The 52,979-nt window shown below is 38.9% G+C and carries 43 protein-coding genes, 1 riboswitch and 1 other annotated feature; of the genes, 35 read left to right on the forward strand and 8 right to left on the reverse strand.

Features of this window, described 5'->3' with window-relative positions; genetic code table 11:
• Window positions 1-32: 32 nt before the first annotated feature.
• On the reverse strand, window positions 33-356 hold the full coding sequence (locus BUE08_RS01670; RefSeq protein WP_286680201.1) for a helix-turn-helix domain-containing protein: 324 nt from the start codon (window positions 354-356) through the stop codon (window positions 33-35).
• Between the two features lie 280 nt (window positions 357-636).
• On the opposite strand from BUE08_RS01670, the gene BUE08_RS01675 reads away from it, so the two are divergent.
• The 4 genes from BUE08_RS01675 (at window position 637) to BUE08_RS01690 (ending at window position 6,072) form a co-directional block, all read left to right on the forward strand.
• Window positions 637-1,926 carry an L-cysteine desulfidase family protein gene (locus BUE08_RS01675; RefSeq protein ID WP_213996382.1) on the forward strand — a complete coding sequence of 430 codons (1,290 nt, stop codon included), beginning with the start codon at window positions 637-639 and terminating at the stop codon, window positions 1,924-1,926.
• Window positions 1,927-2,030: 104 nt separating this feature from the next.
• Window positions 2,031-3,485 carry a Na+/H+ antiporter NhaC family protein gene (locus BUE08_RS01680; protein WP_213996381.1) on the forward strand — a complete coding sequence of 485 codons (1,455 nt, stop codon included), beginning with the start codon at window positions 2,031-2,033 and terminating at the stop codon, window positions 3,483-3,485.
• Between the two features lie 73 nt (window positions 3,486-3,558).
• The gene (gene fsa, locus BUE08_RS01685) at window positions 3,559-4,239 is read left to right on the forward strand and encodes a fructose-6-phosphate aldolase (protein ID WP_213996378.1); all 681 of its coding nucleotides are present in this window, start codon (window positions 3,559-3,561) and stop codon (window positions 4,237-4,239) included.
• Between the two features lie 357 nt (window positions 4,240-4,596).
• Window positions 4,597-6,072, forward strand: coding sequence for an aldehyde dehydrogenase family protein (locus BUE08_RS01690; RefSeq protein ID WP_059031855.1), 1,476 nt, complete (start codon window positions 4,597-4,599; stop codon window positions 6,070-6,072).
• Window positions 6,073-6,129: 57 nt separating this feature from the next.
• Here the strand turns inward: BUE08_RS01690 and BUE08_RS01695 are convergent, their stop codons facing one another.
• On the reverse strand, window positions 6,130-7,542 hold the full coding sequence (locus BUE08_RS01695) for an aminopeptidase (protein ID WP_286680202.1): 1,413 nt from the start codon (window positions 7,540-7,542) through the stop codon (window positions 6,130-6,132).
• Window positions 7,543-7,669: 127 nt separating this feature from the next.
• A riboswitch (FMN riboswitch) is annotated at window positions 7,670-7,798 on the forward strand.
• Between the two features lie 68 nt (window positions 7,799-7,866).
• Here BUE08_RS01695 and BUE08_RS01700 point away from each other — a divergent pair.
• The 4 genes from BUE08_RS01700 (at window position 7,867) to BUE08_RS01715 (ending at window position 11,944) form a co-directional block, all read left to right on the forward strand.
• Entirely contained in the window at window positions 7,867-8,454 is a 588-nt protein-coding gene (locus BUE08_RS01700) for an ECF transporter S component (protein ID WP_059031851.1), read from the forward strand.
• Window positions 8,455-8,537: 83 nt separating this feature from the next.
• On the forward strand, window positions 8,538-9,419 hold the full coding sequence (locus BUE08_RS01705; protein ID WP_059031849.1) for a YybI family spore inner coat protein: 882 nt from the start codon (window positions 8,538-8,540) through the stop codon (window positions 9,417-9,419).
• 75 nt (window positions 9,420-9,494) lie between these two features.
• Window positions 9,495-9,802, forward strand: a binding site (T-box leader).
• A gap of 235 nt (window positions 9,803-10,037) precedes the next feature.
• Window positions 10,038-11,393 (forward strand): TrpB-like pyridoxal phosphate-dependent enzyme, encoded by a 1,356-nt coding sequence (locus tag BUE08_RS01710; RefSeq protein WP_059031847.1) that lies wholly within the window; start codon window positions 10,038-10,040, stop codon window positions 11,391-11,393.
• Between the two features lie 38 nt (window positions 11,394-11,431).
• Window positions 11,432-11,944 (forward strand): tryptophan transporter, encoded by a 513-nt coding sequence (locus tag BUE08_RS01715; protein ID WP_059031845.1) that lies wholly within the window; start codon window positions 11,432-11,434, stop codon window positions 11,942-11,944.
• 73 nt (window positions 11,945-12,017) lie between these two features.
• Here the strand turns inward: BUE08_RS01715 and BUE08_RS01720 are convergent, their stop codons facing one another.
• On the reverse strand, window positions 12,018-14,135 hold the full coding sequence (locus BUE08_RS01720; protein ID WP_286680203.1) for a Tex family protein: 2,118 nt from the start codon (window positions 14,133-14,135) through the stop codon (window positions 12,018-12,020).
• A 25-nt stretch (window positions 14,136-14,160) separates the two neighbouring features.
• Window positions 14,161-14,892, reverse strand: a complete 732-nt coding sequence (locus BUE08_RS01725) for an HAD family hydrolase (RefSeq protein WP_059031840.1) — start codon at window positions 14,890-14,892, stop codon at window positions 14,161-14,163.
• Between the two features lie 395 nt (window positions 14,893-15,287).
• On the opposite strand from BUE08_RS01725, the gene serC reads away from it, so the two are divergent.
• The 13 genes from serC to BUE08_RS01790 all read left to right on the forward strand — a co-directional run bounded on the left by serC (window position 15,288) and on the right by BUE08_RS01790 (window position 30,265).
• Window positions 15,288-16,379: a 3-phosphoserine/phosphohydroxythreonine transaminase gene (gene serC, locus BUE08_RS01730; protein ID WP_286680204.1), complete on the forward strand. Its 1,092-nt coding sequence runs from the start codon at window positions 15,288-15,290 to the stop codon at window positions 16,377-16,379.
• A gap of 356 nt (window positions 16,380-16,735) precedes the next feature.
• Complete coding sequence (nifV, locus tag BUE08_RS01735) at window positions 16,736-17,887, forward strand: homocitrate synthase (protein WP_213996375.1); 1,152 nt, start codon at window positions 16,736-16,738, stop codon at window positions 17,885-17,887.
• 11 nt (window positions 17,888-17,898) lie between these two features.
• Entirely contained in the window at window positions 17,899-19,836 is a 1,938-nt protein-coding gene (locus BUE08_RS01740) for an aconitate hydratase (protein ID WP_213950789.1), read from the forward strand.
• Entirely contained in the window at window positions 19,829-20,830 is a 1,002-nt protein-coding gene (locus BUE08_RS01745) for an isocitrate/isopropylmalate dehydrogenase family protein (RefSeq protein ID WP_213996374.1), read from the forward strand. The genes BUE08_RS01740 and BUE08_RS01745 overlap by 8 nt, the downstream gene beginning before the upstream one ends.
• Before the next feature lie 248 nt (window positions 20,831-21,078).
• Window positions 21,079-21,699 (forward strand): lysophospholipid acyltransferase family protein, encoded by a 621-nt coding sequence (locus BUE08_RS01750; RefSeq protein ID WP_213950787.1) that lies wholly within the window; start codon window positions 21,079-21,081, stop codon window positions 21,697-21,699.
• Between the two features lie 62 nt (window positions 21,700-21,761).
• On the forward strand, window positions 21,762-22,535 hold the full coding sequence (locus tag BUE08_RS01755) for a YlmH family RNA-binding protein (RefSeq protein WP_286680217.1): 774 nt from the start codon (window positions 21,762-21,764) through the stop codon (window positions 22,533-22,535).
• Window positions 22,536-22,567: 32 nt separating this feature from the next.
• Window positions 22,568-23,395, forward strand: coding sequence for an HAD-IIB family hydrolase (locus tag BUE08_RS01760; RefSeq protein WP_286680205.1), 828 nt, complete (start codon window positions 22,568-22,570; stop codon window positions 23,393-23,395).
• Between the two features lie 307 nt (window positions 23,396-23,702).
• The gene (locus tag BUE08_RS01765) at window positions 23,703-24,416 is read left to right on the forward strand and encodes a GntR family transcriptional regulator (RefSeq protein WP_059031824.1); all 714 of its coding nucleotides are present in this window, start codon (window positions 23,703-23,705) and stop codon (window positions 24,414-24,416) included.
• A 317-nt stretch (window positions 24,417-24,733) separates the two neighbouring features.
• On the forward strand, window positions 24,734-25,702 hold the full coding sequence (locus tag BUE08_RS01770) for an ABC transporter ATP-binding protein (protein WP_286680206.1): 969 nt from the start codon (window positions 24,734-24,736) through the stop codon (window positions 25,700-25,702).
• 22 nt (window positions 25,703-25,724) lie between these two features.
• Window positions 25,725-26,696 carry an ABC transporter ATP-binding protein gene (locus BUE08_RS01775; protein WP_213950783.1) on the forward strand — a complete coding sequence of 324 codons (972 nt, stop codon included), beginning with the start codon at window positions 25,725-25,727 and terminating at the stop codon, window positions 26,694-26,696.
• A gap of 34 nt (window positions 26,697-26,730) precedes the next feature.
• On the forward strand, window positions 26,731-27,675 hold the full coding sequence (locus BUE08_RS01780) for an ABC transporter permease (protein ID WP_286680207.1): 945 nt from the start codon (window positions 26,731-26,733) through the stop codon (window positions 27,673-27,675).
• Window positions 27,676-27,693: 18 nt separating this feature from the next.
• Window positions 27,694-28,530: an ABC transporter permease gene (locus BUE08_RS01785; protein WP_286680208.1), complete on the forward strand. Its 837-nt coding sequence runs from the start codon at window positions 27,694-27,696 to the stop codon at window positions 28,528-28,530.
• Between the two features lie 139 nt (window positions 28,531-28,669).
• Complete coding sequence (locus BUE08_RS01790; RefSeq protein ID WP_286680209.1) at window positions 28,670-30,265, forward strand: ABC transporter substrate-binding protein; 1,596 nt, start codon at window positions 28,670-28,672, stop codon at window positions 30,263-30,265.
• Between the two features lie 132 nt (window positions 30,266-30,397).
• Here BUE08_RS01790 and BUE08_RS01795 read toward each other — a convergent pair whose 3' ends face one another.
• Complete coding sequence (locus BUE08_RS01795; protein WP_286680210.1) at window positions 30,398-31,597, reverse strand: MFS transporter; 1,200 nt, start codon at window positions 31,595-31,597, stop codon at window positions 30,398-30,400.
• Window positions 31,598-31,897: 300 nt separating this feature from the next.
• Between BUE08_RS01795 and BUE08_RS01800 the strand changes: the two genes are divergently transcribed.
• The 3 genes from BUE08_RS01800 (at window position 31,898) to BUE08_RS01810 (ending at window position 36,781) form a co-directional block, all read left to right on the forward strand.
• A complete protein-coding gene (locus BUE08_RS01800) occupies window positions 31,898-33,964 on the forward strand; it encodes a hydantoinase/oxoprolinase family protein (RefSeq protein ID WP_286680211.1) in 2,067 nt (688 codons plus the stop codon).
• A complete protein-coding gene (locus BUE08_RS01805) occupies window positions 33,964-35,724 on the forward strand; it encodes a hydantoinase B/oxoprolinase family protein (RefSeq protein WP_281743322.1) in 1,761 nt (586 codons plus the stop codon). Before BUE08_RS01800 ends, BUE08_RS01805 begins: the two co-directional genes overlap by 1 nt.
• An 85-nt stretch (window positions 35,725-35,809) precedes the next feature.
• Entirely contained in the window at window positions 35,810-36,781 is a 972-nt protein-coding gene (locus tag BUE08_RS01810; protein ID WP_286680212.1) for an SIS domain-containing protein, read from the forward strand.
• A 60-nt stretch (window positions 36,782-36,841) separates the two neighbouring features.
• Here BUE08_RS01810 and BUE08_RS01815 read toward each other — a convergent pair whose 3' ends face one another.
• A complete protein-coding gene (locus BUE08_RS01815; protein ID WP_286680213.1) occupies window positions 36,842-37,714 on the reverse strand; it encodes a fructoselysine 6-kinase in 873 nt (290 codons plus the stop codon).
• A 124-nt stretch (window positions 37,715-37,838) separates the two neighbouring features.
• Complete coding sequence (locus tag BUE08_RS01820; RefSeq protein ID WP_213950774.1) at window positions 37,839-38,126, reverse strand: DUF1294 domain-containing protein; 288 nt, start codon at window positions 38,124-38,126, stop codon at window positions 37,839-37,841.
• Between the two features lie 130 nt (window positions 38,127-38,256).
• Here BUE08_RS01820 and BUE08_RS01825 point away from each other — a divergent pair, with 130 nt between their 5' ends.
• The 3 genes from BUE08_RS01825 to BUE08_RS01835 all read left to right on the forward strand — a co-directional run bounded on the left by BUE08_RS01825 (window position 38,257) and on the right by BUE08_RS01835 (window position 43,550).
• Window positions 38,257-38,853 (forward strand): hypothetical protein, encoded by a 597-nt coding sequence (locus BUE08_RS01825; RefSeq protein WP_213950773.1) that lies wholly within the window; start codon window positions 38,257-38,259, stop codon window positions 38,851-38,853.
• A gap of 151 nt (window positions 38,854-39,004) precedes the next feature.
• Window positions 39,005-42,544: a transcription-repair coupling factor gene (gene mfd / locus BUE08_RS01830; RefSeq protein WP_213950772.1), complete on the forward strand. Its 3,540-nt coding sequence runs from the start codon at window positions 39,005-39,007 to the stop codon at window positions 42,542-42,544.
• Window positions 42,545-42,581: 37 nt separating this feature from the next.
• A complete protein-coding gene (locus BUE08_RS01835; RefSeq protein ID WP_213950771.1) occupies window positions 42,582-43,550 on the forward strand; it encodes a peptidylprolyl isomerase in 969 nt (322 codons plus the stop codon).
• Window positions 43,551-43,650: 100 nt separating this feature from the next.
• On the opposite strand, the gene pckA is transcribed toward BUE08_RS01835, so the two are convergent.
• A complete protein-coding gene (gene pckA, locus BUE08_RS01840) occupies window positions 43,651-45,225 on the reverse strand; it encodes a phosphoenolpyruvate carboxykinase (ATP) (protein ID WP_059031795.1) in 1,575 nt (524 codons plus the stop codon).
• Window positions 45,226-45,487: 262 nt separating this feature from the next.
• Between pckA and BUE08_RS01845 the strand changes: the two genes are divergently transcribed.
• From BUE08_RS01845 to BUE08_RS01880, 8 genes are all read left to right on the forward strand, one after another.
• On the forward strand, window positions 45,488-47,092 hold the full coding sequence (locus BUE08_RS01845; RefSeq protein ID WP_286680214.1) for a putative polysaccharide biosynthesis protein: 1,605 nt from the start codon (window positions 45,488-45,490) through the stop codon (window positions 47,090-47,092).
• Window positions 47,093-47,098: 6 nt separating this feature from the next.
• Complete coding sequence (mazG, locus tag BUE08_RS01850) at window positions 47,099-47,896, forward strand: nucleoside triphosphate pyrophosphohydrolase (protein WP_273038858.1); 798 nt, start codon at window positions 47,099-47,101, stop codon at window positions 47,894-47,896.
• A gap of 80 nt (window positions 47,897-47,976) precedes the next feature.
• Complete coding sequence (hbs, locus tag BUE08_RS01855; protein ID WP_059031790.1) at window positions 47,977-48,252, forward strand: non-specific DNA-binding protein Hbs; 276 nt, start codon at window positions 47,977-47,979, stop codon at window positions 48,250-48,252.
• Window positions 48,253-48,407: 155 nt separating this feature from the next.
• Entirely contained in the window at window positions 48,408-48,692 is a 285-nt protein-coding gene (locus BUE08_RS01860) for an FtsB family cell division protein (RefSeq protein WP_273038859.1), read from the forward strand.
• A gap of 82 nt (window positions 48,693-48,774) precedes the next feature.
• Window positions 48,775-49,170, forward strand: a complete 396-nt coding sequence (locus BUE08_RS01865; protein WP_059031786.1) for a S1 RNA-binding domain-containing protein — start codon at window positions 48,775-48,777, stop codon at window positions 49,168-49,170.
• A gap of 92 nt (window positions 49,171-49,262) precedes the next feature.
• Window positions 49,263-50,204 carry a Ppx/GppA phosphatase family protein gene (locus BUE08_RS01870; protein ID WP_286680215.1) on the forward strand — a complete coding sequence of 314 codons (942 nt, stop codon included), beginning with the start codon at window positions 49,263-49,265 and terminating at the stop codon, window positions 50,202-50,204.
• Window positions 50,205-50,475: 271 nt separating this feature from the next.
• Window positions 50,476-52,419 carry an NAD(P)/FAD-dependent oxidoreductase gene (locus tag BUE08_RS01875; protein ID WP_213996217.1) on the forward strand — a complete coding sequence of 648 codons (1,944 nt, stop codon included), beginning with the start codon at window positions 50,476-50,478 and terminating at the stop codon, window positions 52,417-52,419.
• A gap of 208 nt (window positions 52,420-52,627) precedes the next feature.
• The coding region (locus tag BUE08_RS01880) for a sulfite exporter TauE/SafE family protein (protein ID WP_286680216.1) at window positions 52,628-52,979 on the forward strand (352 nt) is incomplete at its 3' end.

Consider the following 52,979-nt stretch of genomic DNA (forward strand, 5'->3'; position numbering starts at 1 on the left):
CGTAATCTTTAAGCTTTAAACAATTATTAAAGTTAATGCAAAAGTACGATTTTATGAGAAATACAAAGATATTGTCCAGAGATAGGGGACCAGACCGGTTTAGGAGAAAGTACCTTAACATTTTCAAGTAATTCTTGATATTCAGGAGGTAGATTAACGTTTTCATCCATAAAAAATTCGGCGAGCGTAATGCCCAAAGCATCGCAGATTTTTTGGAGGGTTTCAATAGAAGGAATTTTAGTTCCGCTTTCTAAGTAGCTCAAATACACGTTGGTTATTCCTACTTTTTCTGCAAGCTGAATGCCCTGCAGCCCCTTTGATGTTCTAATTTGTTTTAGTCGCTGCCCTATATCCATTATTTTTACCTCAATGTAAACTAATAGTTTAATTAAAATATACATGAACGAACATGGAATGTCAAGAAAAAGCGAGTAAATCAAAGCAAAGGAGACATTTTCCGGCATTAAATTAAACTATTAGATTAAACTAAGATTGATATAATTAAAACAATAGTTTAATATTGAGAGTGGATGCCCTTAATTAATAACAAATTTTATCAGCTAATTACAAAATTCTAATATGCTTTTTTAGCATAAGCGTTTTTTAAAAAACACAGATTTTCAAGGAGGTATTCATATGTCAAATGAACTTTATCAAAAGACTATAGAACAGGTGAGGGAGGAGATGGTTCCAGCTTTGGGGGTTACAGAGCCGGCCGCTATCGCGCTTTCTACGGCTAAGGCTTATGAAGTAGTTGGAGGTGAGGTAAAGAAGATTGCAGTTCTGATGGATGAAGGGGTTTTCAAGAACGGGTTTTCATGTGCTATACCGGGAACTTCTGAAAAAGGAAATGAGATGGCGGCAGCACTTGGGGTAATAGCCGGAAAGCCGAATTTAGGTTTAAGGGTACTAGAAGACGTAACAGAAGATGATGTGTCAAAGGCAAAGGAGATGATTAAAGAAGGAAAAATCGAGATAAATGTAAAACGAGGTGCATCTGATATTTTTATAGATGCAATAGTGAAAACTGATAAGGGCATAGGTAGAGCTGTCATAAAAGATAAACATACAAATATAGTTTTAATAGAAAAAGACGGAAAAGAAATCTTTAAAAAAGATGCGGAAAGCGAAACTTCAAAAGTCAAGGCTTTTGATATATCAAAGCTTGTACTTAAAGACTTGATAGATATAGCAGAGCACACACCATATGAAGACATAAATTTTATATTAGAAGCAGTCAGGGTCAATGATGAACTTGCCAAAGAGGGCAAACAGGGTCAAGGCATGAAAGTAGGAAGGGGTATATCGGACCTTATAGAAGAAGGATGGCTGAAGGAAGATATATTAACTTATGCAATGGCATATACAGGATATGCAGTTGATGCCCGAATGGGAGGAGTTTCAAAACCTGCTATGTCCATATGCGGAAGCGGTGACCATGGTCTTGTAGCAACACTGCCTCTCATAGCAATAGCCGATAAAAAAGAAATACCGGAGGAAAAACTTGTAAGATCAATACTTTTAAGCTATCTTGTTACAATGTACATAAAAACCTTTGCCGGAAGGCTGTCGGCTTTTTGTGGCTGTGCTATTGCGGCAGGCACAGGATCAAGTGCAGGCATATGCTACCTTTTAGGTGGGAATAATGAACAGATAGGTTTTACAATAAATAACATGGCAGCGGATATCACAGGAATAATCTGCGATGGCGGCAACTTTGGCTGTTCAATGAAGGCTGTAACGGCTGCAAGTACCGCCATACTTTCAGCACTTTTGGCATTGAAAAATATTCATATACCCAAAGACAGCGGTATTGTTGGAAATACAGTGGAAGAAACCATGCAAAACATCGGGAAAATAGCGTCACCCGGAATGATAAAGACAAACGATGTTATTTTGGACATTATGATAAATAGACGCGATTAAATAAAAAATCGCAACTTCACAAAAAGAAATTGCGATGAAAAATAAACCGTAAGTTCATTTTAATATAAAGCTTCATTAAAAACAATACATCAGGAGGCTTCATAATGGACAAAAAAGACACTAAAATATTATCCTTTAGACCTAACCAATTTGCGGCCCTAGTGCCATTTATCATATTCATCATAATCACCATTTCCCTTTCTTTCATGAAAGCAGCAGACCTTAATATGATGATAGCATCAGGAATAATCGGGCTTATTATCGGCATGTTTTTTTGCGAAAACAAAGAAGAGTATTGGAATGTTATCATAGAAGGATTGGGTTCTGATGTGGGTATGACCGCAGTCCTTATATGGTTAGTTGTTGGTATATACGGAAGCATATTAAAAAGCGGCAAATTAGTAGAAGGATTAGTATGGCTGAGCTGTAAACTAGGAGTAAAAGGCGCAGCCTTCACAGTAGTAGCCTTTATATTTTCTGCTATTTTTGCGGTAGCAACCGGTACAGGTTTCGGCACCATTGCCACAATGGGTTTTATACTTTACCCTGCAGGACTTCTTTTGGGCTCAAATCCTGCAGTGCTGGGAGGAGCTATATTAAGCGGTGCAGCCTTTGGAGACAATCTGGCTCCGGTTTCGGATACCACTATAATATCTGCTACCAGCCAAACATATAAATATAAAGAAGGAACCGCGGAGATAGGTGGAGTAGTCAAAAGCCGTTTTAAGTATGTAATAGTTGCCGGAATTATTGCAGCGGTGCTGTTTTGGTTTTTTGGAGGAAGCGCGGCTTCGACAAACACAGAAAGCGCAGCAAAAATACTTACCGAATACCAAAATCCAATGGGGCTTCTTCTCCTCATCCCAACTGCTGTGGTAATTTGGATGGCTGTAAAAGGAAACAGTATCTTTGCAACACTTAGCACAGGGACAATCCTTGCCATAATAATCGGTCTTGCAGCCGGACTATTTAGCATAGCGGACCTTGCCATGATTAAAGATGGCGCAGTTGTAGGAGCAATCCCTGATGGTGTTGCAGGCATGACGACAGTTTCCATACTTTTGATGGTAGTTGTATCAATGGGTAATTTGCTGGTTAAAAGCGGTTGTATGGAAACAACTGTAAACTGGCTAAATGAAAAAGTAATCAAAACTCCAAGAGATGCAGATATTGCCATATTTTTATTGTCAACGATTTTCGGAATACTTATCGCTGCCATAAATACCATAGCAAATATATGCGTATCTCCCTTTGTAAATGCCATAGGACGAAAAAACGATTTGCATCCTTACAGACGTGCTGATATCTTAAGCACAGCAGTTTGCTCCTTTCCGTTCTTTGTGCCCTATGGCGGATGTGTTTTGCTATTGCTAGGCACCATGAAATCGGTGTCCTCCACATATCCTTTTGTGCAACCTCTAGACCCCTCCTCGCTCTTTTTCACCGTTTTTTACAGTTGGGCAGTCTGGTTTGTGACACTATTTGCCTGCATCTCAGGCTGGGGCAGAGAATTTGAGGGAAAAGATGGAGAGAGGGTCAAACAACCTATAAAAAATTGAAAGCTGAAAAAGTTTGTGATAGGATTAAGCAGAGAAATACAATATATAAATTATTCTAACAGGGAGAGATAGCATGCTGTATTTATTAGATACCGCAAATGTCAAAGAAATAAAAAGGCTCTGCAATATTTATCCTATCGATGGGGTAACTACGAATCCGACGCTTGTGTCAAAAGAAAAAATGGATTTTAGGCAGCTTTTTACACAGTTAAAGGAAATCTTAGGACCGGATAAAATGATTCATGTCCAGACACTAGGCAAAAGCGCAGAAGATATAGTGAAAGAAGGAGAGATTTTAAACAAATTCCTGGGCGAAAACCTATATGTAAAAATCCCTGTAAGCCCTTATGGGATAAAAGCAATTCAGATACTAAGTCAAAAAGGCATAAAGACTACTGCTACGGCAGTATTTACGCCTCAGCAGGCATTAATTGCGGCAAGAGCAGGGGCAGACTTTGTAGCGCCCTATGTAAATCGTCTTGATAATATAATAGGCGATGGGGTAGAAGTAGTTTCCGAAATCATTAAAGAATTCAAGATTTACAATTTGAAAACCAAAGTAGTTGCTGCAAGCTTTAAAAATTTAGAACAAATCCATAAAGCAAGTCAAGCAGGAACACATGCTGTAACTGTTCCGCCGGAGCTGTTTGAAAAACTTTTAGAGCATCCGCTGACTGACTCTGCTATAAGAAAGTTTGAAAAAGACTGGGAAGAAGTATATGGAAAAGGCAAGATTGTTTCTGATTTAATATAGGCAAGTTTAAAAAACCTTCCGTGCTTTCTACGGAAGGTTTTTATAATACAGCTTTGCCATCTTAAACGTAGTGAAGGATCTTCAAAGAATAGAATCCTCTCCGCACTCAAAATGACAAAAGTATGCGGCAGCATAATAAATGAAAATATCAAATTGAGTAAACACTCATGATTGATAAAAAGATAATAATATGATAATATATTCAAAGAAGATAATAAAGTCAGATAAAATTATCCCATCAGCGAATTCCTAAAATATCTCGCAAACACCTCCCTAATTTTTTCAAAATTTTATGTTGCCACAAAATCATTTTTCCCTAGGCGTATGCCTAAATAAAAATTAAAGGAGACGATTTCCTTGGATAAACCCATTGACAAAAAGTATCAATTACTAATTGGCGGTAGATGGGTAGAGGCAAAAGACGGGAAAACATTTGAGACTTATTGTCCGGCAAATGGCGAACTTTTAGCAACTTGCGCCAATGCCGGCAAAGAGGATGTGGACGAAGCTGTAAATGCTGCATGGAAGGCTTTTGAAACATGGAAAGATACCAGCGCACAGAATAAAGCAAATATACTACTTAAAATAGCTGATTTAATTGATGAAAATGCCGAAAAACTTGCCATGGTCGAGACTCTAGATAATGGCAAACCTATTCGCGAAACAAGAAATATTGATGTTCCTTTGAGCTCCGATCATTTTCGGTATTTTGCAGGAGCGATAAGAGCCGAAGAAGGAAAAGCCGCGATGATTGACAAGGATACCATGAGTATCATTTTAAAAGAACCTATCGGAGTTGTTGGGCAAATAATACCATGGAATTTCCCTCTGCTTATGGCTGCATGGAAACTTGCGCCTGCACTTGCTGCAGGATGCACAGTTGTCATTAAACCATCTTCTTCTACACCGCTTAGCATCTTGGAACTTGGCAAATTAATCAATGATGTGCTTCCTCCGGGAGTTGTAAATATCGTAACCGGCAGCGGCTCCACCACAGGAAACTACATATTGGAACATCCGGGATTTAGAAAACTTGCTTTTACGGGTTCGACCGAAGTAGGATACAGTATAGCTGAGGCCGCAGCTAAAAAGCTTATACCTTCGACATTAGAGCTTGGCGGAAAGTCCGCAAATATTTATTTTCCTGATTGCCCGTGGGAAAAAGCTATCGAAGGTGTGCAGCTTGGAATATTGTTCAACCAAGGCCAGGTTTGCTGCGCCGGCTCAAGAGTATTTGTTCATGAAGACATATATGATAAATTCCTTGCCGAATGTGTAGATGCTTTCAAAAAAATAAAAGTGGGTCTTCCTTGGGAAGAAGATACTGTTATGGGCTCTCAGATAAACGAAGCTCAGCTAAAAAAGATATTAAATTACATTAAAATCGGTAAAAAAGAAGGAGCCAAACTTGCCTGCGGAGGCTCCAGAATTAACAAAAACAACCTTAAAAAAGGCTATTTTATGGAGCCTACAATATTTACAGATGTGGACAACAAAATGAGGATTGCACAGGAAGAAATATTCGGCCCTGTTGCTTGCTTTATAAAGTTCAAAGATGAAGACGAAGTAATAAAGATGGCAAACGATACCGAATACGGTCTTGCAGGAGCGGTTTGGACAAAAGACATAAACAAAGCCCTTAAAGTTGCACGAGGAATAGAAGCAGGTCGTGTTTGGGTAAATGATTACAACAACCTGCCTGCACATACGCCTTTTGGCGGCTACAAGAAATCGGGCATCGGCCGCGAAACCCACTTAATGATGCTTGATCATTATACACAAAAGAAGAATATAATGATAAGCATGAAAGAAACAAAGGCCGGGTTATATTAAGGCTTATCAGTTGGCCAAACTAGCAAAGCCCCTGCGTAAAAAGCAGGGGCTTTAAATCTATGCCTCGATTAAAAATGCTTTGTAGGCTTTTACAGCCTCATATAAGTCGGCTTTGCAGGAAATTTCCCAGGGTGCGTGCATGTTATGTAAAGCAATGCCTGCATCAATTACCTCCATGCCGTAATTTGCTAAAATGTAGGCGATAGTACCTCCTCCACCCTGATCCACTTTGCCAAGCTCTGCTGTCTGCCAGCTAACGTTGTGTTTTTCCATTATAGCCCGAAGTTGTGCAATAAACTCAGCATTGGCATCATTACTGCCGCTTTTTCCTCTTGACCCTGTGTATTTGTTAAAAACGATTCCTCTCCCGAACTTTGAGCAATTATTCTTTTCCATCACCTCAGGGAAATTAGGATCGAAAGCGGCATTTACATCAGATGATATCATCTTTGAGTTGCTCAGGGCCCTCCTTACGGTAAGTTCGCTGTATTCTCCCAATAAATTTGCAATCTCTGCTACGGCGTTTTCAAAGAATCTGGAGTGCATACCGGTGGCCCCCACACTTCCGATTTCCTCTTTATCTACTAAAAGAGCAACACAGGTTTTTTCAGGTTTTTCAACCTGCATTATAGCTTCGAAAGATGTATAAGCACATACCCTGTCATCTTGGCCGTAAGCCATAATCATGCTCTTGTCTATCCCGTAATGCCTTGCCTTACCTGCGGGCACTACTTCTATTTCCGCAGATACGAAGTCTTCTTCTTTAATCCCATATTTTTCGTTTAATATCTGCAAAATATTTTGTTTTACTCTATTCTTGGCTTTTTTATCTTTAATTGGGATACTGCCCACAAGGATATTTAGGTTCTCGCCGTCAATACCATCGGCTAAAGTCTTTTTCATCTGATCCTTTGCAAGGTGAATCAGCAAATCCGATACGCCAACAACAGGATCGTCATCTTCTTCTCCGATTACCACATTTATACGGGTCCCGTCTTTTTTTACTATAACCCCGTGCAGAGCAAGAGGAAGAGTAACCCACTGGTATTTCTTAATTCCGCCATAATAATGAGTCTCAAACATCGCAAGGTCTGTGTCTTCATAAAGCGGATTTTGTTTTAAATCTAGCCTTGGCGAATCGATATGCGCCCCGATGATATTCATTCCTTCTTCTAACGGTCTTTTGCCTATTACAAATAAAGCGATAGTTTTGCCCATAACTTCTGCATATATTTTATCTCCGGGTTTTAGCAGTTTTTTCTGCTCGATAAATTCTTTTATATTTTTGTAACCGGCTTTTTCTGCGACAGTGCGGAACTCATCTACGCACTCTCTTTCTGTTTTGCAGCGAGATATAAAGTTGATATACTTTTCGCCCAGGTCAAAAACCTTATCTAGTTCTGCCTTGCTATACCTGTCCCATGCATTTTCATATTCTTTTTCAAGAGGTGACTTTTTTGCTTCAGCCATCATATTCCCTCCAAAATTTTTATAGTAAATCGTAAGTATTATTTTATCAAACTGTGAGCCTTTTCACAATTCCTTATTGACAACAGCAAAGGGCAGTGTTATCATGGAGTTAGTTAAAAAAACCGGATATAATCTTCGGGGCAGGGTGCAATTCCCGACCGGCGGTAATACGGCAGGTGCCGTTAGCCCGCGAGCGAAAGCAGACATCGGTGAGATTCCGAGGCCGACAGTAAAGTCTGGATGGAAGAAGATTGATTTTTTTGTGTGAAGCGGATTCCCCAAGATTATATCTTGGGGAATTTTTAAATTTACGGAGGGTGTTCTATGAGAAAAAGCGAAGTAAACAAAATGTCGAGACTTGCTATGCTTGCAGCTCTATCAATACTTTTAATGTTTTTGGTAAGATTTCCCCTTATTCCGGCAGCCCCTTTTCTAGAGTATGAACCGGGCGATATACCCGCCCTTATAGCAGCGTTTTTATTCGGACCTGCCGCAGGCGTTCTGGTAACCCTTGCAGTATCAATTATACAAGCCTTTACGGTCAGCGCCGGAAGCGGTTGGATAGGCGCCATAATGCATTTTATAGCCACTGGAACGATGGTTGCGGTTGCAGGATATATTTACAAAAAAATCCATACACAAAAGGGTGCGGTGATTGCGCTTATTGCAGCATCAATCAGCATGACACTTGTAATGATACCCCTTAACCTAATCTTTACTACAAAGTTTATGAATGTGCCAATGGAAGCCGTAAAAGCCATGATTGTGCCGATTATAATACCTTTTAATTTACTGAAAGCATCCATAAATTCGACCCTTACTTTTCTAGTTTACAAGCCTATAGGCAGAGTTTTAAGAGTTGAACTTGAACCGGTAAAACCGGTAAAATCCGCAATGGAAGAGACAAGATAGTTTAAGGAAATTCATAAGTCCGTATATCTTCTCTCGGATTATGTGATATAATCAGCATATAGAATGCGGGGAGGAGATAATACATGAAACGGTTTTTAGGAATTTTAACAGCCTTTTGCGTCTTGTTGACAGCTTTTGGTTTTACAAATCTTGCTATGGGGGAAGAGAGCTCTACAGCACCTTCTGAACAAATTTTGCAATCGCAAAGTGAACAAGTCTTAGAAAAACTTGACTCAAGAAGGATTAAAAAATATAAGCTGCCCCAGGAAAATATATTTATTCTCAAACAAGAAAAAGCAGATGTAAACGGTGATGGCAAAGAAGAAACGGTATATTTTCTAGGCCAAAAATTCGAAGACTCAGATATCTATATGGAGCATGTATACATCTTAATAGAAAACCTAAAAGGCCGCGGGTATTTGATAAAACTTCCCGAGGACGGCGATGGTGGCTATACTCCCGATGCTGTGCTGGCGGATATTACAGGCGATAGCGTGCCTGAAATAGTTATTTCACTTCCTACCGGCGGCAGTGGCGGTATAATAAACTATTATATTTACACAGCAAAAGATGATAGGCCCCGACTGATTTTCAACTCCCAAAGAGATATTGTAAATGTTTCAGGAAACTTCGATGAAAATTATAAAGCAAAGATTTGTATAAAAGATCCTAACGGAACCTATGATATCCAGACATTGCTAGACCTAAAAGACCGCAAGGAAATATATGACGAACTGGGTCTTTACAGCGACGGGAAGCTTCAAAAACCCGGTACTGAAATAATGCCTTATCCCTATGGCCTTATAAATGTTAAGGATTTAGACAATGATGGGGTATATGAGCTGGAAGCCTACCAGAGTGTAAGAGGTATCGCCGGGGCAGATTCTATTGCCGAAATTATTACTCATTGGAAGTGGGTAGATAACGCCTGGGTTGTTACCCGAATCGGCATCGAAAAAGAATAAAATTTTAATTTTAAAAAAACGAAATGAAGTTGACATACATTTATAAGTCATGATATAATTATCCTTAATCAAGTCGGAAATTCAGTGATGGGGAAGAGTAGCTTTGGCAGAAGGTCGAAGAGAGCCGCCGGTGGTGGGAGTGCGGCACCGAAAGTCATAGTGAATGGGTCCCGGAGAAGGCAAGGCGAAATAGTTTAAGTAGCTTTGCACGGCACGTCCCCCGTTAGCAAAGGACAGGATATCGCGATAATATCGCTGTATCTGATAAGAGTGAGTTTTACATTGAGGTGGCAAGCATTTCATCCTGAAGATGAGATGCTTTTGTTATATACACCCGATGTAAGACTAATTTGGGTGGCACCACGGAAGCAACCGTCCCTGTAGTAGGGACGGTTTTTTATATTCTTCGGTTTGAGGTGATGGATATGACATGAAAGCGCAAGATTAATATAAAATCAGCAGAAATTTATCAAGATGTCATAAATCTTTCTAACCCCTGCTTGCCGCATATAACAAAAATCTGCAAAAATATGAATTGTGATTCCTTATCTTTAAATCACTATCATTTTATAAGTTAGATAAAATAAATAAAATTATCTATTTGAGGTGATGAAGGCAATGAAAAACGAAGATACAAAAATATTACTTGAAGAAAGCGAAATTCCAACAAGCTGGTATAATATTCAGGCAGATATGCCGACCCCATTAAAACCTCCCCTTAGCCCTGCCACAGGAAAACCTGCGACGCCTGAAGAGCTGGGAGCAATATTTCCTGAGGAAATCATAAAGCAAGAAATGAGCACAGAGCGATTTATAGAAATACCTGAAGAGGTTAGAGAATTATACAGATTATGGAGGCCATCTCCTGTATATAGGGCGCACAGACTGGAAAAAGCTTTGGATACCCCGGCTAGAATTTATTTTAAATATGAAGGAGTAAGTCCTGCCGGAAGCCATAAGCTAAACACCGCTATCCCCCAAGCCTACTACAATAAAAAACAAGGGATAAAACGGCTTGCAACCGAAACCGGAGCAGGGCAGTGGGGAACAGCGCTTGCCATGGCTTGTAAGTTCTTTGATATGAAATGCTCGGTTTACATGGTAAAAGTAAGTTATGAACAAAAGCCCTATCGGCGCTCGATAATGCAGCTTTTTGGAGCAGAAGTATTTGCAAGCCCCACAGATAAAACAGATGCCGGCCGCGCTGTGCTAAAGGAACATCCGGATTCACTAGGAAGCTTAGGTATTGCAATAAGCGAAGCAGTGGAGGACGCAGTGAAAAATTCCGATACGAACTATGCTTTAGGCAGCGTGCTAAACCACGTAGTTCTTCACCAAACAGTAATTGGTCTTGAAGCTAAAAAACAAATGGAAAAAGCAGGCTACTATCCGGATGTAATAATAGCATGTTCCGGCGGAGGCAGCAATTTTGGCGGAATTGCCATGCCTTTTGTGCATGACAAAATAAAGGAAGGCAAAAAGGTCCGCATAATTGCGGCAGAACCTACTGCATGTCCAAGCCTTACCAAAGGTAAGTTCACTTATGATTATGGCGATGTGGCTCATTTGACTCCAAAGATGATGATGTACACCTTGGGAAGCGATTTTGTTCCACCTGGAATCCATGCAGGCGGTCTGCGCTACCACGGAGCATCGCCTCTTGAAAGCCAGCTTTTGCATGATGGATTTATTGAGGCTGTTGCCTATGACCAGCAGGATATTTTTGAAGCAGCAGTGCTTTTTGCGCAAAACGAAGGGATTGTACCGGCGCCTGAGTCGGCTCATGCTATAAAGGCAGCAATCGATGAAGCCTTAAAAGCCAAAGAAGCCGGAGAAAAAAAGACGATTTTATTTAACTTAAGCGGTCATGGATATTTCGATATGGCATCTTATGACAATTATCTTTCGGGTAAACTGCAAAACTCCAGTTTGCCTGATAAGGTCTTACAGGAAGCTTTAAGCAAGTTAGACTAACAGGTTTTTAAAATAAATCACGATTTGGAGGAAATATTATGAAATTGAGAGATATGATTTTGACATCGCTTTTGATAGCAATTGGATTGGTGCTTCACTATATAGTTCCACCTATTATGGGAGGAATGAAACCTGATTTTCTGCTGTCAATGCTATTTGTAGCCCTTTATATAGACAGCAGCCCGAAAAATGCTGTGCTTGCAGGCATACTTGCAGGTATATTTTCCGCTTTGACCACCGGTTTTCCCGGAGGCCAAATAGCAAATATGTGCGACAAAATTGTTACGGCATTTGCTGTTATAGCAATGATAAAGGCATTTTCACATCTTAACCAAAATGCAGCAGTAATAATTACGGCAATTATTGGAACTATAATAAGCGGCACAGTCTTTTTAGGAACAGCTCTTTTCGTGGTGGGAAGCCTGCCTCTTGCTTTTCCGGTGCTTTTTACAACAGTGGTTCTGCCGGCAGCGGCAGTAAACACCATTGCTACTTTTATATGCTACAAAGTGGTAGCATCAATGCAAAAATCGGCGCTGCATAAAGCATAGGTAAATCTTATAGGGCAGCCGGGATATCCCGGCTGCCCTAAGTCTTTTTTATTATGGCGTTTTATTTTTGCAGTTATAATCCTTTCATCGTAAGGCTTATCCTTCCCCTTTCTTTGTCCGCGGATAACACCTTAACCCTTACCACATCTCCGACACTTACCACATCAAAAGGTGAACGCACAAAGCCATCAGAAAGCTCCGATATGTGGCAAAGACCGTCCTGATGAACGCCGATATCGATAAATGCTCCAAAGTCTGTTATATTACGCACACTGCCTGTTAAAACCATACCCGGTTTTAAGTCCGAAATTTCCAGCACATCAGTGCGAAAGATGGGGGCGGGAAGTTCTTCACGAGGATCACGGCCCGGCTTTTTAAGCTCTGACAGGATATCCCTTAGGGTAGGGATGCCAATATCAAGATTCGAAGCCATTTGAGCAATGTCATTTTCAGAAAAACTTTTTGTTTTAAGTTCCTCTAAAGTATAAAGCTTCATAATCTTTTCAGCTATATCATAACTTTCGGGATGGACAGCTGTGTTATCTAAAATATTGCTGCTTTCCGGTACGCGAAGAAATCCTGCGCACTGCTCAAAGGTCTTTGGTCCCAGTTTTGGCACCTTTAAAAATTCCTTTCTTGATTTGAACATGCCGTTTTCTTCCCGATATTTTACAATATTTAAAGCAATAGATGAGCTGACGCCGCTTACATAGCTAAGAAGAGAAGGAGACGCAGTATTTACATCTACTCCTACAGTATTCACACAGTCTTCTACAACAGCTGATAATTTTTCTGAAAGCCGTTTTTGATTTACATCATGCTGATATTGGCCGACACCAAGTGATTTTGGGTCTATCTTTACCAGCTCTGCCAAAGGGTCTTGAAGGCGCCGCGCAATGGAGACAGCTCCCCTAAATGAAACATCCAGGTTCGGAAATTCTTCGGTTCCAAGTTTTGACGCAGAGTATACCGAAGCGCCTGCCTCACTTACAATGACATAAGAAACAGGTCTTGAGCTTTCCTTTAAGATTTCCGACAGGAATTTTTCACTTTCCCTGGAAGCAGTGCCATTTCCCAATGAAATAACATCAACCTGGTACTTTTCTATTAAATCTAAAATAACCTTTTTCGATTCATCAAACTTATTTTGCGGCGGAGTGGGATAGCAGACCGTGCACGCTAAAAGCTTTCCGGATGCGTCTATTATTGCAATCTTACAGCCGGTTCGATACGCAGGATCAAACCCCATTATTATACGGCCTTTTACAGGGGGCTGAAGAATTAAGTGTTTGAGATTTTTAGAAAATGTAGAAAGCGCCTGTTCCTCGGCTTCTTCTGTCAGCATATTTCTGATTTCCCGTTCTATTGAAGGCCAAATAAGCCGCTTATAAGCATCTTCAACGGCGTTTTCCATAAGATTAGAGGTAGGCGAAGACTTCTTTATATATTCGGCCTTTATTATTTCTATAATTTCATCATCGGGAACCGAGATTTTTACCTGAAGATATTTTTCCTTTTCGCCACGGTTTATTGCAAGGATTCTATGTGAGACGATTTTTTGCACAGGCTCCTTAAAGTCGTAATACATCGAGTAAGTCGACGTCTCATCGGTAAGGCCTGTTGTCTCTATAATTCCTTTTTTATAGGCTTTATCCCTTATGAGCTTGCGAATTTTCGCATCATCTGAAATAGTTTCAGCAATAATATCAAGGGCCCCTGCTAAAGCCTCATCGCAAGTTGAAACACCTTTTTGCGGGTCTACAAAGGATGCGACAAATTGTTTATCAACTACATTTTCTTGGGATAAGATTTTTATTGCCAGAGGCTCGAGCCCTTTTTCCCTGGCGATAGTAGCCCTGGTTCTTCGTTTAGGTCTAAAGGGCCTGTAAATATCTTCTATTTCCTGAAGAGTTAGAGCCCTATCAAGGCTTTGCCTAATTTCCGGTGTAAGCTTTTCCATTTCCTCTAGAAGCCTTGCAACTTCAGTCTTTCTTATTTCAAGATTTCTAAGATAGGAAAGCCGATCTGAAAGCAGGCGAAGCTGTTCGTCTGACAGACCCCCGGTTGCCTCTTTTCGATACCGAGCTATAAAAGGCACCGTATTTCCGCTATCTAGAAGTTCAACAGCTGCCGCAACTTGTCTTTCTTCTATATTTAATTCTTGAGCTAAAGCTTTTATGATTTTTTCCATACTAACCTCCTGCTTATATGCGAGCCTAAATATCTAATATCTCAACTTCAGGCGTTGTCCTGTATATTACATCTTTTCGCTCTATGATAATTTTAGCTTTTTTTGAAAGATCTTCATCTTTTTTTATAGCTTGAAGCAGTTTTTTGACAGGATTGACGGCAACGGGATTGCCTACTATTTTGAGCATTGAAAGGTCTCCTGTGGTATCCCCGTATGCAAAGCTCTTGTCCAAATCCACCTGATATGAGCATACAAGCTGATTTATAGACCTTTGCTTATTTTCCGAATCCCACATGCTGAGAACTTCGCCTGTGAAATTATTGTTTTCGTCTACAATATATTGAGTTGCTTTATATGCTGTAACCTTATATTTTTCAGCCATCTTCTCCACGAGAAAATCAGGAGCACCGGATATAAAAAATATCATATGCCCCTCCTGCCTATGCCAGTTAATCCTTGATCTGGTATATCGATAGACCTTATCCCAGTTCATATTTATTACCTGACTTGCCACAAATTCAATATAGGATTTATTTATACCTCTAAGTTCTTTTACATAAATTTTTACCAATTCATCCATATAATCATTAAAATCCCCGTAGCGCTTTTCCCATTCAGAATAGTAGTCCTTAAGACGGCCGTGCCAAACACGAGGGTCTATTACTTCATACTTTATTAATTTTTTAAAATGCTCAATCATGAGAGAATTTCGAAAAAGTGTGCCGTCAATGTCAAAAAATGCCGCTGTGTTGGCCATATTCTTCCCTCCTTTGAAATTGTCGTCGGAAACCTTAAAAATATCCTTGTCTACCAATATTATATCATTTTAATAAAATAAGACACCAGTAGGAATTAGCCTATCGACAGAAAGATGATTTTTGATAATAAGTATAATAAAAAGTAAGGTGAAAAAATTAGCAAAAAACAGTTAAGGAATTTTAATAGTTAAAAAATCCTTTTTGCAGTATAATAAAGTTATATATGAAGGGTATGGTGGAGCAAGTGGTATTATTGATGAAGTTTTCTTAATACAAAAAGAGGAAAAGTAAAATTGTTATAGAATATATTAAGTTAAACTTTTGCATTCAAGGTTGCCTACTTCAACACTTGATATGAAAGTAAAACAAAGTAGAAAGGATTGGAGTGTTATAAATGGATTACAACAGAATTTATAATTTTTCAGCCGGTCCCGCCATGATGCCTACACCGGTGCTGGAAGAAATTGCTAAGGAAGTGCTAAACTACAGGGGATGCGGCATGAGTGTTATGGAAATGTCACACCGCTCTGAGGTTTTCCAAACTATCATGGACGAGGCTGAAGCAGATTTGCGTGAACTAATGGACATTCCTGATAATTATAAGGTATTGTTCATTCAAGGCGGCGGCACACTGCAGTTTGCAATGGTGCCTATGAACCTTATGAAAAACGGTGTTGCCGACTATATAATAACCGGTGCATGGTCGGAAAAAGCCTATTTGGAAGCTAAGAAATACGGAAAAGTCAACGTGATCGCAACAAGTGAAGATAAAAACTACACATATATTCCAGATTGCTCGAATCTGCCGGTTGATCCTGACGCCGATTATGTTTACATCTGTGAAAATGAGACAATACATGGTGCAACCTTCAAAAAGCTCCCGAATACCAAGGGTAAGATATTGGTTACTGACCAGTCGTCAATGTTTCTATCTAAACCCTGCAATGTTTCAGATTATGGGTTAATTTTTGCCGGCGTACAAAAGAACGTTGGCCCGGCTGGCATGGCAATAGTGATAATCCGCGAGGATCTTATTCGTGAAGATTTGGACGAAAAAGTGCCTACATACCTGCGCTACGATATACACGCAAAGAGCGGTTCCCTGTACAATACGCCGAATTGCTGGAGCATATACGCTTGCGGCAAAGTTTTCAAATACCTTAAAAATATCGGCGGACTTTCTGCTATGCAGAAAATAAATGAAGAAAAGGCTGCTATTTTATATAATTTTCTCGACAATAGCAAAATGTTTCACGGCACAGTAGAAAAGGAATACCGTTCATTAATGAATGTGACCTTTGTGACAGGAAATAAAGAACTTGATGAAAAAGTTGTTGCGGCAGCCAAAGCGGCCGGCTTTGATAACTTGAAAGGGCATAGGAGCGTAGGCGGCTTACGTGCATCTATCTATAATGCCATGCCTAAGGAGGGCGTTGAGGCTCTCGTTGCATTCCTTGAAAAATTCGAGAATGAGTATAAGGCATAACATAAATTTTCATGAAATCCATGAGGCAAATTTAGCAAACATCGCAGGTGCTGATTTTTCCAAGAGATTTATGACTTTAGGACGGATAAATAAGATCATCGCTTTTACTAAAAGATGAGTTGTTGCACAACAAGTTTAGGATAAAGATAAAAAGCCTGAAACCTTAGATATGTATGAGGTTCAGGCTGTTTTTTTAAGTAGTTTTGTGCAAAAGTTAAGAAACGATACCCAATTAGTCATGACCTTATTAATTGGTGTCAAAAATGCAAAAATAAAATTGCAAAAAAGTATTGACGAAATCCAGGTGAACAGGTATAATTGTATACAATTATACAAAAAGCCAGGGAGGAATAAAAATGACAGAAAAGGATCGGAAGATATATATTGTTGATACGACTTTGAGGGATGGGGAGCAGACAGCGGGAGTAGTTTTTGCAAATAGGGAAAAAATCCAAATAGCCAAGATGCTAGATGAGGTAGGCGTAGACGAGATAGAAGCAGGTACTCCGGTAATGGGCGGAGACGAAAAAGAGGCAATTACGGCTATTGCAAAACTAGGGCTCAATGCACGCATAATGGCGTGGAACAGAGCCGTGATAAAGGACATACAAGAATCACTTCGATGCGGAGTAGGAGCTGTTGCAATCTCCATAGCAACTTCTGATATGCATATAAAAGATAAGCTGCATTCTACGAGGGAAGAAGTTTTAGAAAAAATGGTAAAAGCAGTAGAATATGCTAAAAAAGAAGGCGTATATGTTTCAGCTAATGCAGAAGATGCAAGCCGCAGTGACGAGGAATATCTGATTCAATTCATAAAAGCCGCAAAACAGGCCGGCGCTGATCGCATCAGGTACTGTGATACAGTAGGAATAATGACTCCTTTGGAGATATATGAGAGGATAAAAAGAATAAGGCAGGCAGTAGATATCGACATAGAAATGCACACACATGATGATTTCGGTATGGCTACAGCAAACGCGATTACAGGTGTTAGCGCAGGGGCTACTCATGTTAGCGTTACAGTGAATGGCCTTGGCGAGCGTGCGGGCAATGCGGCATTAGAGGAAGTTGTAATGGCGCTGAAACATCTATTAGGATTTGATATGAAACAGAATACAAGGAAATTCCGGGAGATTTGTGAGTATGTAGCAAAAGCGTCCGGCCGTGATTTGCCTTCATGGAAAGCTATAGTAGGAACAAGCATCTTTACCCATGAGTCGGGAATTCATGCAGACGGCGCAATTAAAAACCCGAAAACCTATGAAGTATTCGATCCTGATGATGTAGGACTTACAAGGCGTTTTGTAATAGGTAAACATTCCGGAACTGCAAGCATCAAAAAGAAACTTAGCGAATACAATATTAATATTGATGATGGCTTGGCAAATATCATTCTCGAAAGCGTTCGTAAAACATCAGTAGAACTTAAGCGGCCCTTGACTGACGCAGAACTTTTGAATCTATACTACGAGCATGTAAACAAAGATATTGAACATGCAATTTAGGAGGCTTGCAATTGGGACTTAATCTTACACAAAAAATCATCAAAGAACATCTAATTTCAGGATCAATGGAAAGCCAAAGCGACATTGAAATTGCCATAGATTCCACATTAACACAAGATTCAACCGGGACTATGGTCTATCTTCAGCTTGAAGCTCTTGACATCGATAAGATAAAAACAAAATGCTCAGTTGCGTATGTAGATCACAACATGCTGCAAACCGGATTTGAAAATGCCGATGATCATTTGTATATAAAGACCGTGGCGGGTAAATATGGAATACATTTTTCCCGCCCCGGCAACGGTATCTGCCATCAGGTGCACCTGGAGCGATTTGCAAAACCCGGGTGGACCCTTTTAGGTTCTGACAGCCATACCCCTACCGCAGGAGGCATCGGCAGCCTTGCCATAGGCGCAGGGGGGCTGGATGTGGCAGTTGCTATGAGCAATGCAACTTACTCAATGGTTATGCCTAAAGTATATAATATTGTCTTAAAAGGAAAATTAAATCCACCTGCTACTGCAAAAGACATAATCCTTTATATCCTAGGAAAACTTAGCGTAAAAGGCGGTGTGGGTAAGGTATTCGAATACTCTGGAGAAGGAGTAAAAACCCTATCAATTCCTGAAAGGGCAACCATCACAAATATGGGAGCGGAACTAGGAGCAACTACCTCTATCTTTCCATCAGACGAAAGAACCCTTGAATTTTTAAAGCTGCAGGGAAGAGAGAAGGATTTTGTAGAGCTTAAGGCAGATGATGATGCAGTATATGATGAAAGTATAACTATAGATCTTTCAAAAATTGTCCCAATGGCTGCATGCCCCCACAGTCCTGACAATGTAAAACCCATAAGCGAGCTGGAGGGCACAAAGATAACCCAGGTGGCTATAGGAAGCTGCACCAATTCATCTTATAGGGACTTGACTATAGCTGCTCGAATATTAAAAGGCAAAAAAGTTCATCCTGACGTGAGCTTAGTTATTTCTCCCGGTTCAAAGCAAGTTCTTACAAAACTTTCCATGTCGGGAGCACTAAAAGACCTTATAGACTGCGGAGCCCGAATTTTAGAGTGCGGCTGCGGGCCGTGTATAGGTATGGGGCAAGCACCGGAGACAAACGGCGTTTCCCTTCGCACATTTAACAGGAACTTTGAAGGAAGATGCGGCACAAAATCTGCCAAGGTTTATCTCGTAAGCCCTGAAACTGCAGCCGTATCTGCTATATATGGGAAGATTACAAATCCGACTATTTTGGGAGAAGATGTATTTAAAGATATTGAGGAATTTTCTTATGTAAATGACAACATGATACTTACTCCTGAGGAAAACCCATCAAAAGAAGTAATTAAAGGACCTAACATAAAGCCGTTTCCTTTAAATACTCCACCGGGTGATATAATTTCAAAAAAGGTCGTTCTAAAAGTGCAAGACAATATAACAACCGACCATATCATGCCGTCGGGAGCAAGCCTGCTGCCGTATAGGTCAAACGTGCCATATCTTTCTAATTTTTGCTTTTCGCCAATAGACCCGGATTTTGCTAAAAAGTGCAAAGAAAATGACGGCGGATTTATTGTGGCAGGTGAAAACTATGGGCAGGGTTCAAGCAGGGAACATGCAGCGCTTGCGCCGCTATATCTTGGAATAAAGGCTGTATTTGCAAAGTCCTTTGCCCGCATACACAAAGCCAACCTTATAAACAGCGGAATTTTCCCGCTTATCTTTAAAAACCCATCAGATTATGATGAAATAAATGTATTTGACGAAATAGAAATTAAGGATATAGCCGGCCAACTTAAGAATGGAAATATAATTATCGCAGCAGATAAAACCTTAGGCAAAGATATAGAGTTGGTTTTAGATGTTACCGAGAGAGAAAAAGAAATCCTGCTTTGCGGCGGATATATAAACTATATGAAGAGCAGGAGGGGAAAAAGCGATGCATAAAATAACGTTGATTCCGGGAGACGGCATAGGTCCCGAGATTACTGATGCCGTAAAGTCTATAATCGCCGCAAGCGGCGTAGATGTTTTGTGGGATGTGCAGGAGGTTGGGCAAAAAGCCCTTCAGATTTATGGAAATCCTCTGCCGGATGTTGCAATAGAGAGCATAAAAGCCAATAAAATCGCATTAAAAGGTCCTGTAACAACACAAATAGGCAAAGGTTTTAAGAGCATTAACGTTACCCTTCGCCAGACCTTTGACCTTTATGCCAATATAAGGCCGGTAAAGTCACTGGCCGGTGTAAAGACGCCTTTTAGCGATGTAGATATGGTAATATTTAGGGAAAACACAGAAGACCTGTATGCAGGAATAGAAAATGTAATAAATGAAGACAGAGTCGAAGCCATAAAGGTAATAACTCGAAAAGCCAGCCGTAGGATTGCTGAAAAGGCTTTTGAGTATGCGCGTCAAAATAACCGTAAGAAAGTAACGGCGGTACATAAGGCCAATATTATGAAAAAATCCGATGGTCTTTTCTTAGAGGAAACTCGAAGAACTGCCGATAAATACAGTGATATAGCCTATGATGAACTGATAGTGGACAATACCTGCATGAAATTAGTGCAGCAGCCGGAAAAATTTGATGTTATAGTTACGGAAAATTTGTACGGAGATATCATTTCTGATTTATGCGCAGGACTGGTAGGGGGTCTGGGAGTTGTGCCCGGTATGAATGTAGGCGAAGATTATATGATCTTTGAAGCAGTCCACGGCAGCGCTCCTGACATAGCAGGCAAAAATATAGCAAATCCTTTGGCTCTACTAATGTCATCAGTTGAAATGCTAAAAGTCATCGGCGAGACCCGGGCGGCAAATTCTATACAAACTGCGATTTATAAGCTTTTAGAAGACGGCAAACACCTTACTCCGGATTTAGGAGGTTCTGCCACTACTTCAGAAATGACACAAGAGCTTTGCAGGCTTGTTGCAAATTAAGTAAATACTCATCCCTTTTATATTTTCCCGGCATAATAGGTGCCGGGTTTTAAATTGTACAAAAAACCGCTCAAGGGCTTTATTATGTATTTATTACTGCATTCGCATGATTAATTGTTTATGGTATAATATAATGAAGTTCGACCTTGACATTTATTATAGTATTATAAAGCGCTTTGATATTTATAAATAACAAAACAATCAATCGGTTTTCAGTTCTCATCTACAAAACTTTTTGAGGTGTTATCGTGCTATATCCGTTTTTTAAGGTTTTGTGCCAGATAATTTTTCTATTAACAGGCGGCATAAAGGTATATGGAAAAGAGAATATTTTAAAAAAAGGCCCCTTTGTCCTTATAGCGAATCATCAAAGCATAATAGATCCTTTGGTATTGATGGCATGTCTGCCTAGAAAAATTACCTTTCTTGCAGCATCTTACCTTTTCAAAATTCCAATTGTGGGCCTTATAATTTGGGCAGGCGGCGCAATTCCAATAAACGATCCTAAAGGAGATTTTAAGCACATACAGCAGGCCTTAGCAAAACTTGAAGATGGAGAAGCTATTGGAATTTTTCCGGAAGGCGGCGTTAGCCTAGATGGCAAGTTAAAGGAATTTATGCCGGGGTGGGCATATTTTGCTTTAAAATCCGGCGCCCCCATAATACCTGTTGCCATATCCGGCAGCCGCAAGGTTTTGCCGGTAGGCCATTACCTTTTGCGCCCCGGTAAAATCGTAGTGAATATAGGGGAACCGATTTTGATGGATAAAAAGACAAGAATCCGAAGCAGTGACCTTAAAAAACTAAGTGAGAGCATGGAGAAAATAGTTTTTCGCTTGCTTTACCAAGTTGAAAGAAAGCGAGGATAAAATTATTTAAACTGTTATTTAAAAAAATATATGATAATATAAAATAAAAAAATATTTTGGTGGTGAAATGTTTGGACAGTACCAACGAAAAGCAAATGGAAGCACGCTTGCGCGATATCTTTACTATAGCTAGAAAAAACAGAGAAAAAAGAGCGTCAAACTTCTTAGATCCTGCAGAACAGGAAATTGCAAGAAATGTAGCTAGCGGTTTTCCGGATATGGATTTTTATCTTGATGGCGGCTACGAAAATGCCGAACGTAGGATATTAGTGGCTTACCCTAAGGGAATGGAAGATGAACCATTCAAGCAGCCTATCGGCGCTTTGAGAATAACCTCTAGAGACTTAAGCGCCCATCCTGGGCATAGAGATTACCTTGGAGCAATTTTGGGCTTGGGCATAAATAGAGAAAAGATTGGAGATATATTGGTAGGAAAAGATTATACCGATATAGTTGTCAAAGAAGAAATAATGGAATATATAGGAACGAATCTTTTAAAAGTAGGGAATGCCCCGGTAGAAGTTGAGGAAATTTCATTAAAAGAACTTTTAAAACCTGAAAGAGCCTATAAAGAAATTAAGGGCACAGTTGCGTCTTTAAGATTAGATGCGGTTGCATGTATCGCTTTTGGCATCTCCCGTTCAAAGATGGCACCATTTATAAAGGGAGAAAATGTCCGCATAAATTTTAAAACGGTAAAAGATCCGTCTGCTCCCGTAAAAGAAGGAGATGTAATTTCAGCTAACCGGCTGGGACGAGCAAAAATTATGGAAGTCGGAGGACAAAGCAAAAAGGGCCGCACATATGTAATAGTGCATAGATATATCTCAAGATGATGAAGCAAAAGAAACAAAGGAGATGATCTTTGGTGGCAATAAAATTAATTGCCCTTGATATAGATGGGACAGTTGCAGATGGCGAGAATAATGTTTCTTTAGAAAATGAAAGGGCCATAAAAAAGGCTATGGAGCGCGGCGCCAAAATTGCGCTGGTTACAGGAAGACATCGGGACGGACTTAAAAAAGTAATGGATGTATTAGGCCTTGATTTTAAAACTCCTTTGGTTCTAAATAATGGGGCCCTGATATATTGGCAAGGAGAGCTGATATGGGAAGACTTGATAACACCTAAAGAAGCAGATGGCGTTATAAAATTTAGCGGGAAGATGCCTGATGTGGCAATAGTTATCTTCCGGGCTGAGGATATCGAGATGTACTGTGGCCCTCTGGTAAATAAAGAATGGTTATTAGATAGACTAAGCGCCTTTGAAGTAAATCCTAAAAAAGTTGCAAAAAGCCCTGACGAACTTACAAGAGAAAATGTAGCAAAAATAATGCTGGTAGTAGAAAGCGGAGAAAGAGCCCTGGAAATATATAGTATTTGGCCCAAGGAGCTGTCTTCCCTTAAACGTACCCGTTCATATCCTTATCTTTGCGAAATAAACAGCGGCACATGTGATAAGGGACGCGGCATTAAAATCTTATGCGAGAAAATCAGTGTTTTACCAGAAGAAGTCCTGGCTGTTGGAGACGGTGAAAGCGATGTGCCTATGTTAAGCTTTGCAAAAAACGCAGTTTTTGTAAGACATTTTGATTGGCTGCCAAAACTTCCCCCTCATGTAGAGGTTACACCTAAAGAGTATCGCCACACAGGCGCGGCTTGGGCTATTGAAAAGTATATTGATTTATTTGAGTAGATTTTAAAGGTGTTGTATTTATGAAAGCAAAGGGCATCAACGCTTCATAAATGCAACGCCTTCTTTAGGCGAAAGACTTTTACACCGGCATGGAGGATGACAAATGTCCGGAGAAATTATTGACAGTAATTCTCATAAGTTATATAATGTTATATAACTATATATGATAATAATTGAGAAAAAAGGTTAATATTTTCACATAATAAATACAGAATATTTCCTGAATTATTGCCTGTATCTAGAAAGCATTAAATATTATAATACATATAAGTATAACTTTACAGATTACACAAGAAGGTGAAATAAATTGTTAGATACCAACATTGCGATGCCTCTATATCATCAAATACGAGAAATAATAAGAGCAGAGATTGAAAGAGGCACCTATAAGCCGAACGAACAAATACCCACCGAACAAGAACTGGTAGAAAAATACAATGCAAGCCGAATTACAATAAGAAGAGCTATAAATGATTTGGTAGAGGAAGGGTTATTGGTAAAAAAGCAAGGCAAAGGAACATTCGTGGCTATGCCTAAAATAAAGCGGGAGATAATTGCGGTTAACAGTTTTAGCCATAGAATGCGTGAGGCTGGCCTGGTTCCGGGCTCAAGAGTTTTGAGCATGAGAATAACAAATTCAACTCCTACAATTCAAAAATATCTTGAACTGGGCCCCGAGGATCAGGTAATAGAAATTGAAAGGCTAAGACTTGCAGATAACGAACCTGTTATGATTGAAAAAACTTATCTTCCATATAAAGAGTTTCCAAAGGTAATGGAAGCAGATATAAGCATTGGCTCTCTTTATAAATTCCTGGAAGAAGAGTATGGTGTTGTGCCGGCAAAATCAAAACGCAGTCTTGAAATTGTTTTAAGCAATAAGTATGAGGCAGATCTGCTCCATATAAGAGTCGGCCAGCCTTTATTCCTGCTTCGCGCAATTGTTAAATCCCAGGATGATAAACCGATAGAATATGTTAAAACTCTTATTAGAGGCGATAGATTTAAATTCGAAATTTAATGCAGGCGCTAACTAGTGTTTAAAACAACAAGTTGCGAATCTGATTTATACAGACGACGGCACCAGCCGTCTTTTTTTGCTTAGTAGATTATAAAATAGAAAATTTACGGAATAATTTGAGGTATTTACAATCATGTACTTTTCTGGTAATATTATATCCATACAGAATAAGATGATATAATACGATAACAAAAGAAAAATTAGAATCTTTTTTGTTTTTTTATTTATTTAAATTAATTTGTAAAAATATTCGTAAAAAATTATTTGAAATTATTATAAGTATAGATAGGAATTTTTCGCGAAAGGGAGATTTACCTATGTCTGCCCAAAAAAATTTATTAGAAGTAAAAAACTTGACTACTAATTTTTATACAAAAAAGGGAATTCTTACTGCTGTAGATAAAGTAAGTTTATCCGTGGATACTGGAGAAGTCTTGGGCATCGTCGGAGAAAGCGGCTCAGGTAAAACAATTACATCTCTTTCCGTAATGCAACTGCTTCCGGTATCTAGCAAAGTTGCCGAAGGGGAGATTATATTTCAAGGAGAAAATCTCCTGAAAAAAAGCGAAGAAGAGATGCAAAAAATTAGAGGAAAATTGATTTCAATGATTTTTCAAGACCCTATGGCAGCACTTGACCCGGTTTACACCTGCGGAGCTCAGATGATAGAAGCTATATTAGCCCATCAAAAAGTCAGCAAAGAAGAAGCTGAAAAAAAGAGCGTAGATATGTTGAAAAATGTTGGCATACCTGCCCCCGAAAATTGCATGAAGTCTTATCCTCACGAGCTTTCCGGAGGAATGTGCCAGCGTGTTATGATTGGTATGGCGCTTTTGTGTAATCCAAAGCTCCTAATCGCAGATGAACCAACTACCGCGCTAGATGTAACCGTTCAAGCTCAAATCTTAGAACTGTTAAAAAGCATTAAAAACGATAGAAATATGAGCATTATTATAATTACTCATGACTTAGGCGTTGTATCCGAAATTGCTCAGAAAGTAGCAGTAATGTATAACGGAAGAATTTTTGAAGAAGCGGATACAGATACATTGTTTTTAAATCCCATGCATCCATATACTCAAGGCCTTATAAAATCTATGCCAAAACCAAATCAGCCAAGAGAGAGGCTTTTTACAATTAAGGGAACCGTTCCAAGCTTGTCGGAAATTCCTCAAGGGTGTCGATTTAATCCCCGCTGTTCAAAGGCTACGGATATATGCAGAACTGAAGAACCGGAACTTGTAAATGCCGCCGATAACCATAAAGTCCGCTGTTGGCATATATAAAAATTATGAGAAGGGTTGGGCCATGACAGAAAATCTTTTAGAGATAAATAACATAAAAAAATATTTTCCTGTAAAAAGCTCTATGTTTACTCAAAGAAAGGGATACGTCAGGGCGGTTGACGGAGTAACGCTTTCAATAAAAAAAGGCGAAACTTTGGGGCTGGTTGGCGAGTCCGGTTGCGGTAAAAGCACACTGTCAAGAGTCATACTAAGGCTAATAGAACCTGATGAAGGAGAGATATTGCTGGAAGGACAAAATATATTAAACCTTTCCGGCAAAAAGTTAAGAGACGTGCGAAGCCAGATGCAGATGATATTTCAAAACCCTTTTGGCTCCTTAAATCCACGAATGACCGTAGGAGAGATAGTAAGATCGCCCTTTGATATTCAAAATGTCTTAACATATCAAGAAAGAATGGAAAAAGTAAAAGAGCTTCTTGGTCTGGTGGGGTTAAGTCCAAAAGATGCTAATCGCTATCCTCACGAATTTTCAGGAGGTCAGAGACAGAGAATTGTTATAGCAAGGGCAATTGCACTCAATCCAAAACTAATAATTTGCGATGAACCAGTATCAGCTCTAGATGTGTCAATTCAGTCGCAAATTTTAAATTTATTAGTTGATTTACAACAGGAATTTGGGCTTACATACCTATTTATTTCACACAATTTGTCAGTAGTGCAGTATGTAAGCGATGTGATAGCAGTTATGTATTTGGGAAAGATAGTTGAGATAGCAGATGCGTATGAATTGTATGAGTTTCCGAAGCATCCTTATACTCAGGCCTTACTATCTGCCATACCCGTTATTGCATCGGAGGGAAAAAAGCAGCGGATTATACTTTCGGGAGATGTGCCAACGCCGCTGAATCCACCGGAAGGCTGCAGGTTTAGAACCAGATGCTGGCGAGCAACTAATATTTGCAAGGAAAAAGAGCCACAGCTTACAAGTCCGGACGGTAATCACTTAGTGGCATGCCATTTATATAATTCATGATTTCATATTATATTTGCAAAGAAGGTGTCGAAGATTGTCACGTTTTTTTATTAGGAGAATTCTATTGGCACTTCTTCAGGTGTTTATAATTGCAACAATAGTGTTTTCTATAATTCATGTTATGCCTGGAGATCCTGCTCTTTTAGCATTGGGAACAGAAAGACAACAAGATCCTGCAGCTGTAGCTGAAATACGCCATAAGTTAGGCATTGATAGGCCTTTAATAGAACAATACACTACCTGGCTTAGAAATATATCTAAATTTGATTTTGGAAATTCACTTTTTAATAATGAACCCATTAAAAATTACCTTGCTCAAAGGCTGCCAAGAACCCTTGAACTTGCGATAATATCTACGATAATTGCAGTGTTTATAGGGATAGTTTCCGGAATAATTGCGGCGCTTAGACGCGGTAGCGCAATAGATGTGGGGGTAACTACCCTTACGGCATTAGGAATATCATTACCGGTTTATGTGCTTGGAACACTTTTTATTTTAGTATTTTGTATTAACTTAAAGTGGCTGCCGGCCAGTGGATTTGTTAAGTTTTCCCAAGATCCTGCAGGACATATTTTACGTCTTATTTTGCCATCACTTACACTAGCTTTTGGAATGTCGGCATCTATCGCGCGTATGACAAGATCGTCGCTACTCGAGACACTAAATAAAGAATATATACAAACATTAAGAGCTAAAGGGCTAAGCAAAAAAGCCGTTATATTTAAACATGCATTGCGCAATGCGTTAATTCCGGTAATAACTATCATAGGCCTTCAATTTGGAAACTTAATGGGTGGCACGGTTTTAGTTGAATATTTATTTAATTGGCCGGGCTTAAGTACATTGTTGGTAGAAGCGGTATCACATAGAGACTATCCTCTAGCTCAAGGATGTATTATTGCAATAGCTTCACTGTTTATATTCAGTAATATGATTGTAGATTTGCTTTATGGCTTTTTAGATCCAAGAGTCCGATGAGGGAATGAAGGTGATGACATGCTAAAAAAGTTAACGGATAATAAATTCTTCGAAAATAAAGTATTTGTTTTTAGCGTAATTGTTTTAGTCCCTATACTTATACTTGCTATTATAGGTCCATATATTGCACCGTATGACCCATTGGAAATAAACCCCTCTATGGTTTTAAAAAGTGCTGCTCCCGGACATCCTTTAGGCACCGATGAGTTCGGAAGAGATATCCTGAGCCGCTTAATATGCGGGATAAGACCTACGTTTATAGTGGCAATAGGAGCAACAGCGTTGTCTCTTGTTGCAGGAGTGTTGCTGGGAATTTTTGCAGGTTATTTTGGAGGCGCCGTAGAGCAAATAATCATGAGAGTTATGGATATTATACTTTGTTTTCCGCCGATACTTTTGGCTCTTGTAGTTGTGGGTTTTTGGGGACCGGGCATCCAGAATCTGATAGTTACCATAGGTATAGTATATTCTCCTTACTTTGCACGACTTGCCTTTTCATCTACTATGCAGGTAAAAAAGCAAGAATTTATTGAAGCAGAAATATCATTAGGAGCAAATTTTACACGTATACTAAGCAAAGGAATATTCCCAAATATATTAGCCCCAATAATTATACAAATAAGCCTGACATTGGCGTCAGCTATCCTTCTCGAATCAGGATTAAGTTTTTTAGGGTTAGGCATTGTTCCACCGACTCCGTCTTTAGGATTGATGATAGGTGAGGCAAGAAATTATATACTGCTAAATCCTATGTATGTTATATGGCCGTCGCTGTTTTTAGGTGTCACAATACTCGTAATAAACATCATGGGCGATAGCTTGCGAGATATATTAGACCCGAGACTTCATGCTTAAATTGCCATTATATAAATTAAAATGATTAATTTCGGCGAGGTGGTGGAAGTATGTTCTAAGTTGGATGACTTTGGAAAAAGAGGGTATTGAAAATGAAAGATAATAACATAACCTATTTTTAGGAAGGGAGCAAAAGAGAATGTCAAAAAAATTAGTAAAAATACTTGCCTTGCTTTTGGGGTTAACGCTTTTGCTTAGCGGTTGCGGCGGTGCAAACCAAGGCGCAAAGACAGAAGAGACAAAACCTACTGAAAGTACTGCTGAAAATGCTCAATCCGGAGGAAACCTTATCTTTGGTTTATCAGGAGAACCGGCAACATTAGATCCTGCAGTCCAAGGTGGGACCTTTCAAAGAGCAGTGAAAGAGTGCATATATCGTGGCCTTGTAAATTATGGAAGAGACGGCAAAATCGTCAATGAACTTGCGGAAAGTTATACAGTAAGCGAAGATGGCAAAACCTATACATTTAAACTGCGTCAGGCAAAGTTTCATAACGGAGATCCTGTAACAGCAGAGGATGTTAAATTCTCCCTTGAAAGAATATTAGACCCAAAAACAGGCGCTACTTATATGAATGAGTTAAGCATTATTGACAAAATAGAAGCTGTAGATGACTCCACAGTAAAAATTACACTTAAGAATACTTATGCTCCTTTTATACATTACCTTGCACTTCCTGAATCTGCAATAGTATCTAAAAAATGGACGGAAGAAAAAGGTGGGGATTTAAGCGGAAATCCCATGGGCGCAGGCCCGTTCCAATTTGTGGATTGGACAAAGGGACAGGATATAAACGTTAAAAAATTCCCTGATTTTTATAAAGAAAATACTCCGAAATTAGATTCAATAAAATTTGTATTTTATACTGATGAAAACACTAGAGTAAATGCTCTGAAAGCAGGAGACGTAGATATTATTGAGTATGTTCCTTGGAAAGATGCTACAACTATAGAAAATGATCCGGCGTTAAAATTAGACAGCGCCATGGGACCTTTTATGATGCTCCAGTTTAATACACACTTCAAACCCTTTAGCGATCCTAAAGTAAGACAAGCTATCTCGTATGCGATTGACAGAACGGCTATTATAAATACGGCATTTAACGGACGTGGAGAGCCTATATTCGGACTTCCGATACCAAAAGGATATCTGGGATATAATGAAAAATATAACAACTATTTCAAATATGATCCTGAAAAGGCAAAGCAATTACTGACAGAAGCTGGATATCCCAATGGATTTAAGGCAACTCTTCTTGCAACTTCTCAGTATTCCATGCATCAGCAGACAGCTGTTGTTGTTCAGGCAGAGCTGAAGAAAGTAGGAATAGATGTGACACTTGAATTGCCTGATTGGCCCACCAGAATTGAAAAGAATTTAAAGGGTGAATATGACTTCTTAGTAGCAGGAACATCCGGCGATATAACAGACCCGGATTGGCTCAGCAATTTCTTCTATGGAGGAGATATAAGGCTCAACAATTCAGCCTATTTTAATGATCCGGAAATAAACAGATTATTAGACGAAGGAAGAACAACTCTTGATGAAAGCAAGAGAAAAGAGATATATGATAAATTCAGTGAACGCGCTCTGGAACTTTCACCATTTGTATTTCTAACCTGGCGTGAACAAAGCTATGGCATGAAAAAAGAAGTTGAAGGCTTCCAAAACTTACCAGGATTTTTAAGCTTTCAATCAGGGATAACACTAGAAGACACATATTTTGCCAAATAAAAATGCTTGTTAGCAAAGAAAAGTCGGGAAAACCCGACTTTTCTTTAAAAGTTTGTTCCTTATCAAAAGCCTCCTAAATATTAACATATAGAAAGCGGGCATTTTGAGGAAACTCATTACCCGCTGTTTTATTTATGCTATTTTAGAGTTATTGTATTCTACAATGTGAGGAACACATATCTGATGAAAAATTAAATTTTGTAATAAACAAAGGAGTGCTGTAAGCATAAACAATCCGGCATAGTTTCCTTTTGATATAAAATATCCGGATATCGCAGAACCTAAGCTCATGCCTATATAGTTAGAACTGACCCTTAAGCCGGAATAAGAACCGCGTCTATCTTGTTCTATGGATTGAAGCATAGGATTGTCTACTGTTGCATATATGAAGTTGTTTGCCACAGTTCGCATGCAAACAAGGATTATAAAAAGCCAAACGGGGGCAAAAGCCATAAAAGATATAATGAATATCTGAACTGCTAAAGTTGCAGAGGCAATTTGATAATTGGAATATTTGCGATATAACAAAGCAATAATTGGAATTGCCATACAACCTGATATGGAGACTAATGAGTAAAGAGACCCGACAATATCATCGCCAAGACCATAGCGCTCGCGTAAAATGAGATTTAACATTGACATAATGCAATTAAAAATAGTCATCATCACAAATCCAAAGAGCAGAAAAGAAAGGACATTTTTGCTTTTTAAGACATCCAAAAATTTCACACTGCTTCTGCCTGCAAGCGGCTGCTTCGGCAGCCATACACGAGTGCAGCCAAGTATTAGATATGAGGTAGCGCTAATAATTAAAAGCACCTTATAAGGATTTTCATATAACGGAAACATTTTGGGGAAAAATCCGGCAAAAAGACTTCCTGCAACACTACTTAAAAAATATGTAAAAATCGTAAGGTTATATCCCAATTGTTTTTGATGGGGAAGGACAAGACTTGTAATTAAGGGAGAATCTGTTGACATAATACAAGCAAGTCCAAAACCGTAGATAATCTGGGCTATATAAAAAAGTTGATGTGAAGATGAATGAGATATAGTAAAAAGTGAAATACTTACCATTATTCCGCCTAAAGCAGATACCTTTGAAAAACCAATTTTGTCGCTTAGCCTGCCGCAGAAAGAAGATGAAACCGCTGTTGCGAAAAATCCTACCGATATCAGCAAACCTATTTCTGCCGGAGAAAGTCCATATGCTCTAAAATAAAAATTTAAAGCAATATTCCAGATTCCAATCCCGAAGCCAAAAGCACATTCAATTATTAAATTGAACACAGCTGCTTTTGGAAGATATAAGTTGCCTGATGGAACCCTCACAGTAAAACCCCATTTCTTGTATTATAATATCATATTACATTATAATACAAATGAAATAATATTACTAGATATTACATATGAAACTTTGATAAATTATAATTTCTAGAGGTTTCATAGAGTTAATTTAATTTGCTAAATTCTTATTTCAAAAGATTTGATAATCGATAAGAAAATATTTAGCATAATCTATTTACATTAATGCTTATTAATAGTATTATAACATTATAATACAATACATAATATCATTTTACAAAATAGCAAATTCAAGCCAAATTTATTACATGGAAGGTGAAAAAACTTATGGCTTATATGATAGGTGTTGACGTAGGCGGTACTTTTACCGACTTTTCGGTATCTGATACCAAAACAGGAGCCCTTTTTCATTACAAATATCCATCTACTCCTGAAGACCCATCTATTGCAATTGTCGAGGGCATCGGCGAAATACTTAAAGCCTACAATATCAAACCGGAAGAAGTAAATTATCTGGCACATGGAACTACAGTTGCTACAAATGCTCTAATTGAAAGAAAAGGCGCAAAAACCGGGCTGATTACTACAAAGGGATTTAGAGATTTGCTTGAAATAGGTTGGCAGAAAAGGCCTTCCCTTTACGATCTCCACAAACCAAAGCCTGTGCCATTTGTTCCGACAAATTTGATATGTGAAGTAAGCGAGAGGATATTACATGATGGGAGCGTTCTCATACCACTAGACGAAGAAGATGTCTATAAGGCCGTAAATTATTTGAAATCCCAAAAAGTCAGCTCTATCGCGGTTTGCACCCTCTTTTCCTTTATAAATCCTGCTCATGAACAACGCATCAAAGAAATTGTGCAAGAGGTATATCCGGAAGTTTATATCTCAATTTCGAGCGAATTAATACCAGAGTTTCGAGAGTTTTCGAGAATGAGCACAACAGTGCTTAATGCGTATCTTGGGCCGGTTATGAAAAAATATGTTTATAATTTCGAAAAGAGCATCCGAGATACAGGAATTAAAATAGATCCCTATGTTACACAATCTAATGGAAGCATAATCTCAATTTCTGAGACCATCGATTCACCTATAAGGACCGCCGTTTCAGGACCCAGCGCCGGTGTAGTCGGGGCCGTTTATATAGGCGAACAATGTAAAAATAATAAAATCATTACATTTGATATGGGAGGAACCAGTGCCGATGTCAGCCTCATAGAAAACGGAAAACCGCAGCTATCCTCTGAACGTTTAGTAGAGGGTTTTCCTGCACGGATTCCTATGATTGATATAGTAACGATAGGAGCCGGAGGCGGCAGCATCGCCTATATTGATGATGGCGGCGCAATGAAGGTGGGACCGGAAAGCGCAGGAGCAAAACCGGGACCTGCCTGTTATGGTGTGGGAGGCACAAAACCCACCGTAACAGATGCTAATATAGTTTTAGGCAAACTTAATCAAAAAAGTATCTTGGGCGGACGCTTTGCAGTTCACAGGGACCTTGCAGAAAAGGCGATAAAAGAGCATATCTGCAGTAAGACAAATTTTGATTTAATTCAGGCTGCAAATGGAATTATATCAGTTATAAATTCAAGCATGATGCGCGCCGTGAGACTGGTTTCAGTAGAAAGAGGCTATGATATAAGGGAGTTTTCACTTATGGCATTTGGTGGAGCAGGCCCCCTTCATGCATGCGAGATAGCAAGCGAACTGGGCATAAAGACTGTTATTGTTCCCCCATCGCCCGGCACACTGTGCTCCTTAGGTCTTTTAATGGCAGATGTGAAATTTGATTTAAGTCGTTCTAAGATTATGATTGCAGAAAAACAAAATATTAAAGAAATCAATGAAATCTTTGATGCAATGCTGGAAGAAGGCAAAAACATGCTTATCAGAGAAGGCGTTGCGCCTGACAGAAGAAGTTATAAACGTTTTATTGATGCACGATATGAATTCCAAAACTATGAAATTTCTATTGAATTGCCGGACCGCCCAGTAACAGAAGACGTGCTAGAGGAAGCTATTCAAAGCTTCCATAAAGAACATGAGCGCAACTACGGCTATTACAACGAGAAAAACCGAGTGCAAATTGTAAACTATCGCATATCGGCAATCGGCGATATAGACAAACCTACTTTGAAAGAAAGTCCATGTAATCCAAATGCAGTACTTCCAGAACCTTTAGAGACAAGAGATGTGCTTTTCCAAGGCCGACCCGATTTTATAAAAACAAATATCTATCAGCGAGAAAAAGTAGCACCTGGCTGTGCCTTTAACGGACCTGCTATATTGGAAGAAATGGATTCAACGATCGTCATTCCGCCCAAGTGGAGCGCCAGGACAGACGGATTTTATAATCTCATCTTGACTTATAACGGAGGTGAAAAATAATGACCCCGGAAGCCAAAAAGAATGTTGATGCAGTAACAATGGAAGTTGTCGGAAACCTTCTTCTTTCTATTGCAGAAGAAGTGACCACGATAATTATAAAGAGCGCATATTCCACCAACATAAAGGAGCGGCGCGATGTATCTAGCGGGATAATGGATCCGGAAGGCAATATGGTAGCCCAAGCTGAAAATCTTGCCATACATCTTGGCTCACTGCTTACTTTTATAAAAGAGCTTTACAAAAGACATCCGAAAGAAACCATCAAACCCGGTGATATGTTTATAGGAAATGACCCTTATAACGGTGGTGGAAACCACCTGCCTGACATAGTTGTAGCTGCGCCGGCTTTTGAAGGCGAGACTATGATTGGCTGGGTAGTTAATATGGCGCACCATTCTGACATAGGTGGTAAAGTGCCCGGCAGTACATCAGGCGATGCAACAAGTATTTATCAAGAAGGTTTGAAGCTGCCAATAATCCGTATATGCGAAAACGATAAGGTTCTTGATAACGTAATGGATCTTATACTTGCAAATACCCGAGTTCCCCGGGAACGTTATGGTGATTTGATAGCCCAGATTTCAGCTAACCGGGTTGGCGTAAGAAGATTAAAAGAAGCTTACGCTCGCTATAATATGATATTACTTGATTGCATGGAAGAATTACAAAATTATGCAGAGCGCAGGCTTCGCACAGTTATATCCGATCTTAAAGAAGGCGTTTACAAGTTTACTGATTACATGGACAATGGCGGAGAAAGATATCCGGATCCGCTGCCGATAACAGTTACTATCACAATAAAAAATAATTTTATTGATTTTGATTTTACAGGAACCTGCGACCAAGTGGAAGCACCTGTCAATGTTCCTTATAACTCACTGCTTGCCACAGTATTTTATTCACTAAAGGCTCTTCTGGGACCGGATATTCCTTCAAATGCAGGCATATATAGAGCATTTAAGGTTTATGCGCCAAAAGGATGCCTTGTAAATCCGGTGCACCCTGCTCCTGTTGGAGTTATGATTGATACCTGTCAGAGGCTGCCAGACGTTATATTTGGAGCTTTGGCGCCTGCGGTGCCTGATAGAATTTTGGCAGCAGGCAATGGCGCTTGCACTTCTATTGTCTTTACCGGAATGCTAAACAACAACCCGGACCAATTTTTTATTTACCATGAGGCCATTGCAGGAGGTTCAGGAGCCAGCAAACATGCAGACGGTCTAAGCGGCGTCCAGGTTCATATGACTAATACATCAAATATGCCTATAGAAGCTTCAGAGATTGAATTTCCGATTGTAAGGATAAAGAAATATGGCCTGCGCATGAACTCAGGCGGTGCCGGGGAAAATCGCGGAGGACTGGGGATCATACGAGAATTTGAAGTAATAAGTGATGGAGTTTCCTGCACATGCTTAGGTGATCGGCAGAAATTTTCGCCCTGGGGCCTTGAAGGAGGAAAAAATGGTGCAAGCGGAGCATTTTATCACATATTACCTGATGGCACGGAAATTCGCCTTCCAAATAAATGCACAGATCACCCTGTTAATAAAGGAGACATCATTAGAGTCCTAACCCCGGGCGCCGGCGGATACGGCGATCCCGTAAAAAGGTTGCCGCAAAAGGTGCTTCAGGACGTATTAGAAGGTAAAGTTTCCTTAGAAAGCGCAAAGAACGATTACAAAGTTTTAATACTTCAAGATGAAAATGGAAATCTTGCAATTGATGAAAAAGAGACGACAAAGCTGAGAGGACTTAATTAGAGATATAGCTTGAATAACAAATAAAAATTTTTGTGTAAATTTTATAGCCAATCTAGATCAGGCTAAAAATTACAGGAGGTTTGAGATGGAAATAAAAAATATGGTAAGTGAAATAAAGTCAAAATTAGATTCAAGAGGCGGCTTAAAGGCGATTTACTTTGCGGCGTGCGGGGGCTCTCAGGCAGCTATATATCCAGCGAAATACTTAATCCAATGTGAAGCTAAAAACATTGCTACCGGCATATTTAACAGCAGTGAGTTTGTAAATGCGACTCCTGCCATGATAGATGATCGCTGTATTTGCATTATTTGCTCTCTTAAAGCTACGCCGGAAACGGTGGAAGCAGTTAAGGCGGCCAACGAAAAAGGCGCTATAACAGTTGCAATGACAGGATTTGCAGATTCAGAAATGGCAAAGAACGGACAGTATTCTATTATATACTCAAACGGCCAAAACCAAGTTTACTCAAAAGCAAATCAGGCTCTAGCTTTAAAGTTTTGTTTTGAAGTACTAAAACAATTTGAAGATTTTCCATATTATGATGAAGCAATGCAAGCATATGATTATATAGACAATATTATCGAAAAAGGAAAGAAGGATATCTTGCCGCTTGCACAAAAATTTGCGAAGGATTTTAAAGACGACAGCGTATTTTATGTACTTGCAAGCGGACCTGCTTATCCGGCTGCTTACTCAATGGCTTGCTGCCATTTGATGGAAATGCAGCAAAAACATGCTGTTTATCTTCATTCGGGAGAATATTTCCATGGTCCTTTTGAAACAACTGATGAAACAGTTCCTGTAATATTAATTAAATCAGTTGGAAAAACCCGTCCGCTAGATGATAGGGTAGAACGTTTTCTAAAAAAATATGCTCCACGTCATATGATTCTTGATATGCAAGAGTTTGATATTGGGAAAATCGATGAACATGTAGTAGAATATTTTGCATCTCCAATTCTTACACCTATGGAACGTTTTATGGTCTCGACGATGGCGGATCTTCGAGGCAGGTCAATGGATGAACGCCGCTACATGTGGAAAGTAGAGTATTAATAAATAGCGTGGAATATTCCACGCTATTTATTAATGTAATCGGTTGCTTACACAAATAAGTTATACTTTAAATTTCTTGCCCATTCCAAATGCACCATGGACGAGGCAGGTTTTTGCAGCAAAAGATGCCGCTGTTTCTAATGCTTTTTTAATCGCATTTTTATAATATTCTTCATCAGTTTTAATACGAAGCGGTTCTAATTTTTGCGCCTCAACAAAAGAAACTAGAAAAGCGGCAGCAAATGAATCCCCGGCTCCTAAAGTATCAACTGCCTCCACCGGTTTCGGGGGCTGAACAAAAAAGTCTTTTCCATCATACAATACAGACCCTTTGCTTCCGCATGTGGCAATTACTATTTTACAACCTTCTTCATAAAGCTGAATGCACGCCTTGCGAACTTCTTTATCCGGTAAAGAACCACATGACATAAAACCATAATCTATATATTTACAAACTGCGCGAACCTTAGCCGGCTCTTTCCACTGTCCGGAAAAGTCATATGAAACTAAGATGCCAAGTTGGGATATTACGGGGAGCTGGTCGTCAAAGTAACTATTATTGCTGGTATGAACAAGATCAAAGGTCTTGATATATTCCTTGTCATTTTCAGTTAAGATGATGGGATGCTCTTTTAAAACTCCCCCTTTATTGCTTGCGATAAATATTCTTTCACCATCTACAATATTTACTACAGCATAGCCATTTTCGCCTTCATACTGACGGCAGTGAGAGCGATCGATTCCAAGCTCGTCAAGGGTTGCAATAACATGTGCCGCCACGTCGTCAGTGCCGAAAACTCCCATATAAGCTGCGTCGGCGCCTAACTGTTTGGCATATACTGCAAAATTTAAAGCTTGACCTCCCGGATACATGTAGCCTGAATTGATATACTTATCGCAAACGTTATCGCCGATTCCCAACACCCTTACCATATTGTACATCCTCCCGATTTTAGATTTTTAGGAAACGCATAAAGGAAAATTGCTGTATTTAGTTCATAAACTTTGTGTGATATAATGTTATAATATATCTTATTCCTTAAAATATCAATATATATCATAAAACTATGATATAGAAGTAAAAATAATAAGCTGCCAGCAATTGAATTAAAATAATAATAGGTATCCCGTATATGAAGCTCTTATGGCGGGTTTTATGATGGAAAAAATACATCCCGCAGAGCACTCCTGCCGAACCGCCTAAAAGCGCCACTACAAAGAGAGTTCTTTCACTTATCCTCCACTTGTTGTGTGAAGATTTATATTTGTCGATTCCCATTAATGTAAACGAGGCCGCATTTAATAAAATTAACCCTATAAACGCAGTATCACAAAAATGATGCATTATACTTCCTCAATTCTAAACAGCAGATTTAAAAAGGATTATATTTGCCTTTTCCGTATTTATAAATATAATTAGATTATAAAGGATTTAGAGTTTTTAAGCCATATTTTTTGTAAATGAGGTTCCTGTAATGATTTTATATAAAAATGACAATTTATTAAAAAGGGAAAGGACTACATTTTCTTTGATGGTATTTCCCTTATGGACGCTCCCTTTTACACCAAAATTTTTCCCTGCAGCCTTTGGTTTGAATTTTGCGATAAATATAATAGTTGTCTGGACTTATCTAAAGCTACACAAAAAATTCAATAAGCCTAAAATATACTGTTTTATGGCTCCGGGCAGCCAGCAGCAGACTCAAATAGAAATCAACAATCGACTGGTTTTTAAGTATTGCTTACGAGCGGCGTTTTTTAGCTGCTTTGCAATTTTTTTAGGCGGGACAGCCATTGGCTTACTGCTTAAAAAATTTCCCATAATAGATAAATATATCGACACTTTCTATGTATGGTCAAGTTTTGCCAGCGGATTTTTTCATATTCTAATTGCTATTTTTGCGGGTTTTATCGTTTATCACTATCACCGCCGCATGGTAAAAATCCGTCTTGGCCTTGATACAGCTGAGGCTTCTTTTTTAGGAATAGTTATAGGGCTTTTAACGGTACCTGAATTTTTCCTTATCCCTGCGTCGTGGCTTTCAGGCCTTATTCAAAGTCTTTATCATTAAAATCTAGTTCTGCTTATTGATATAATTTGACGATTAATTTATAATGATATAATAGCATTTGAAGCAGCCCTTGGCAAAGAAGGGCTTTTCGGCATTTAATCGAAAATTTAATTATTTTATTTTTTATAAATATATAAATAGAGGTATGTAAATGGAACAAATTTTAAAGACTGCTGAAGAAATACCAGAATTTCAAAAATTAATAAAAGATTTAAACAGACAAATGTCTAATCTGTTCGCGTATGGCGTTTCAGATTCTCAGCGATCCTACCTTATTGCTGCATTGAAAAAGAAAATTACTTCTCAAATATTAGTAATTACGGCGGATTCGCTGGAGGCAAAAAAAATAACAGAAGATCTTTTACTTTTCATGGATCCGGAAGAAGTAGCCTTTTTTCCGGCAAGCTCTGTTCTGCCTTATGAAATTGCGGCAAAGAGCACAGAATTTACTGCAAAACGCCTAAAGGTCATGGAAAATCTACTTATGAAAAAATCCATGGTGGTAGTGGCGCCGATTCAAGCATTACTTACAAAGGTCTTAAGTCCTGAAATTATGAAGAAATTTACTTTGACAATCAGAGTCGGCGATACGGCTTCCATGGAGAAAATAGTATCCAAGCTTTCGGTAATGGGCTATGAGCGATGTGAGATAATCGAGGCCCAAGGGCAATTTGCCGTGCGAGGCGGAATTCTCGATATATATCCTCTGACACATGAATACCCTTATCGCATTGAATTTTTTGATGAAGAAGTAGATTCTATCCGGGAATTTCTTCCTGAGGATCAGCGCTCAATAAATAAACTTGACAAAATTTTTATCACGCCTGCACGAGAGATAGTCTATGACGAAGAAACAGCCAAAAAAGCATCGGTTGCCATAGCTGAAGAATTAAAAGAGAGAGTGGATCTTTTTAATTCTTTAGGACATCCTAAAATTGCCGAGCATCTTTCAGAAAAAGTGGAAGAACATATTGGAAGACTAGCAGACGGTCTCTTTTTTGAATCTTCAGAACTATATGCATCACATCTTTATCCAAAACTTTATACAATCCTGGATTATTTTGAAAGCCATTTTGTACCAATATTAATAGAGCCTGCAAGAATTGCCGAAGCTCAAAAAAATACCGCCTTTGAAGTTCAAGAAACATATAAAGGGCTTCTTGAAAAAGGAGAAATATTGGCATCTCAGGCCAACATTTATTGCGACCCTTTTGAGATATTAGACGAACTGAAGCAACAAAGAATAGTATATTTTTCGATTCTGCCGAAACTACATCCCGAGTTTGAAGCCCGCAGTCTTTATTCATTTCAATTTCAATCAATTCCATCTTTTTATGGAAAGTTAGACCTTTTGGCAGAAGAAATCACAAGGCTTAAACGTAAAAACTATAGAATTGTTCTTCTTTCCGGCACAAAAGAACGGGCGGAACATTTAATCAAAAATCTAAGAGACAGAGATATTCAAGCTGTGTTATATGAGGAAATTAAAGACGAACCTCTAAAACCCGGTAATGTAGTGGTTGTTCCTGCCTCATTGGAGCATGGTTTTGACAATCTTGCCGTAAGGCTTGCAATAATTTCTGACTCTGAAATTTATGGTAAATCTACCAAAAGGCAAGGTAGAACAAAGGTAAAAACCAAAGGTCAAAGGCTTACAGATTTTAGAGATTTAAATGTGGGAGATTATGTAGTGCATATAACCCACGGCATCGGCAAATATTTGGGTATTGAATCTCTCGAGGTAGCCGGCCATATAAAAGACTATTTTGCCCTAATGTATGCAGGCGGAGACAAGCTATATGTTCCGACAAATCAAGTAGAGTTAATTCAAAAATATGTAGGAAATGATGATACACCTCCAAAGCTTAATAAACTCGGAGGCAATGAGTGGAACAAAATCAAAAAAAAGGCAAAAGATTCCATAAAGCAAATGGCAGAAGAGTTAATAAATTTATATGCTGCAAGAGAATCTGTTGAAGGCTTTGCATTTTCGCCGGATTCACCATGGCAAAAGGAATTTCAGGATATGTTTCCTTATGAGGAGACACCTGATCAGTTAGCTGCTATTGAAGAAGTAAAAAGAGATATGGAGAGCTCAAAACCTATGGATAGGCTTTTATGCGGAGATGTAGGCTACGGCAAAACAGAAGTTGCAATGAGAGCGGCATTTAAAGCGGTAATGGACAGTAAACAAGTAGCTGTATTAGTGCCTACAACAATCCTAGCCGAACAGCACTATCACACGTTTTCAGAAAGGTTTAAGTCATTTCCCGTCAAGATAGAATCAATAAGCCGTTTTAAATCCCCAACTGAACAAAAGCAGATACTCAGAAAACTTAAAACAGGAGAAATAGATATAATAATAGGCACCCACAGGCTTTTGCAAAAAGACGTCAAATTTAAAGACTTAGGGCTTTTAATAATAGATGAAGAACAAAGATTTGGAGTATCTCATAAAGAAAGAATAAAACAATTAAAGAAAAATATAGATGTGCTTACTCTAACGGCAACGCCTATTCCGAGAACTTTACACATGGCAATGAGCGGGTTAAGAGATATGAGCATAATCGAGACTCCACCGGAGGATAGATTTCCTATTCAAACATATGTGGTAGAATACAATGAATCCCTTATAAGGGATGCGATAATGCGTGAACTTTCAAGAGGTGGCCAGGTATACTATGTTTACAATAGAGTGCAGAGCATACACGAAGAGGCGCAAAAATTAAAACAGCTAGTTCCCGAGGCCCGCATTGCTGTAGCCCATGGGCAGATGAATGAAGATGAGTTGGAGGAAATTATGCTGGGATTTTATGACCACGACTATGATGTTCTCGTATGCACTACAATAATCGAAAGCGGTCTTGACATACCTAATGCAAATACACTGATTGTAACTTCGGCTGACAGACTAGGACTTTCACAGCTTTACCAGTTGCGCGGCCGTGTAGGTAGGTCGAATCGCCAGGCTTTTGCTTATTTAACTTACAAAAAAGATAAAGTTCTGAGCGAAGCTGCAGAAAAGAGACTTTCAGCAATACGAGAATTTACTGAATTTGGTTCCGGCTTTAAGATAGCTTTGAAAGACCTTGAAATTCGAGGTGCCGGCAATATTCTCGGGGCAGAACAGCATGGTCATATGATGGCTATAGGTTATGACCTTTATACCAAATTACTTGCGGCTGCAATAAAAGAGCTAAAAGGTGAAAAAGAGGAAGAAGAAATCCGCCCGACTCTTGAATTCGACGTGAATGCCTATATTTCAGATGAATATATAACTAATGCGTCAGTAAAAATGGAAATTTACAGGAAAATGGCCACGGCTGAGACGCTAGGAGAAATAGATGATCTGGAAGAAGAAATAGAAGACAGATTTGGGGATATTCCTGAGGCTACAAGAAACCTGATTATAATTTCCAAGCTCAGAGTTTTGGCAACCAAGCTCAAAATTGCAAGCATAATTCAGCAGGGAGAAGTAATAAATATAAAGTTTCATGAAAGCAGCCAATTGACTCCGGAAATGCTTTTCAGGCTAAAAACAATGATGGCAAACCAAGTAAATATAATAGGAACCGAAAATCCGACAATTACAATAAAAACAAGAGGCAACCAAGGAACAAAGATGTTGCTTAGGCTGCAAAAGGTTTTGCAGGACATGGATGCTATGCAGCAAGTCTGCGATGTAGTATAATTAACTTATAATTTGCGTAAAAAACAAGGAGGATCCCATGAAAAACACGGTTAAGACTTTAGTTATATTATTTATGTGTGCTGCATTTTTTATATCAGGATGCCAAAACGTTGAGAAGGTAGAAAAGCAGGGCAAGGTTATTGACGGCAAAGAAGTAATTGCAAAAGTAAATGATGAATATATATTAAAATCTGATTATGACTATCAAGTAGCCCAAGTAAAGAGTGCTCTTGAGGCAAACGGACAGGATTTTTCAAAAGATGAAGGAAAAAAAATACTAGAGGAAATTAAAAAACAAGTATTGGATGCAATGATAAACGACAAAATAGCTCTTCAGCAAGCCGAAAAAGAAGGTGTGTCACTAAGCGATGAAGAGCTTCGGGATGCCATGAACAGCCTTGAAGAATACCATGGAGGCAAAGATGCACTAGATAAGTACATTAGCCAGCAAGGGCTTGACAGAGAATCCTTCGAGAAATCGGTAAAAGAACAGCTGATAATAAATAAATTTAAAGAGAAGATTACAGCAGATATCAAAGTCACAAATGAAGAGATAAAGAAATTCTATGATGAAAATAAGGCGATGTTTGAACTTCCTGCCCCAGAAATACGGGCAAGTCATATTTTAGTAGATACACAAGAAGAAGCAGAAAAAATTCTAGCCCAAATCAAGGCAGGAGCTGATTTTGCGGAACTTGCAAAAAAATATTCCAAAGATCCCGCAACTAAGGACATAGGGGGAGATTTAGGTTATTTTTCAAAAGGGAAAATGGATGCTGAATTTGAAAAGGCGGCATTCGCTTTAAAAACAGGTCAGGTCAGTGATGTGGTAAAAACAAGTTTTGGCTATCATATAATTAAGGTGACAGGAGAAAGAAATTCTTTGAGTTTTGAAGATGCTAAAAGTTATATTAAGTCACACTTAGAAGATAGCAAACGAGAAGAGGAATTTAATAAGCATATCGAAGAGTGGAAAAAGCAAGCCAAGATAGAAAAATACCTGTAAAAAGCTTTAAATTAAAATAGCAGCTTGAAAGATTCCTTATAATAGCTTTAACTATTATAAGGAATAAATTTTTGGCTGCTATTTCTACGATAACACATTTTTAGTTGTTATCGACCTTAGGACCTGCTGCTGCAATTTCAGGGGCGATACCGGAAAACTTCTTAATATTTTTTGCAAAACTTTCAGCAAGCCTTTTAGCTGTTGCAACATACGCATCTTTATCTTTCCATGTGTTAATTGGATTTAAAATTTCAGAAGGAACATCAGGGCAAACTTTTGGCATCATTAGACCAAAAATCGGATCTTTTTCATACTCAACTGACTCTAGTTTGCCATCTAATGCAGCATTTATCATGGCTCTTGTGTACTTGAGATTCATGCGTTGGCCTACGCCATAAGCCCCGCCTGTCCAGCCGGTATTTACCAAGAAGACTTCAGAACCATGCTTTTCTATTTTCTCACCAAGTAATTTAGCATAAACCATTGGAGGTAAAGGCAAGAACGGTGCGCCGAAGCATGATGAAAAAGTAGCTTGAGGTTCTGTAATGCCGCGTTCTGTCCCGGCGAGCTTGCTTGTATATCCTGAAATAAAGTAGTACATAGCTTGTTCTTTACTAAGCTTAGAAATTGGAGGCAGAACACCAAACGCATCTGCCGTTAGGAATACTACTGTTTTAGGATGACCGCCTATGCCTGGTATTACGGCGCCGGGAATAAACTCTACAGGATATGCGGCTCTAGTATTTTCTGTAATCTTGTCACTGCTGTAATCCGGAATGCGAGTGTTCTCGTCCACTACAACGTTTTCTAATACAGCCCCGAATTTTATGGCATCATAAATCTGAGGTTCTTTTTCTCTTGTAAGATTGATACATTTTGCATAGCAGCCGCCTTCAAAGTTGAATATGCCATTCTCTGTCCATCCATGCTCGTCATCACCTATTAAGAAACGGTTAGGATCTGCGGATAAAGTGGTTTTTCCTGTACCAGAAAGCCCAAAGAAAAGCGCCGTTGATCCATCCTTTCCAACGTTTGCAGAACAATGCATTGAAAGAATGCCTTGCTGAGGCATTAGATAGTTCATTACCGAAAAAACAGATTTCTTGATTTCTCCTGCGTATTTAGTTCCACCGATTATAACCATTTTTTTCTCGAAACTGATTACAATGAATGCTTCAGAATTTACTTTATTAATCTTTGGATTTGCCTCAAATCCGGGAGCGGATATTACGGTAAACTCAGGTTCGTGGGTTTTGAGTTCTTCGTCAGTAGGAACTATAAAGAGCTGACGGCAAAATAAATTTTGGTAAGCAAATTCATTAATCACACGTATAGGAAGACGATATTTAGGATCGGCTCCCGCAAAACCATCAAATACGAAAATATCGCGATTTTGAAGATACGCTAAAAGCTGCTTTAAAAGACTGTCAAAATCACTTTCACTTATTGCCTGATTGTTTCCCCACCATATTTTGTCGTGTACAGATGGTTCATCTACGATGAATTTGTCATTAGGTGAGCGTCCTGTATATTTTCCGGTGTAGACATTTAATGCGCCTGTTGAAGTAAGGATGCCCTCCTCTCTGCTCAGCGACTCTTCAACCAAACGCGTTGGCGACAGATTTTTGTAGATATTTTTAGCATTAATAAGACCTATTGAATCTAGTTTTTCCATTGTTCAGACCCCCAATTTACAAAAAATATGTAATTAGGCTCTATTATATAACATTTTTTCTTGGTGTTCCAGTCTTATAATGAATTATTTTGAGCAAGGAAAATGATATAGCTAATCAATGGTCATGTTTTCAAGGAATTTTATATAAAAAGCAAGTATACTTGTATACGAAAATTGACCAATCTTTTTAATCAAAGATGTTGCCCATACTAGAGTAAATAGACTATAATAATTAGGAACTTAAATGAAAGGCGGATTTTTCTTGACTGAAAAAAAGGATTCTTTTCTAAAAGGAGCATTTATACTAGCTGCGGCGGGCCTTGTCGTAAAAGTATTAGGAGCGGTATATCGGATTCCGCTGGCAAGGCTTATAAAAGATGAAGGCATGGGACTTTATCAAATGGCATATCCGATATACTTGATATTGCTGTCAATATCTACAGCCGGCATTCCAACAGCAATATCTAAGATGGTTTCAGAAGATGTTGCTATTGGCAGATTTAAAAATGCCCATAGGATATTTAAAGTTTCTATGATAGTCCTTACAATTATCGGCCTTGGTTTAACTGTTTTGTTGGGCTTTGGCGCAAATTGGCTGGCAGTAAAAATATATAAAAATCCCAAGGCTTTTTATTCGATTTTAAGTATATCGCCGGCCATCTTTTTTGTTTCAATAATGTCTTGCTTTAGAGGATTTTTTCAGGGATTGCAGGATATGACCCCCTCTGCTGTTTCACAAATAGTAGAACAGATAGGAAGAGTGATTGCCGTATTTATTTTGGCATATATGCTTTTGCCATATGGGGTGGAATATGCTGCGGCAGGAGCTGCCTTCGGTCCTGTAGCAGGTTCTGTTATGGGACTTATTGTACTTATTGCAATTTATTACAGACGAAAAAGAACATTTGATGCGCAAATCTTATTAGATGAAAGCGGCAGTCTGGAAAATCCCCTACATATTATAAACAGACTATTTATATTTGCAGTTCCTGTTACGCTAGGCGGCCTTATAAGCCCGATGATGAGCATGGCTGATGCGGCTATAGTCAGCAGTCGCCTGCAGGATGCAGGTTTTTCGGTAAAGAGGGCAGCAGAACTTTTTGGCCAGTTAAGTGGTATGGCGGTTCCTCTTATAAATCTGCCGGTTGTTATAACTGTTGCATTATCAGCAACTTTGGTGCCTGCAATTTCTGAGGCTGTAGTTTTGAAAAATAGGCAAATGGTTGCCGAAAGATCTGAAACAGGCATGCGAATGAGCATAATCTTTGGATTGCCATCAGCGGTAGGGATGTATGTACTTGCAACTCCTATAACCCTACTCCTTTATAACAACGCAGAAGCAGGAATGTCCCTTCAAATTCTTGCATGGGGAGTGGTGTTTTTAGCCCTTACACAAACTACCACAGGTATACTTCAAGGAGTGGGATACGCGGGAGTCCCTGTAAGGAATATGGTATTTGGCGCCTTAATTAAAATTTTTATCAATTATTTTCTCACGGCAATGCCGTCTATAAATATAAAAGGCGCTGCTCTTGGAACAGTCATAGGTTATTTAGTGCCGTCAATCTTAAATTGCTTTATGGTAATAAAATTAACTGATGCGGTCTTTGACTTAAAACATATGCTCCTAAAGCCGGCATTTGCAAGCGGTATTATGGGAATTACTGCATATGTATCCCATACAGGGTTTATGGCCTTAGGTCTCTCTCAAAATAAGGCGACACTTGTGGCGATAGTGTTAGGGGCTGCAATTTATGGATTGGCCTTGATTGCTGTGGGGGGCATAAAGAAATCTGATTTGGAGTTTTTACCGGGCAATCAGCGAATAATAGCGTTTTTTAACAAATTTGGATTACTGAGGGGGTAAATGAAGATGTCTAAACAAAGCCTGAGAAGTCTAGATGATTTGGTTTACATAATGGCACAGCTTAGAGGAGAACCGGGCTGTCCATGGGATAAATCCCAGACCCATGAAACCTTAAAACCTTTTCTTATTGAAGAGGCATATGAAGTAATCGATGCCATTGATAGGAAAAATGAAGAAGATCTTAAAGAGGAGCTTGGAGATTTACTACTGCAAGTGGTATTTCACAGCCGTCTTGCAGAAGAACGAGGCAGTTTTGAGATAGGTGATGTAATCGAAACAGTGTGCGAAAAAATGATTAGGCGTCATCCTCATATATTCGGAAACATTACAGTGGAAGGAACAGATGAAGTCCTGAAAAATTGGGAAGAAATCAAGCGTGAAGAAAAAGATATGAAAACCGAATCCGAAAGCATGATGCAGCTGCCTAAAGCGCTGCCTGCTTTAATGAAGGCTTATAAAGTCCAGGAAAAGGCTGCAAGAATTGGCTTTGACTGGGACGATATTAGCGGAGCCTTTGATAAAGTATATGAAGAATTGGATGAACTTAAAGAAGCATATGCTACAAAAAATCAGGAAAAAATAGAGGAAGAATTTGGGGACCTGCTTTTTGCTTGCATAAATGTGGCGAGATTTTTAAAGGTTGAGCCGGAACTTGCATTGGATTATGCAGTGAAAAAATTTATTAAAAGATTTAAGTTTTTAGAGGCAGAGGCGGCAAGATCTGACAAAACCTTATCTGATATGAATTTACAGGAAATGGATGCGCTTTGGGAAAAAAGCAAAAAACAAGAAAAAAAATTGTAAAATGCCTTTAAAAAGAAGGATTTTGGCATTTTATGAAGAATATCCAATATGTAATTAATTAACATCAAGGAGGGAATCTTGTGAACAAAGCTGAATTAATTTCTATGATGGCCGAAAAAAGCGGTCTGACGAAAAAGGATTCTGAAAAAGCTCTCAATGCTTTCATTGAAGCAGTTGAAGAAGCTCTCGCGAAAGGCGACAAAGTCCAGTTGGTAGGATTCGGAACATTTGAAGTTAGAGAGAGGAGCGCAAGAAAAGGCCGCAATCCTCAAACGGGCGAAGAGATAGACATCCCCGCGGCAAGCGTTCCAGCCTTCAAGCCGGGCAAAGCCTTAAAAGATAATATTAATAAGTAGAGAGTAATCCTCTCAAAAGCAGGTCTGAAAAGGCCTGTTTTTGTATATGAAAGCAGCCGATAGTCGATTTAAATTAATTATTGCTTACTTGAAGGACTTTGCAAAAAAACATCGAAATCTACTATATAACAAAATAATCGGAAGGTTTGGTTGAAATGAGAGGCAAAAATAAGTTTAAAATGCGGCATTTACTGCTTTTGCTCTTTGTAGCTTACATATTGTCTACTCTTGTAATGCAACAGTTTAAGATGATAAGCCTTGCAAAGGAAGAAAAGCAACTCAAAGCCAGAGTTGAGGAAGCGATGAATCAAAAAACGCAGCTTCAAAATGAAATAAACCTCCTTCAAACCGATGAATACATTGAAAAGGTTGCACGAGACGAATTGGGTTTGGTAAAACCCGGAGAATACATATATAAAGGCATTAAAACTTTAAAATAATGGGTTCGTTTATTGACGAATCTACAAACTTTAAGTATAATAAATAATTGAAGGAAGATTCTAAAGGAGGAATTTTTTAAGTATGCCTGTTGAGGTAGGCCAAATTGTAGAAGGAAAAGTAACAGGAATTACCAAGTTTGGAGCTTTTGTTGAACTTTCAGATGGAGTGACGGGACTTGTTCATATCTCTGAGGTGGCAGATAGCTTTGTGAAGGATGTCAATGATTTTCTTAAGCAAAACGACGTCGTAAAAGTTAAAGTCATCTCGATTTCACCAGACGGTAAAATCAGCCTTTCAATCCGTAAAACAAAGGAAAGTTCCAACAATAGCCACAGAAAGCCCAAACAAGAAGAGCTTAGCTTTGAAGACAAATTATCTAAGTTCTTAAAGGATAGCGAAGAAAGATTGCTGGACATTAAGAAAAATAATGAATCCAAGCGCGGCTCAGGGTCATATGGAAAAAGAAAAGTATTGTAATTTGAATGAAACAGAAAACCATCCGCTTTTATAAACGATGATGGTTTGCAGGACTTATCAAGATTATATTTTATTTGGGAAGGAATTAATTTATGAGGGCTGCAGTGATAGACCTGGGCTCTAATTCAATAAGATTGCTGGTGGCGGATATCTCTTCCAAGGGCGAGGTTATTCCTATGGCAAGAGATCTCATAACTACGCGTCTTGGCCGAGGAGTAAATCAAAACAATATACTTGATGAAAAGTCAATAAGCGATACTGTCTCAGCCCTTGTAAATTTTCGAAATAAGGCAAAATCCCTCGGAAGTGAAAGGATTTTTGCTTTTGGGACAAGCGCTCTCAGAGAAGCATCTAATAGCAGCGCACTTTTAGAAAAGGCAAAAGAAATAGGAATTAATGTAGAAATTCTTTCAGGAGAGCGGGAAGCTCTCTTGTCGTTTTTTGGAGCAAGGCTAGGACTTAAAACAATTGGAGTTTCTTTGGTAATAGATATAGGCGGAAACTCAACGGAATTTGTTTTAGGCGACGATGAAAAGATAGAAAAAGCCAAGAGCTTGCCTATCGGAGCAGTCAGATGGACACAGAAGTATATAAAGTCAGATCCGCCTGCTTTTAACGAAATTGCCCAAGCTCGCAAACAAATTGACCTGATGATAAAGGATTTTGCCAATTATTTTAAGAAAGTTCAAGAAAGCAAAAAAGTAACTGTTATTGGAGTAGGCGGAACCTTAACAACCCTTGCCGCTGTCGCGCAAGAACTGGAGGTTTACGACTCTAATAAAGTTCATGGATATGTGTTAAATAAGCAGACTATTGATGACATATTTTTAAAGTTGCTTTTTAAAACATCAGAAGAAAGACTAAAGGTTAAAGGCCTTATGCCGCAGAGAGCCGATATTATTACAGCAGGAGTTTTAATAGCCAAATCAATCATGGAAGATTTTAATATTAGCCAAATTACAGTAAGCGAATCAGATATCATGGAAGCTTATCTTGTAGAAAATCTTGAATCAAGCACGGACTCATCTGTTTAGTCAAATATTTGGATTATCTTTTTATTATCAACTTAATAAAACGAAAAATGCTCAGATTTATACAAACTATAAAAGCCCAAAAGTCTATTATTTGCGGTAAATCCCATGTAATCAGACAATGTAGGGCTTTTTGTGTTATAAAACTTACAAAAAGGGGTGATGTAAAACTAACGAAAAATAGCGCAAAGATTTAAAGGTTTAGTTCGGACTTCATGGTTTAAACAGATTCAAGTTTTAAAGGCCAATGAAAAGATTATAAGGAGGTCTTATCATGAAGTATCCAAAACTTTTTGAACCGGCAAATATTGGATCTATGACTTTGAAGAACCGTATTGTTCTTTCACCTTTACATGCTAATTTTACTGTATGTGATAAGTACACTGATAGATTTGTTAAGTATTATGAAGAAAGAGCCAAAGGTGGGGCAGGTTTAATAATTACCGCGCATATAAAAGCTGAGAAAGATATCGATCCTTATCCGAAAACTTTTGGTTATCCCATATTTGATTCTGCCGCAGAAATAAAATATTTTACCGACCTTACTGAAACTGTTCATAAATATGGAACAAAAATAGCAATTGAACTTTCACCGGGGACAGGCCGCATAGCAGATGAACCTCTTCCTGATAAGAGGCCGGTAGGCCCTTCGGAAATACCACTTCTAACAATGCCTGACGTAAAAACAAGGGAACTGACAAAAGATGAAATTAAACAGCTTGTTAAATCCTACGGAAAAGCTGCAGGTCTTGCTAAAGCGGCAGGATTTGATGCAATTTATGTTCATTTTCTGGCGTATTTAGGAGATCAGTTCCTCTCATCTTGCTGGAACCATAGACAAGACGAATACGGTGGAAGCCTTGAAAATCGCATGAGATTTCTACTAGAATGTATTGAAAGTGTACGTGCAAATGTTGGAGATGATTTTCCACTTATTGTTGGGATAGCTCTAGATCATGGATTTGCCGGGGGAAGAGAACTGGAAGAAACAATTGAAATCGCTAAAAGGCTTGAGCCACTGAACATTGGTGCGCTACATCTTAGACGAGGTTCCTATGATGCAATGAGCCTTCTTATTCCAACACCTTATGTTAAAGATGGAATTGCCGTGGATTATGCATATGAGGTAAAGAAGGCAGTAAATATCCCTATTATTGTAGATGGAAAACTGCCGAATGCTGCATACTGCGAAAAGCTCTTAGAAGAAGGTAAAACAGATTTTGTAGGAATAGCTCGCCAATTTGTAACAGATCCATACTGGCCAAGAAAAGCCAAAGCCGGACAAGAAGAAGATATTCTTCCCTGCATTCGCTGCGTTCAGTGTATAAATCGAGTATTTTTCTCTAAATCCTCTGCTTGCAGCGTTAACCCACAATTTGGGCGCGAATTCGAAGGGCCTCTTCCGAAAACAAAGGAACCAAAGCAAGTTCTTGTAGCCGGAGCCGGTCCTGCAGGAATGACAGTGGCTAAGTTCTTGGCTGAAAGAGGACACAGCGTGATTCTTGCTGAAAAAAGCGGTGAACTAGGCGGCCATTTGATAAAAGCAGCAGTTCCCGCATACAAAAAAGAAACAGCAGCTTATTTAAGATGGCTCAAAAAACAAGTAGAAGAAAATCCAAATGTAGATATAAGATTAAATACAGAAGTTACACCCGAATTCGTGTCATCTGTGAGACCTGATGCGGTAGTAGTATGCACAGGGTCGGCGCCATATGTTCCGGCAGTGCCTGGAATTGATAGGAGCAATGTAAAGCTTGCAACAAATCTTTTAGTAAATTATAAGGATGAAGAAGTAGGAGACAAAATTGTCATTGTAGGCGCGGGGCTAGTAGGATGTGAGACAGCGCTGTTTCTTAAAGAACAAGGCAAGAAAGATATTACTTTAGTGGATATGCTGCCTGAAGTGGCCCAAGACGTTATTTACCTTGCAAGACTATCACTTTTAGAGAAATTGCAAGAAGAACAAATTAACAGTAGGACAGGCCTGAAATTAAAAGAAATTATACCGGAAGGAATCATCGTAGAGAATGAAAAAGGAGAAACTCAAACTATAAATGCTGACACAGTGATAATTGCTACTGGCTTGACATCTGACAACAAGCTTTATGAGAGCCTAAAAGATGAAACGGAAGAAATATATGCTATAGGCGACTGCATAAGCCCGAGAAAGTTTATAGATGCAGTGCAAGAAGCTTATGCAATTGCAAAGATTATTTAAGAAACATAGCAAGCTTTAAAATCAATAAATAATTAAATTACCCCCATAAGCGCTATATTGCCTATGGGGGTAATTTAATAAAAGACTTGAATTTTTTAATGATTATCTAAAAATGTTTTTAAATCTTGACATCTTGAAAATCAAGTTATAGAATTTTTTTACCTCATTTATAAAACTTATCAGAATAAAGGAGATGTCATTTTCGAGTATGGTGTCTTATTTCTTTGCTATAGTTGTTGGTATAATTACAGGAATTATTACAAGTCTCATAGGCGCAAGCGGCGTCATGGTGATTGTGCCGGCTTTGACGATGCTTTTTCATGTTAACACGCATGCCGCAATTGGGACGAGCCTATTTGTAGATGTTATCGCTTCTCTTACCGTATCATACAATTATTTTAAAAATGGAAATGTAGACCTTAGAGCAGGAGCATGGATTGCTGTTTCATCGATTGTCGGAGCCCAACTGGGTGCCATGTTTGCAAGCCAAATTAACGAAGGCTTTTTATCGTCTCTCTTTGGGATTTTCCTTTTGATTTCAGGAATTATGATGTTAGGCA

It is taken from the genome of Tepidanaerobacter sp. EBM-49, assembly GCF_001896645.1.
Taxonomy (GTDB): Bacteria; Bacillota; Thermosediminibacteria; order Thermosediminibacterales; family Tepidanaerobacteraceae; genus Tepidanaerobacter; species Tepidanaerobacter syntrophicus.

Excerpts from the sequence above, each read along its gene's own strand:
- BUE08_RS01670 (WP_286680201.1), bottom strand. The coding sequence starts at position 356 with ATGGATATAGGGCAGCGACTAAAACAAATTAGAACATCAAAGGGGCTG.
- BUE08_RS01675 (WP_213996382.1), top strand. The coding sequence starts at position 637 with ATGTCAAATGAACTTTATCAAAAGACTATAGAACAGGTGAGGGAGGAG.
- BUE08_RS01680 (WP_213996381.1), top strand. The coding sequence starts at position 2,031 with ATGGACAAAAAAGACACTAAAATATTATCCTTTAGACCTAACCAATTT.
- fsa (WP_213996378.1), top strand. The coding sequence starts at position 3,559 with ATGCTGTATTTATTAGATACCGCAAATGTCAAAGAAATAAAAAGGCTC.
- BUE08_RS01695 (WP_286680202.1), bottom strand. The coding sequence starts at position 7,542 with ATGGCTGAAGCAAAAAAGTCACCTCTTGAAAAAGAATATGAAAATGCA.
- BUE08_RS01700 (WP_059031851.1), top strand. The coding sequence starts at position 7,867 with ATGAGAAAAAGCGAAGTAAACAAAATGTCGAGACTTGCTATGCTTGCA.
- BUE08_RS01705 (WP_059031849.1), top strand. The coding sequence starts at position 8,538 with ATGAAACGGTTTTTAGGAATTTTAACAGCCTTTTGCGTCTTGTTGACA.
- BUE08_RS01710 (WP_059031847.1), top strand. The coding sequence starts at position 10,038 with ATGAAAAACGAAGATACAAAAATATTACTTGAAGAAAGCGAAATTCCA.
- BUE08_RS01715 (WP_059031845.1), top strand. The coding sequence starts at position 11,432 with ATGAAATTGAGAGATATGATTTTGACATCGCTTTTGATAGCAATTGGA.
- BUE08_RS01720 (WP_286680203.1), bottom strand. The coding sequence starts at position 14,135 with ATGGAAAAAATCATAAAAGCTTTAGCTCAAGAATTAAATATAGAAGAA.
- BUE08_RS01725 (WP_059031840.1), bottom strand. The coding sequence starts at position 14,892 with ATGGCCAACACAGCGGCATTTTTTGACATTGACGGCACACTTTTTCGA.
- serC (WP_286680204.1), top strand. The coding sequence starts at position 15,288 with ATGGATTACAACAGAATTTATAATTTTTCAGCCGGTCCCGCCATGATG.
- nifV (WP_213996375.1), top strand. The coding sequence starts at position 16,736 with ATGACAGAAAAGGATCGGAAGATATATATTGTTGATACGACTTTGAGG.
- BUE08_RS01745 (WP_213996374.1), top strand. The coding sequence starts at position 19,829 with ATGCATAAAATAACGTTGATTCCGGGAGACGGCATAGGTCCCGAGATT.
- BUE08_RS01770 (WP_286680206.1), top strand. The coding sequence starts at position 24,734 with ATGTCTGCCCAAAAAAATTTATTAGAAGTAAAAAACTTGACTACTAAT.
- BUE08_RS01775 (WP_213950783.1), top strand. The coding sequence starts at position 25,725 with ATGACAGAAAATCTTTTAGAGATAAATAACATAAAAAAATATTTTCCT.
- BUE08_RS01785 (WP_286680208.1), top strand. The coding sequence starts at position 27,694 with ATGCTAAAAAAGTTAACGGATAATAAATTCTTCGAAAATAAAGTATTT.
- BUE08_RS01790 (WP_286680209.1), top strand. The coding sequence starts at position 28,670 with ATGTCAAAAAAATTAGTAAAAATACTTGCCTTGCTTTTGGGGTTAACG.
- BUE08_RS01800 (WP_286680211.1), top strand. The coding sequence starts at position 31,898 with ATGGCTTATATGATAGGTGTTGACGTAGGCGGTACTTTTACCGACTTT.
- BUE08_RS01805 (WP_281743322.1), top strand. The coding sequence starts at position 33,964 with ATGACCCCGGAAGCCAAAAAGAATGTTGATGCAGTAACAATGGAAGTT.
- BUE08_RS01810 (WP_286680212.1), top strand. The coding sequence starts at position 35,810 with ATGGAAATAAAAAATATGGTAAGTGAAATAAAGTCAAAATTAGATTCA.
- BUE08_RS01815 (WP_286680213.1), bottom strand. The coding sequence starts at position 37,714 with ATGGTAAGGGTGTTGGGAATCGGCGATAACGTTTGCGATAAGTATATC.
- BUE08_RS01820 (WP_213950774.1), bottom strand. The coding sequence starts at position 38,126 with ATGCATCATTTTTGTGATACTGCGTTTATAGGGTTAATTTTATTAAAT.
- BUE08_RS01825 (WP_213950773.1), top strand. The coding sequence starts at position 38,257 with ATGATTTTATATAAAAATGACAATTTATTAAAAAGGGAAAGGACTACA.
- mfd (WP_213950772.1), top strand. The coding sequence starts at position 39,005 with ATGGAACAAATTTTAAAGACTGCTGAAGAAATACCAGAATTTCAAAAA.
- BUE08_RS01835 (WP_213950771.1), top strand. The coding sequence starts at position 42,582 with ATGAAAAACACGGTTAAGACTTTAGTTATATTATTTATGTGTGCTGCA.
- pckA (WP_059031795.1), bottom strand. The coding sequence starts at position 45,225 with ATGGAAAAACTAGATTCAATAGGTCTTATTAATGCTAAAAATATCTAC.
- mazG (WP_273038858.1), top strand. The coding sequence starts at position 47,099 with ATGTCTAAACAAAGCCTGAGAAGTCTAGATGATTTGGTTTACATAATG.
- BUE08_RS01860 (WP_273038859.1), top strand. The coding sequence starts at position 48,408 with ATGAGAGGCAAAAATAAGTTTAAAATGCGGCATTTACTGCTTTTGCTC.
- BUE08_RS01865 (WP_059031786.1), top strand. The coding sequence starts at position 48,775 with ATGCCTGTTGAGGTAGGCCAAATTGTAGAAGGAAAAGTAACAGGAATT.
- BUE08_RS01870 (WP_286680215.1), top strand. The coding sequence starts at position 49,263 with ATGAGGGCTGCAGTGATAGACCTGGGCTCTAATTCAATAAGATTGCTG.
- BUE08_RS01875 (WP_213996217.1), top strand. The coding sequence starts at position 50,476 with ATGAAGTATCCAAAACTTTTTGAACCGGCAAATATTGGATCTATGACT.